We start from the raw sequence: 57,671 nt of genomic DNA on the forward strand, positions 1-57,671 counted from the left end.
GTCGACCGGCTGATCAGGCGCCGGTGCGTAGGCGACGAAGGAGCAAGCACCGGTGCCTGATCGGCGGGACCAAGGGGCCGCGACCTCGAGCGCGCCAGCGCTCCAACAACACCGCTAAGCTGACTTGGTGTCTCCTCCGGCCGATCGCGCGAACAGTCGACGCCGCCAGCCGCGGCGCCGCGGGTCGGCGGGCAATGCCGGTAAGCCGCGGATGCGTACCGTGCGCGAAACCTCCGCGGGCGGCCTGGTCGTCGACGGGTTGGACGGCCCGCGTGAGCAGCGCTCCGCCGCGCTGATCGGGCGTACCGACCGCCGGGGGCGGCTGCTGTGGTCGCTGCCCAAGGGCCATATCGAGGAGGGCGAGACCTCCGAGCAGACCGCGATCCGCGAGGTCGCCGAGGAGACCGGGATCAACGGCGAGGTGGTCGCCGAACTGGGCAGTATCGATTACTGGTTCGTGACCGAGGGCCGTCGGGTACACAAGACCGTGCACCATTTCCTGCTGCGCTCGCTCGGCGGTGAACTCTCCGATGCCGACGTGGAGGTCACCCAGGTTGCGTGGGTTCCGTTGAGCGAGTTGGATTCCCGTTTGGCCTACGCCGACGAACGGCGGCTGGCCGAGGTGGCGAATCGGATGATCGACCGGATGGAGACCGGCAAGCGATGACGGGTGGACTGTTCCGGCTGATCACGGCGGTCCTGACCATCTTGGGTTCGGTGACGCTGCTCGGAGCGGTCGGGCACGCGCAACCGAACGGGTCGGGTACCACCGCGCCGAAGTTCCTCAAGCTGACGCTGGACGCGGTGGCGCCGGGGACGGTCACGACGAGCAGCGATTCGATCCTCACGGTCTCGGGCACCGTCACCAACATCGGTGACCGGGTCGTCGACGACGTGAGCGTGCGGGTGCAGCGTGCCGCCGCGGTGGACTCACCGAGCGGGCTGCGCAGTTCGCTGCGGCTCGATCAGGTGAACTACGAGGTCACCGGGCCGTTCCAGGATGTGGCCGAGCGGTTGAGTCCGGGTCAGCGCAAACAGTTCTCGGTGCGCATCGCGTTGCGGGCCGGCGGCGACGGCCCCTCGCTGGGGCTCACCGATCCCGGGGTGTATCCGCTGCTGCTCAATGTCAACGGCGAGCCCGCTTACGGCACGCAGGCCCGCCTCGACGACGCGCGCTTCCTGCTGCCCGTGCTCGGTCTGCCGCCGGTGGGCGGTGACGCCACCAGCGAACCGGTCGCCGCGCCGCCGCAGGCCTCGCCGGTGGCCACGACGATGATCTGGCCGCTGGCCGACCGGCCGCGGATGGTCGCGGGCAAGCCCGGCTCGGTGAACGCGCAGGCGGAGCTGCTCGACGACGAGCTGGCGGTCTCGGTCGGCAAGGGCGGGCGGCTGGAACAGCTGGTCGCCGCGCTGGAGACGGTCGCGCCCGGGCCCGGCCGGGAACGCGGGGTGGCGAACTCGGTGTGTATCGCGATCGACCCCGACCTGGTGTCGACCGTGCAGACCATGACCTACGGCTATCGCGTGCTGGCCAGCCCGTCCGATCCGGAGGGCGCCACCAGGGAGGGCACCGGGGCGGTCGCCGCCCAGGAGTGGCTCGACCGGTTGCGCGTACTGGCGAGCACGATGTGCACGGTGGCGCTGCCGTTCGCGCAGGTCGACGTCTCGGCGCTGGCGGCGGTGAACGATCCTGGCCTCTCGGCCAGGGCCCTGCAGGCGCCCGCCGACGTGGTGGACACCATTCTCAACACCCGGTCGCTGCGCGGGGTGAGCCTGCCCGATTCGGGTTCCATCGACGATCCGGCCGGGCTGCTGCTGCGCGGGCACGGGTACGGCACGGCGGTGCTGGCCAGCACGGCGGTCTCGGCCGACGGCGAGCCCACCGACACCGACAACGCGCTCACCTCGGCGCCGACGACGCTGGAACCCGGCGTCGTCGTCGGTGGGGAGGAGGCGGCGCCGGACGTCGTGCGGGTGCCCGGTGTGAGCGTCGACCCGCCCGCCAACGCGCCGGCCGGGACCGATCCCGCGCTGCGCGTGACGACCTTCGACATCTGGTCGGCGACGGCGCTGGCAGCGGTCGGCTCGAACCCGCCGACGCCCTCGTTCACGCCGTCCAAGGTGCGTTTCGACGTGACCAACGATTCGCGCGCCGCCCGGTTGCAGGACGCGCTCGGCGCGATGGCGTGGACGGCGCTGAACCCGTCGCCGGATCGCCCGCGCTCGCAGCTGCTCATGCCGCCGCAGCAGTGGGGCGCGAGCCGCGAAGAGGGCGTCGCGCTGCTCAAGCACATCGAGCTGCTCACCAAGAACAACCTGGCCGGGCCGCGCAGCTTCGCCGACCTCGTCGCCCAGGGGCCCGACCCGCGTCCGTTCGCCCTCGAATACCTGCCGCGGGCGGCGCAGGACGCGGCTCCCGAACGTTTCGTCCCGCCGATCCAGGCCCAGGGCGCGCGGATCACCGAGCTCATGCGCGCGCTGGTCGAGCTGCCGGAATCCGAGCTCACCCCACACGCCTATATGACGCCGGTCCGGGAGGACCTGCTGCGGGCGCTGAGCCTGTCCGACCGCAGAGCCGACGACGACACCCAGGCCGATCTGCACGCCCAGCGCCGGATCGATCAGGCCACCCGCGAACTGGACACGATGTTCGGCGCGGTCTCGGTGCTGCCGCCGGGCGGGGTGTACACGCTGGCCTCGGAACAGAGCCCGCTGCTGCTGGTGGCCCGCAACAATCTGCCCGTCGCGATCAGGGTGCATTTCAAGATCGAGGCGCCCGCCGAGACGAACATCACCGATATCGGCGAACAGCTGCTTCCACCGTCGGGGACCAGGTCCTTCCAGATCCCGACCGAGGTGAGCGACAGCCGTAAGCTGGTGATTCCGATTTCCCTTACCACGCCCGAAGGGGTAGCGCTAGGAGAGCCGACATCGGTCTCGGTGCGTTCGAACGCCTACGGACAGGCCTTGGCCATAATTACGGCATGTGCCGCGATACTGCTGTTGCTGTTGGCCGGGCGCCGGCTCCTGCGCCGGTTCCGCGGTCAACCCGACCCCGCCGACGAGGGGTTCGAACGACAGTGAACGCCACCGCCTGACACGCGGGCGGGGGACCATGGCAGACAAGGACGAGAGTGGCACGGGTGAGCGAAACGCTCACCGGACCGGCGGGCATCGCGGGTTACGCCGGGTACAGGAGGCATGATGGGCGACGATGATTCCGCTCATCGGCACGACCACGACGATGATCGCGACGGACCGGCGCAGCGCCACGCGCCCGTCGCGCCGTGGGAGCGTGGGATGACGGCCGGGGAGCGCGATGTCGCCGGGTCGCGGCCGGGTGAGCCGCCGTTCGAGCGGCCACGTCAGCCGGGGGAGCCCGGTCCTCGTCTGCCCATGCCCGGTCAGCCCGGCGAGCCGAACCGTCCGCCCTATGGCGACCGCCCCGGGCAGGGTCTCGGCGACGGCGGTGCTTTCGGCGAGCACCCACGGCCCGTGCCCGGCAATGCGTCCCGAGCCGGCCGACCCGGCGACTCGTTCCTGCCCGGCGGGAACCGACAGAGCGGAAGTCCGGGCCACAGCTTTCCGCCCGGCAGTACCGGGCGACCAGGCGATATCTACAGCTCCGGCGAACCCCCACAGGGTGGATCGGGTCACCCAGGCGGCGCCTTCCAGCCCGGCGATGCCGGGCGACCAGGCGATATGTTCCGCTCCGGCGAACCTGCGGACGGCAGGCCAAGTCGGCCCGGTCGCGCGCCGCAGCCCGGCCGGTCGGGTGAACTTCCCCGCGTACAGCTGCCCGGTCAGCCTGGGGAGTTCGCGCACCGCCCCGGTACCGCCGACCATGCGGGCGAGTCCGCGCGGCAGCAGCACCGCGGCCAGCGCCCGGCTCCCGGCCAGTCCGGCGAGTTCCCCCGCCAGCGCCCGCTGCCCACTGGGCCGGAGGGCCAACCGGGCTATCCGAGTCCCGGCGACGAGGCCCGAATCGTCTCCGATGCCGACGGCGAGACCACCCGCTATACGCCTGCCTTCGAGGGTCAACGCCCGGCACAGTCACCCCGGCCCGCGCCGGGTGCTTGGCAGTCCGGCGAATTCCCCACGCAGCGCCCGGGTCCGCCCGCGCGCCCGCTGCCGGGCGCCGAGGGCGAGCCGGCGCGCTACGCGCAACCCTTCGAGGGCCAACGCCCCGCACAAGCGCCTCGCCCCGCGCCTGGATCGGCAGGGCAATCCGGCGAGTTCCCCCGGCAGCGCCCGGGTCAGCCTGGGCACCCACAGCATGGTGACCAGCGCGGTCGCCTACTTCCTGGCGCCGAGAACCAGCCCGGCGGCTCCCTGCCCGGTGCTGACAGTCGGGTCGGCCGCCCGGTGCCGAGTAACGACGAGACCACCCGCTATCTGCCGGGATTCGACGAACAGCCGCCGTACGCGACGCCGGGAGCAGTAGAGCGGCACCCCGACCGATCTGTGCGCCCCGGGCTGGAGACGGACGGTCCCACCAGTTACCGGGAGCCCGGTGCCGAGCGCGGCCGCTCCTTGCCCGGCGCCGGGAATCAGCCCGGACGTCCACTGCCCGGTCCCGAGGACGAGACGACCCGCTATCGGCCGGGGGTCGACGGACAGCGTCCCGCGCAGTCGCCGGGAGCCGGCAGCCGGCAGGGCGGTCGCGGCCATTCGGCACCCGGATCAACGCCCGCATCGGGTGAGTTCCCGCAGCAACGCCCCGGCCAGCCCCGGCCCGCCCCCGGCTCGGCAGCGCAGTCCGGCGAGTTCCCGCAGCAGCAGCCCGGCCGACCGCCGCAACCTGCCCCCGGTTCAGCTGGGCAATCCGGCGAGTTTGCGCGGCAGCGTCCCGCCCAGCCTCCGCGATCCGCCGCGGCCTTCCACGACGGCTCCGGAGAGTTCCCGAATCAGGCACCCGGCGGGCAGGTCCCGCCGGGCGAGCGAGGACGGCCACCAGGGACCGAACGGCGCAACCAGCCACCCGGCGCGGAGTTCGGCGACCGCCCGCAGCGGCGGCCAGGGCAACCACCTCGGCCCGCGGGCGGGGCGGAGTCCGGTGAATTCGCGCAGCCCGGTCGGCCGGCACGACCCGGAGACCCGGGGCCGCCGCGTGGCGCGCAGTCCGGGGCGATTCCGCGGCAGACTCGCGGTGAGTTCGACGGTGGTCGGCAGCAGCAAGGCGCGGACCAGCGATTCGCACGGCCCGACGCGCCGAATCGAGCCGGTGCGCCCGGCGACCGTGGCTACAGCGCGGCGAGTCCGGCTGAACGAGAGCGTCGTGGCGCCGCCGCGCGTGCTTCGTATCCGGGCATGCCGGGGACCCCGGTCGACCGTGCCGACTCCGGCCGCCGCCGACCCGCCGTCGACGAGCTGGCGGCCGCCAAGACGCAGAAGATCGCCCGGCGGCAACCGGTCGCCACCGAGAAGCCCGCCGCCCCGCAGAGCGCCAACGCGAAACTGCTCAAGGACTCCGGGTCGATCGCGATCGCGACGCTGATCAGCCGCATCACCGGTTTCGCCAAGCAGTTGTTGCTGCTGACGGTGCTCGGTCCGGCGGTCGCCTCGGCGTTCATCTCCGCCAACCTGATCCCGAACATGATCGCCGAGCTGGTGCTCGGCGCTGTCCTGACCGCGATCGTGGTGCCGACCCTCGTACGCGCCGAACAGGAGGACGCCGACGGCGGTGCCGCGTTCGTGCGAAGACTGGTGACCGCGGCGTTCACCGTGTTGTTCGTCGCGACGGTGCTGACCCTGGCGGCAACCCCCGTCCTCGCCGGTCACATCCTGGTCGACTCGGACGGCAAGGTCGACACCAACCTGACGATCGCGCTGACCTATCTGCTGGCACCGGCGATTCTGTTCTATGGCATGTCAGCGCTGTTCACGGCCATCCTCAACACCCGGCAGGCGTTCAAACCGGGCGCCTGGGCACCGGTGCTCAACAACCTGGTCGCCCTCACGGTCCTCGCCGCCTACGCGTTGACCCCCGGCGAGATCACCTTCGATCCGGTGCGGATGAGCGATCCGAAGCTCTTGGTGCTCGGCCTCGGCATCACCGCCGGTGTGGCCACCCAGGCGCTGAGTCTGCTGCCCGCGATCCGCAGGCACGGCATCAATCTGCGACCGCTGTGGGGTGTCGACGCCCGGCTCAAGCAGTTCGGCAAGATGGGCGCCGCGATCATCCTGTACGTGCTGATCAGCCAGACCGGCCTGGTCGTCGCGAACAACATCGCCTCCGCCGCCGACGAAGCGGGCCCGGCGATCTTCGCCAACGCGTGGGCGCTGCTGCAACTGCCCTACGGCGTCCTCGGCGTCACCCTGCTGACGGCGATCATGCCGCGGCTCAGCCGAAACGCCGCCGCCGACGACACGCCCGCGGTGGTCGACGACCTCTCCGTGGCCACCCGGCTCACGATGATCGCGCTGATCCCGGTGGTCACCTTCATGACGCTGGCCGGCCCGACGATCGGCGAGGCCCTGTACGGCTACGCCCGGTTCTCCGGCGACGCCGAACGCCTCGGCGCCGCGGTCAGCTGGTCGGCGTTCTCGCTGATCCCGTACTCGCTCGTGCTGATCCATCTGCGCGTGTTCTACGCCCGCGAACAGGCCTGGACCCCCACCTGGATCATCCTCGGCATCACCACGATCAAGATCCTGTTCTCGGCCCTGGCCCCGGTCCTGGCGCGCGACAGCGACGACGTGGTGATCATCCTCGGCGTCGCCACCGGCCTGGGCTTCACGGCGGGCGCGATCATCGGCGGCGTGCTGCTGCATCGCAGCCTCGGCGATCTGCGCATGTCCAATGTTGGCCGCACGGTCACCCGGGTGCTGCTCGCCTCGGTGGCCGGTGGCGCGGTGATGCTGATCGTGGACACCGTCACCCGGATGGATCACCTCTCCGGTGGTCCCGCCTCGCTGCTGCGGGTCACCGTCGGCGCGCTGGTGATGTTCTCGGTGGCGTTCGGGCTGATGCGCCTGGCCGGTATCCCGGAGGTCGTGGCGATCACGGTCGCGATCTCGCGCAAGCTCGGCATCACGCCGCCCGCGCCGGATCTCGGCCTGGACGACACACCGTCCGACGACATCTACGCGACCACCGTCCTGCGGCGCCCCGATACCTACGCCTTCCCCGCGTACGGGCACTCCATGGACACCCAGACGATGGTCCTGCCCGTGATCCGACCCGGCGCTGTTGACATCACCGGTCAGGCACAGTTCCCGTACGCTGTTCGGCAGACCGATGGCGATTATCCGGCCGAAGGAGGACCGAGGGTGAGCGATGACGCGGTGGGCGGAGTCCCGGCCGCCGATTCTGCGGCGCGCGCAGCAGGAGGTATGTCCACCGACGTCTCGCCCGCTGCGGCGGACAAGGCAGGATCCGCGCCCGACGACGCGCCCGAGGACAGCGAGAATCCGCAGGTCGAAGGACCCGCTGGCGACAACGGCGAGCCCGATGCCCCGCACGCGGCCATGCCGCCGCACGATCCGACGCACGACACCGGCATGCTGCCGATCCCGCCGCAGGTGCCGCCGTCGGCGAACCGCGCGCAGCGTGGGCCGAAGCTGATCCCGGGCGCGTCGGTGGCGGGCGGTCGCTATCGGCTGCTGGCGAGTCACGGCGGCGCGCGTGGGCTGAAGTTCTGGCAGGCGCTCGACATCAAGCTCGACCGCGAGGTCGCGCTGACGTTCGTCGACGCCGATCAGAAGTCGGGTGAGAACTCCGGGCACGACGGCCCGCAGGCCATCCTGTCGCGCACGCTGCGGCTCGGCCGGATCAACTCGCCCGGCCTGGCAAGGGTGCTGGACGTGGTGCGCGGCAGTTCGGGCGGCATCGTGGTGGCCGAGTGGACGCCGGGTCGCTCGCTGCGCGAGATGGCCGAGACGGTCCCCTCGCCGATCGGCGCGGCCAGGGCCATCAGGGCGCTCGCCTCGGCGGCCGAGCTGGCGCATCGTGGCGGCGGCTCGCTCTCGATCGACCATCCGGATCGGATCAGAATCAGCGCCTCGGGCGACGCGGTGCTCGCGTTCCCCGGCACGCTCGGCGATTCCGACGCCCAGTCCGATGTGCGCGGCCTCGGCGCGATGCTCTACGCGCTGATCACGGCGCGCTGGCCGATCCGGGTCGGCGGTGTCACCGGCACGGCCGCCACGATCGGCGGCCTGCGGCTGGCCGATTTCGGGCCCGACGGCACGCCGGTGGAGCCGCGCCAGATCCGGCCGGAGGTGCCGTTCGAGATCTCGGCCGTCGCGGTGCGCTCGCTCGAGTCGAACAAGGGCGTCCGGACCGCGGCCACCGTGCAGCACGTGCTGGAACAGGCCTCGGTCGTCGACCAGAAGACCGATTTCATCCCGGTGCTGCGGCTGGGTCAGCGGGCGGTCGCCGGCGGACCCGATTCGCTGGCCGATCCGGAGCTGCTCGCCGCCGAGCGCGAACGCTCCAAGCGGATGATGTGGATCATGGTCGGCCTCGGCGTGCTCGCCGCGCTGGTCGTCGGCATCCTGATCTGGTGGATGGTCAGCATCTTCGCGCCCGGCGCCTCGGACAAGCCACTGGACGAGCAGATCAACATCGGCCTCACGTCGAGCGTCGCGCCGCCGAGTGCGGCCGCGGTGCCCGCCGAGGGGACCTCCGTCGCCCCGCCGACCAGTGTCCCGGTGCCCGTCACCGGGGCCGCGGTGTTCTCTCCGGAGGGCACCCCGGACGGCGCGGCGACGGCGGGGGCCGTGCTCGATCAGAACCCGGCCACGGTGTGGCGCACCGATCAGTACTTCCAGCAGTTCCCCGCCCTCAAGAAGGGCGTGGGCCTGCTGGCCACGCTGCCCACCCCGGCGAAGCTGACCAACGTCTCGATCACCTCGCCCAGCGCGGGCAGCACGGTCGAGATCCGCACCTCGCCGACCGAGGCGCCCACGCTCGACCAGACCCAGCTGATCGGCTCCGCGAAGCTCGGTGAGGGCGTCACCGACATCGCCGTGCAGACCGATCAGGCAGCTCGTTTCGTGCTCGTGTGGATCACCGGGCTGGCGAATTCCGGCGGTCAGTTCCAGACCGCGATCGCCGACGTCCGCCTCGACGCCGCGCCGTAGCCAACCCATCTCCCACCGCTATCAGCGCAGGTGGCCGCGTGATTCCGCCGCGGACGCCGACGTTGACCGAACTGCGGTCCGGTTGGTGCGCAATTGTTATCGACGATATGATCTAGCAGCGCTCTCGGCAGGGAGCTACCCAGGATCTGTCCACGTCGGTCCTGGACGCCGCGTTGTAGTCAGGTGATGGATCGGCCTCGTTCGCCGACGTGAAGTCGCCGTAATGAGCGCTGTCCAAGGGGTCAGGTGTTGCCGGAAGTCAACGAGCAAGTCCGCGGGGGGACACGGCAGGTCGCCGCAGACCGCGATCGCTCGTTCGTCTTGGCGAACGGCAGCGACAAGGAACTGCTGGCCGCCCACGTGCGCGGGGTGCCGCACGCGTTCGCCGAACTGCTCGGCAGGCACAAGGATCACCTGTGGCAGACCGCGCTGCGCACCTCCTACAACCGCGAGGACGCCGCCGATTCGCTGCAGGACGCGCTGCTGTCGGCGCATCGCACGGCGAGCTCGTTCCGCGCCGAGGCCGAGGTCCGCAGCTGGCTGCACGCCATCGTCGTCAACGCGTGTCTGGACCGGATCAGGCGCAACAAGACGCGCCGGGCGATCTCGCTGCTGCCGGAGACCATGCCGGAGGCCGTCGAGCCCCGTGACGTCTTCGCCGAGTACGAACTCACGACCGTGGTGGAGGAAGCCCTGTTCACGCTGCCGGAGGAGCAGCGGCTGGCGCTGGTGATGGTCGAGATGGAGGGACGCAGCGTGGCCGAAACCGCGGTCGCGCTCGGCGTGGCGGAGGGCACGATCAAGAGCAGATGCGCCCGAGCGCGCGTACGTTTGCAAGAACGTTTGGAATTTTTCCGGGATCCAGGGAACCGGATCTAGCCCGGATGCGTCATTAACAGTGACGAACAAGTCAGCGATGTAAATCCTGCGATCCGATATCGACAGAACAGGGGAGGTGCGAGGGTGTCTCGATCCGTGCCGCAGCCTCCGTTCCCGTCGGAACTGCTGGCCGATCTGCATGCCGACAACCTCGCGCCCGAATTGCGTGAGCAACTGTGGCCACAGGTCAGCACCGACCCAGACGCGCTGCACTACCTGAATCAGCTCGACGAGGTGAACGCCCACCTCCGCAAGCTCGGCGCCGACGACAGGGTCGTGCATCGCATGCCCGACGATGTCGCCGACCGCATGTTCCGTTTCGTCGCCGAACTCGACGCTGGCGATGGCCCGACCGACCGCATCACGCCGATGTCGCTGGTCCCGCCCGCCATCGAAGCCGCAGCGCCACCGCCGCCGATCTCCCTGGCACAGCGCCGATCCCGCCGCCGGATGGGCCTGCTCGCCGCGGCCGCCGCCACCGTCGCGGTGCTCGCCGGCGCCGGTGCGGTCGTCGAGACGCTCGACTCCACCGGCGGCACCCCCACCGCGGCGCCGCTCATCGAACCCGACGGCACGGGCGACGACCTCACCGCCGCGGCCGCGCTCAGCGCCCTCGGCAAGCGCGAGGTGCGTGGTCCGCTGGCCGACGAGGCGGCGCTCACCCGCTGCGTCGTGGCCAACGGTGTCGACCGCGCCGTGCTCGGTGCGTCGAGCATCACCTTCCGCGGTACCGACGCGGTACTCGTGCTCGTGCTCGGGCCGGAGCCACCGACCATCACCGCGCTGGTCGTCGGGCCCGGCTGCGGCACCGGCGCGCCCGAACAACTGGCGCTGCGCGATATCGGTTGAGCGCGCTGCTTCCCGGGCAGTGCCGTCACTCCGGGAACAACACCGTTTAGGCTGTTGTTGACCGACACGTCCCCAGCTTGTCTTTCGGAAGGGCCCCATGAGCACGCCAGTTCGCGACCTGATCATCGTCGGCTCAGGACCCGCCGGCTACACGGCCGCCGTCTACGCCGCCCGCGCCGAGCTGCAGCCGCTCGTCTTCGAAGGCACCCAGTTCGGTGGCGCCCTGATGACCACCACCGAGGTGGAGAACTTCCCCGGCTTCCGCGAGGGCATCATGGGCCCCGACCTGATGGAGCAGATGCGTGAGCAGGCCAAGCGTTTCGGCGCCGACCTGCGCACCGAGGACGTCGATGCGATCGACCTGTCCGGCACCATCAAGAAGGTGACCGTCGGTGACGAGACCTTCGAGGCCTACGCCGTGATCCTCGCCATGGGCTCGGCCGCCCGCTACCTGAATGTGCCGGGGGAGCAGGAGCTCCTCGGCCGTGGCGTCAGCGCCTGTGCCACCTGCGACGGCTTCTTCTTCAAGGGCCAGGACATCGTGGTGGTCGGCGGCGGCGACTCGGCCATGGAGGAAGCGACCTTCCTCACCAAGTTCGCGGCCAGCGTCACCATCGTGCACCGCCGCGAGGAGTTCCGCGCCTCGCGCATCATGCTCGAGCGCGCCAAGGCCAACGAGAAGATCAAGTTCGCGCTCAACGCCGAAGTGGTGAAGGTAAACGGCGAGACGAGCGTCACCAGCCTGACCCTGCGCGACACCCGCACCGGCGAGGAGTCCGAGCTCGCCGCGACCGGCCTGTTCGTCGCCATCGGCCACGACCCGCGCAGTGAACTGGTCAAGGGCCAGGTCGCGCTCGACGGCGAAGGCTATGTGCGGGTGAACGATCCGGGCACCGCCACCGATGTGGCCGGCGTGTTCGCCGCGGGCGACCTGGTCGACCACACCTACCGCCAGGCGATCACCGCCGCGGGGACCGGCTGCCGCGCCGCGATCGACGCCGAGCGCTGGCTCGCCGAGCAGGGCGACATCACCGCCAACACCCTCGCCAACGCCGACGGCGCGGCCGCGGTGTCCGCCAACTGATTTCGAGTACTGAGTTCCACCTAGGAGACACCCATGGCCGAGAGCGCCAACACCATCACCGTCACCGACAAGTCCTTCGCGGATGACGTCCTGCTCAGCGAGAAGCCGGTGCTGGTCGACTTCTGGGCGGACTGGTGCGGCCCGTGCAAGATGGTCGCCCCCGTGCTCGAGGAGATCGCGGGTACCCACGCCGAGAAGCTGACGATCGCCAAGCTCGACACCGAGGCCAACCCGGCCACCGCGCGCGACTACCAGATCCTGTCCCTGCCGACCATGATCCTGTTCCAGGGCGGCAAGCCGGTGAAGCAGATCGTCGGCGCGAAGGGCAAGGCGGCCCTGCTGCGCGAACTCGATGGTCTGATCTGATAACCCACCTCCTACCGGCCGACGCGCCGTAGGATGCCTGGACCCGGGATTCCCGCAATAGCGCCCGGGTCTGAGACAATCGAGGCTACGCTCCGGCCGAAGGAAAGGGCTCTCACGCATGCACCGACTTCGTCACGGCGATTCAGGACCAGCCGTCGCAGAGGTTCGGAGCACCCTCGCAAGCCTCGGCTTCCTGCATCCGCCCCACGGCGACTACTGGAAAGACACCGACGCGGAGTTCGACCGTCCGCTGGACTCCGCGGTACGCGCGTTCCAGCAGCAGCGCGGTCTGCTCGTCGACGGTGTGGTCGGTCCGGCGACCTACCGCGCGCTGAAGGAAGCCTCCTACCGCCTGGGTGCCCGCACGCTGATCTATCAACTGTCCGCCCCGCTCTACGGTGACGACGTGGCCACCCTGCAGCGCAAGCTGCAGGACCTCGGCTTCTACGTGCACCGCGTGGACGGCTATTTCGGCCCGCACACCCACGACGGCCTCAGCGCGTTCCAGCGCGAGATCGGTTTGGCCGCCGACGGTATCTGCGGTCCCGACACCTTGCGTTCGCTGGATCTGCTCGGCGCCCGCGTGACGGGTGGCAACCCGCATCGCATCGCCGAGGAGGAAGTGGTGCACCGGGCGGGCCCGCAGCTCACCGGCAAGCGGATCGTCATCGATCCCGGTTTCGGTGGCGCCGACAAGGGTTTCGCGGTGCCGACCGAATTCGGTGACGTCTACGAGTCGGAGATCCTGTGGGACCTCGCTTCCCGGCTCGAGGGCCGCATGGCCGCCACCGGCATGGAGACCTTCCTGTCCCGGCCCTGGGGCGCCAACCCCTCCGATGTGGAACGCGCCGAGACCTCCAACGCGTTCGATGCCGATCTGATGATCTCGCTGCGCTGCGCCACCAGTGACAATCCGTCCGCCAACGGCGTGGCCGGCTTCTACTGGGGCAACTCGCACGGCTCGGTCTCGATGATCGGTCAGGTGCTGGCCGGCTTCATCCAGCGCGAGGTCGTCGCACGGGCTTCCGTGCAGGACTGCCGCACCCACCAGCGCACCTGGGATCTGCTGCGCCTCACCAAGATGCCGACCGTGCAGGTCGACCTGGGCTACCTCACCAACGAGTACGACGCCTCGGTCCTCACCAACCCGCGCATGCGCGACGTGATCGCCGAGGCCATCCTGATCTCGGTGAAGCGGCTGTACCTGCTCGGCCAGGACGACCAGCCCACCGGCACCTACACCTTCGCCGAGCTGCTCGCCGAAGAACTGGCCGCCGCCGACGCGGGCAACGCCTGACCGATCCCGAAACGACAACGGCCCCCGCCTTTCGCGGGGGCCGTTGTCGTTGGTGCTACTACGCGCCGACCCGCGCCGGGGGAGCCATCGACGCGGCGGCGAGCAACTGATCGAGCGCGCGCTCGACGTCTTCCTTCCAACCGTGGTCGGAGTCGAGCTCCAGCCGCAACCGGGGGAAGCGGTGATGCGGGGCCACCACCTCGAAGCCGACATCGGTGAGGAAGTCGGCGTCGATCATGCATGTCTCGGGCGTGCAGTGCGTCGACGCGGCGGGATCGCGCAGCGGGGCCGCGATCCGTTCCATCAGCCGCATGGAAGACCCGAGGCCGCGATCGGCCAGCGAGCTCGTCGCCGGGCCGTTGCGAATCCCGAACGCCTCCAACGCCCGCACGCCACGGCGGACCAGATCGGCCACCACGCCCTGGATGAGCCGATCCGCTACATCGGCCTCCTCGTAGGGGAATTCGGCGTGCAGCGTGGTCAGCAGGACCGCGTCCGGGCTCACGGGGGAGGTGGGGAACAGCGTCGACCGCGGCACGGCGCTCGGGGGCGAGTACAGCGCGCACCCGGCGATGTTGTTGTCGACGTGCGCCACCTGGCCGCACGATCCCCATTCGAGCATCACGGTCGACAGCCAGGCTTCCTTTTCGAAGACCGGATCGCTGAAGGCCTGGGAGTCGGCGGCGACAGCCGGATCGAGCTCCCAGAACACACACCGCCGGGTGTGCGCCGGGAGCTGATCGAGTCCGTCGAGAGTCAATGCTGTGACGCTGGTCGACACCGCTCTGCTCAGCCTCCAGCTGTCCGATTCATCCACGCTCACGACTCCGCCTCGCTGGCGCTCACGTCACATCACTATCCACAGTAATGCCGCCTCTTTCAATTGTGTAGAACGGCCGGAAGTGCCCCGTCACAGTGACGTTTCAGGGCCGGATTGCTCCATCAGCGCCACAATGCGCTCGAGATCTTCGACGGAACCGAACTCGACAACGATCTTGCCCTTACGCTTGCCGAGGCTGACCGTGACCCTGGTGTCGTAGGAACCCGACAGCCGCTCGGCCACTTCCTGCAGACCCGGCATGTGGATCGGCTTGCGTTTCGGCGCCGGGGGAGCGACCTCCGAGGGATTGCGGTTGGCCAGCGTCACCGCTTCCTCGGTGGCCCGAACCGACAACCCCTCGGCGACGATCCGCGCCGCCAACACTTCCTGTGCGTCGGCTCCGGCATCCAGACCGAGCAGCGCCCTGGCATGTCCGGCCGAGAGCACCCCGGCGGCCACCCGACGCTGCACGGGGATCGGCAGCTTCAGCAATCGGATCATATTCGTCACCACGGGCCGGGAGCGACCGATTCGCGAGGCCAGTTCCTCGTGGGTGACGTCGAATTCCTCGAGCAGCTGCTGATAGGCGGCCGCCTCTTCGAGGGGGTTCAACTGCACGCGGTGGATGTTCTCCAGCAGCGCGTCACGGAGCATCGAGCCGTCGGCGGTGTCGCGGATGATCGAGGGGATCGTCGCCAGGCCGGCCTCTTGGCACGCGCGCCACCGGCGCTCGCCCATGACCAACTGAAACTTGTCGACGCCCGGCTCGACGCGGCGCACGACGATCGGCTGCATCAGACCGAACTCGCGGATCGAGTGCACCAGCTCCGCCAGCGCCTCTTCCTCGAAGACCTGACGCGGCTGCTTCGGGTTCGGCTCGATCTGCTCGGCCGGAATCTCGCGGTAGACCGAGTCGCCGGGGGAGACCAGCTCGGCTTCCGGCTCGACCTCGGACTCGGTGGCGTCGGGTACCCGATGCAGGAACGCCTCGGCGGGCTGCGGGCCGATCGGGTTGATCCCGATGACGCTCGCCGCCGCACTGCTGAGCCCCGGCGCCGTCGCCGCCGGACCCGTCGGGATCAGTGCGGCCAACCCGCGCCCGAGACCGCCCTTTTTCGCCTGACTCATCGGCTACCGATCCCTTCTTCGTTCCAACACAACCACTACGACGCGTCCTGACGGACCTGAGCGCGCGCGGCGAGCTCGCGGCCCGCGTCCAAGTAGCTCATCGCACCGCGGGAGCCTGGATCATAATCGAGCACGGTCATCCCGTAGCCCGGCGCCTCCGACACCTTCACACTGCGCGGAATCATCGACTTGAGCACCACGTCACCGAAGTGGTTGCGCACTTCCTCGGCGACCTGGTCGGCCAGCTTGGTGCGACCGTCGTACATCGTCAGCAGCACGGTCGAGACGTGAAGTTCGGGATTCAGGTGCGCCTGCACGAGACCGATATTGCGGAGCAGCTGACCCACGCCCTCGAGCGCGTAGTACTCGCACTGGATCGGGATCAGCACCTCCTTGGCGGCCACGAGCGCGTTCACCGTGAGCAGCCCGAGGGAGGGCGGGCAGTCGATCAGGACGTAGTCGATGTCGTAGCCCGCGAGGGCCGCCTCGTGAATGGCCGTCTTCAGACGCCCCTCGCGGGCGACCATCGAGACGAGTTCGATCTCGGCGCCGGCGAGGTCGATCGTGGCCGGAATGCACAGCAGTCGCTCGCCGTGCGGGCTCACCTGGATCGCGTCCTTGACCGACACCTCGCCGATCAGCAGCTCGTAGCTGGACGGGACACCGGAGTGGTGGGCCACCCCCAGCGCCGTGCTCGCGTTGCCCTGCGGGTCGAGATCGACGACGAGAACCGTCATCCCCTGGTGCGCTAGTGCCGCAGCGAGATTGACCGTGGTCGTCGTCTTACCGACGCCGCCCTTCTGGTTCGCGATGGTGATGATCCGTTGCTCGCGAGGTTTCGGCACAGTGACCTTTCCTGGATGGAGAATCTGGCTGGCGCGTTGCGCTTCCGCCGCGATCGGGGTCTCGGCCGGGGAGATATTCCCGAAAGGAGTGTTCCCGAACGTCTCCGCGTCGAAGTTGCTGGAGTCCAGCATCCCCGGAACCCGCGACGCTGTTTCCCGTGAAACATTCACCGGACCGCTCGACATAGACAGCTCCTAACCCGAGAAACTTCAGATCACGTTCTCCCGACCGAGCGTCGGCGCCGTGTCATCACAAACAAGATCGGCGTAGCGTCCGTCCACAACTCCGGTGAATCTTCGCGCACACGCCCGACTCTGAACAGCTTGCCAGCCCCGCGACAGTTAGGAAAGCTGAATCGCGGCACGCCGGGAAGGACACACCCAAAGTCACGCAATTCACTCGCCCGATCGATGTTTCACGGGAAACAGGGGAGTGGGGGTGGGTGAAATCCACTGGACCGCCATGGCTTCTGTCCGCAGACCCAGCCAGGCATCGAGCCGGTTCCAGATCAATGGAGGCCCAGGGAAGAGACCTTTACCTATCAGCCGCAAACAGAGAACGAGAACGGGCGCCAGCCGAATGTCCTTCAGCAGAACAGGCATCCATCCGCACGCGCTCTAATCGTCAGCACGCCGCGAGATTTCGTTGAGCCACCATCCAGCGGCGGCATCCACGTTCCACGTGAAACACTCCGGCAGGCAGATTGCGACGACCCGAAGTGATCACCCGAATTCGACCCGACGTGGCCGTAAGCAAACTACCCTCAGCAAATTTCGTCACGTTACGAAACGGGAATTTCGAGTACGCGCGATCGGGAGTCAGGCAGACCCGGCCTCGCGACGCTTCCGCGCCTTCTTCTCCGCACCCGCGGCCTTCCGAGCACTCCGTCGCGTCGGGCGCTCGCCCCGGGGGAGCAGCTCGGCATTGATCACCAGAGTCGGGACTTCGACGATGCCCGCGCCGCAGCCCACCACTCGCAGATCCGTCGCGCCATCCCGGATCAGCTCGGCGCCGTCGCGCTCGAGCTCCTCGGCCGCACTCGTTCCCTTGAGTGCGAGCATCCGACCGTGATCACGGAGGAGGGGGAGGGACCAGTGCGCGAGTTTCGCCAAGGGGGCGACCGCGCGCGAGGTGACGACATCCGCGCCGCCGGCTTCCTTGATCACTCCGGACTGCTCCGCCCGCCCGCGCACGACAGTGACGTTCTGCAACCCCACCTCGTCGATGAACTCGCTCAGGAACACGGTCCGCCGCAGCAGCGGCTCGACCAGAGTGATCCGCAGATCCGGCCGGGCGATCGCCAGCGGGATGCCGGGGAGCCCCGCGCCGCTGCCGACGTCGACGACCGACGCACCCTCTTCGATCAGCTCGCCGACCACCGCGCAGTTGAGGATGTGACGTTCCCAGAGCCGGGGAACTTCACGGGGGCCGATGAGTCCGCGCTCGACACCCGCGGAGGCGAGGGCCGCGCAGTAGTGGCGGGCGAGGTCCAGGCGCTCACCGAAAACCCGCGCGGCGGCGGCCGGGGGTTCCAGCTCGGCGGACAGCGCACCCAGTTCTCGTTCCACGTGAAACATCCTTCCGAGTGTGGTCGGTCGCAAGAGGGCATGAATAAGGCCCCCGGTCCGAGACCGGAGGCCTGATTCTTGGTCGCGGCGGAATCAGCCTACTCGGGCAATACCACCACGTGGCGATTCGGCTCGACACCTTCGCTCTCGCTGACCACGCCATCGATCTCGGCGACGGCGTCGTGCACGATCTTGCGCTCGAACGGAGTCATCGCCGACAGCGCCTCGGGCTTGCCCGACTCCAGCACCCGCTTCGCGGCGGCGGTGCCGAGCTCGCTCAGATCGGTCCGGCGCTGCGCACGCCAGCCGGCCACGTCGAGCATCAGCCGGCTGCGGACGCCGGTCGCCTGCTGCACGGCCAGCCGGGTCAGTTCCTGGAGCGCGTCGAGGACTTCGCCGTTGCGCCCGACGAGCTTGGTCAGATCGCGGCCGCCGTCGATGCTCACGACGGCGCGGTCGCCCTCGACATCGAGGTCGATATCGCCGTCGAAGTCGAGCACGTCCAGCAGCTGCTCGAGGTAGTCGCCCGCGATCTCGCCCTCTTCGATCAACGCCTCCTCGGCGTCGTTCGCGACGTCAACAGTCGTCGACACGGTGGCGTCCCCTCCGTCGGTCTCGGTCTCAACAGTCATTGGATTCCTCTATCTGCTCGCGACTCAGCGCTTACGCTTCTGGTTCGCCCGACCACGGTTGCCCGGCCGCTTCTGGCCACCGGGGCGACGCTGACCACCACCCTGCTTGGCGGTCTGCTTGGTGCCGTTGGTCGCGGCGGTGCCGTTCGTCGTCTGGGTATCGGCATCGGCGGTGGCGTCCTGCGGACGCTTACGGACGTCGACCGGCTTGGCTCCCGGCTTCGGCGCGTTCTGGGCGCGCTGCTCCAGCTTCTTCGCCTTCTTCGCTTCCTCTTCCTTCTCCATCCGGCCGAACACGAGGTGCTGCTGACCGTAGGTCCAGATGTTGTTGGCCACCCAGTAGAGCAGGATGCCGATCATCAGGAAGGGGCCACCGACCATGACGCCGAGCGGGAAGACCCACAGCGACAGCTTGTTCATGATCGCGGCCTGCGGGTTGGCGGCGGCCTCCGGCGTCTGACGCTGCACCGAGGCGCGGGCGTTGAAGTGCGTCGCCACACCGGCGATCACCATCAGCGGGATCGCGACGAGCGCGATGCTCAGCCGGGTCGGCGTGCCACCCCAGTCGGCGAAGCCCTCGAGTTCGTTCTGCGGGGCGGTGATGAAGGCGGCGATCGGAGCGCCGAAGATCCGGGCGCTCAGGAACGACTGGACGTCGGCCGCGGAGAAGATGTAGTTGCCGAGATTGGCGTTCTCTTCCGGCGTCAGGCCGAGCTGGCCGAAGCCGTGGCCGGTGCGGTTGAACGAGCGCAGCACGTGGAACAGACCGAGGAACACCGGCACCTGCACCAGGACCGGCAGACAGCCCATCAGCGGGTTGAAGCCGTGTTCCTTCTGCAGCTTCTGCATCTCCCGCGCCATGGTCTCGCGGTCGTTCTTGTACTTCTTCTGCAGCTCCTTGATCTGGGGCTGCAGTTCTTGCATCTGCTTGGTGGTGCGCACCTGCTTGACGAACGGCTTGTACAACACGAGCCGCAGCGTGAAGACCAGGAAGACGATGGCGAGGGCCCAGGTGAGCCCACTGTCGGCCCCGAACACAAAGCCGAAGGCCTTGTGCCAGAACCACAGAATCGCGGATACCGGCCAATAGATGATGTCGAGCACGGCTCTAGGTACTCCCGTCGTTCGTATCGCCGATCAGCGCGGGCGATGACTTTGTGCAGTGTCCATTACGCATGCTCGGGCGGCCTGCGTGGTCACGCTCCGCTTCCGCCTCCGGCCGCTGACCTCTCATGCGGGCTTTCGACCCGCGCTCAGGCACGGGATCCCACCCTCCAGGGTGCCAGGGCGCGCACTTGGCCAGGCGCACCACCGTCAGTGCCGATCCGACGACCAGTCCGCGGGTGCGCAGGGCGGTCACCGCGTACTCGCTACAGGTCGGGGTGAACCGGCAGATCGGCATCCGGGTGGGGGAGACATAGGTCCGGTACAGCTCGATCAGGAAGATCAGCGCGTTCGCGGGTAACCGGGCGATGCTTCTCATCGCCGCTCACCGGCCGGGGTGCGACCGAGCGCGGGCTCCGGTGCGCTTCGCAAGCCGAGCTTGCGGAGACCGGTGCGCAGCTGGCGCAGCAACTCGGCGGAGTCGGCGGTCGCCGCGCCGGGCAGCGCCCGGATCACGACATCGGTATCGGCGGGCAGTTCGTCGACGATCTGGGCGCACATATGACGCAGGCGGCGGGCCACCCGGTGGCGAACCACCGCGTTTCCCACCGCCTTGCTCACAATCAACCCGAACCGCGGACCGCCTACCCGGATCAGGGAATCGACAGCGGCGACATCGTCGTACGTGTGCGTGAGCGCGTGTACGACGAGATCTCGCCTCCCGATTCGCTGACCGCGGCGCACCGTGCGGGAGAATTCGGCACGGTGGTGCAACCGATACGGCTCAGGCAACACCCGAGCGTCCGACTGACGCGATCAGGCAGTCAGTTCGGAACGGCCCTTACGGCGACGCGCCGAAACGATGGCGCGACCCGCACGGGTACGCATCCGGAGGCGGAAGCCGTGCACGCGCGCCCGACGACGGTTGTTCGGCTGGAACGTCCGCTTGCCCTTGGCCACGGTCAACACTCCTCGAGTTGGTGGGCACCGTTCGGTACCCGAAGTCTGTTCGGTGATTCGGTGTCTGCGCAGCGACCGCGGTCAACACGCAGAAAGCCTTGGCGATCGGCGTGCAGCACGGAGCCGCCACCGCGCCAAGGGGTGACTGTACGAGGGTACTGATACCGCTACGCAGGGTCAAACTCGGCCCCCAGGCAGGTGCGCCAGGCACGGTGTCCAGGCTACCGGACCTCCGTTTCGCGCCACGAGTCGGCCCGACCTGCGACGACACGCCCGGGCGCCACTCACGCAGCGGGGAACTTTTCGTGAGTTCCTCCACACCTCTGGCCTTCCGCGGCGAGGGCCGCTAACCTCTGTAGCCGGGGGATTGCTGAAGAACCGCAGGTCCAGCCCCATTCACTGCCACACGCTGGCAGATCTCCTCTATCCCCAGGTTTGTCCACATCTGTGGATAATTGTGTGGAAAGACGGCCGGAGTGGCATATTCGTAGGGCCGACGGTGCCCGCGCCGCAGTCCGCATTCTGGGACCGCACGGCGTTCGAACCGGCTTCGGTTGTGCGCAGGATCACTGGATTTCACCTGGTCACAGGTGGTTACTTGCGTGCGCCCGGCCGTGGGCCCCAACAACCGGTCCGGGGAGGACGCTGCATGGACGACGAGCAGAACGTGCTGGCCACCGTATGGCCTGAGGTGGTCGCCGAGCTCACCACCGGCTCCGCCGACGGCGCCATTCCGGCGGTCAGCCGCGCGCAGCAGGCTTGGCTGAAGCTGGTGAAACCGCTCACCGTCGCCCAGGGCTTCGCGTTGCTGTCGGTTCCGTCCTCGCTGGCGCAGGAGGCGATCGAGCGCGATCTGCGCGAACCGATCCTGCGTTCGCTCGGTCGCAGACTCGGTCCGCAGGTGGAGGGACTCGGCGTCCGCATCGCCGCGCCGAGCCCGGCCGCGGGGGAGCGGACCGGTTCCTCGCCGCGGCACGCCAGGATGACCAGCCGCCCGGAACGCCCGCGCGAACCGGTGCGCCCGCCGTCCGGCTACCCCGGCCCCGATTTCTCCGTGCCCGACTACGCCGCGCGCGGTGAGTACGGCCGTCCGCGCTACGGCGCGGGCGAGTACAACGGCGAGTACGGCAACGACTACCCGTCCGGCTCGGAGTATCCGGCAGGCGGCGACTACGGCAACAGCTACGGCGGCCGCGAATTCCCCGCCCAGTCCGGGGAGTACGGCGATCGGCCCGACTACTCCGGTCACCGGGAGTACCAGCCCGAATCGGAGTACCGCCAGCCCGAACCCGAATATCAGCAGCAGCCCGAGTACGCCCAGGCTCCCGAGTACGCGCCGGCGCCGGACTACACCCAGAACCCGGACTTCCAGCCCGACCGCGCCGAGTTCCCCGGCACCGACTTCGAGCCGACGGCCGTCTACCCGGTGCCCGACTTCGCCAACGGCGAGTTCGGCGGACGCGGCGACTTCCGTGGCGCCCGTCCCGAACAGCGTCAGCCCGATGCCGCGCCGCCCACCCGGCGCGAGCAGTCCGGCTCGCCGCGGCGCGAGCACATCCCGCCCGGCCAGGAGTCTCTGTTCACGCCCGACCCGCCGCCGCAGCGCGCGCCGAACCGGAGCCGCCCGCAGCAGGACGAACCCGTCGCCGCGCGCGCCGAGGACACCGTCGCCGAACCGGCGCAGGAACCGATGCGCCCCGGCACGCCGGGCGCCGACCCCGTCGACGACGAACCGGTGGTCGATGCCCGCAACAACTGGCCGACCTACTTCAACAAGTCGCCCGAGGCGCCGCCGCAGGCCTCGTCCTCGGCGAGCCTGAACGCCAAGTACACGTTCGAGACCTTCGTCATCGGCGCGTCCAACCGGTTCGCGCACGCCGCGGCGGTCGCGATCGCGGAGGCGCCGGCGCGGGCGTACAACCCGCTGTTCGTCTGGGGCGCTTCGGGATTGGGCAAGACGCACCTGCTGCACGCGGCGGGGCACTACGCCCAGCGCCTGTTCCCCGGCATGCGGGTGAAGTACGTGTCCACCGAGGAATTCACCAACGACTTCATCAACAGCCTCAGGGACGACCGCAAGGTCGCGTTCAAGCGGCGCTACCGCGAGACCGACATCCTGCTGGTCGACGACATCCAGTTCATCGAGGGCAAGGAAGGCATCCAGGAGGAGTTCTTCCACACCTTCAACACCCTGCACAACGCGAACAAGCAGATCGTGGTCTCCTCGGACCGCCCGCCCAAGCAGCTGGCGACCCTGGAGGAGCGGCTGCGCACGCGCTTCGAGTGGGGCCTGATCACCGATGTGCAGCCACCGGAGCTGGAGACCCGCATCGCGATCCTGCGCAAGAAGGCGCGGATGGACCGGCTCGACGTGCCGCACGACGTGCTCGAGCTGATCGCCAGCCGGGTGGAGCGCAACATCCGCGAGCTCGAGGGTGCGCTGATCCGGGTGACGGCCTTCGCCTCGCTGAACGGCCAACCGCTCGATCTCTCTCTGGCCGAGGTGGTGCTGCGGGATCTGATGCCCGACACGGCGGCGCTGGAGATCAACGCGGCGACGATCATGGCCGTCACCGCCGAGTACTTCAATACGACGCTCGAAGAACTCACCGGTCCCGGCAAGGCGCGTCCGCTCGCTCAGGCCCGCCAGATCGCGATGTACCTGTGCCGTGAACTCACCGATCTGTCGCTGCCCAAGATCGGCCAGGCCTTCGGTCGCGACCACACGACGGTGATGTACGCGGAGAAGAAAGTGCGCAAGGAGATGACCGAGCGGCGCCGCGTCTACGACCAGGTGCAAGAACTCACAGCCCGAATCAAACAGCGCTCGCGCTGATTTCATCCACACCCTCGAACACCGCCCTGACCTGGGGCGGTGTTCTTTTTTGCCCTGTGGATTCCTCGAGGAGTCCCTGTGGAGTCCTCGAGGAATCCACCGGTTGACGCACAGGTCCTGGGGACCGATCTGGGGGTGTTCGCTCACAGGCAGTTGTCCACATCGTCCACAGGCTCATCCACTCACAGCCGCGCGGCGGTCCCCACCTGCGACGGCGCCGGATCGGGCCTGTGGATTCCTCGAGGAATCCGTGTGGACTCCTCGAGGAATCCACCTGGTTGCCACCACCCTGCCCCCGCGTGTGAACAACAGGGTGAATCCGGTGGAACAACTCGAGGACTACTCGAGGATGAAAATGGGACAACTTCGCGCGTCCACAGACGCCGTCGATTCATCCTCGAGACACCCCACGGCCATCCCCATGCCGCCGTGCGGTCTGACCTGCGGATTCGGTCGAAGTCCACAGATTCCACAGTGCCTACTACTACTTCAGTTCTCTTTCTTGAAGAGATCTCTTCAAAACAGGGTGTGTGGAAAGTCGGTCGGACAGGCTCGGCTCGGTCGGTGCTCCACTCACAAGCGGCAAGGAGGAGAGGGACGGGTCGAGAGCGCGGGATCGGCAGGGAGGGTCGATGCGGACTTCCCGTGTTGCCCGGGTACCGTTTGGTTGTCGGCCTGTTGTGCGAGACTCAGTGCGCGGCCGACGCAGCACCTCAACTCCGCTGAACACACCCGCACACGGATTCGAAACTCGGAGAGGACAAATCGGGCGATGGAGCTTGCGAGCATGAAGTTTCGGGTCGCCCGAGAGGATTTCGCCGAGTCGGTGGCCTGGGTGGCCCGCAGCCTGCCGTCCCGTCCTCCTGTGCCTGTTCTCGGTGGCGTGCTGCTCGTCGCCGATGAGAACGGCCTGACGGTCTCCGGGTTCGACTACGAGGTCTCCGCGCAGATGCGCGTCGCGGCCGAGGTCGCCGGTCCCGGCCAGGTGCTGGTCTCGGGCCGGCTGCTCGCCGACATCACCAAGGCGCTGTCGAACAAGCCGGTCGATGTGTCCGTCGACGGCACCCGTGTGCTGATCTCCTGCGGCAGCGCCAAGTTCTCCCTGCCCACCATGCCGGTCGAGGACTATCCCCAGCTGCCCGAGGTGCCGCAGCAGACCGGTGAGCTCGGTGTGGATGTCTTCGCCGAGGCGGTCGGCCAGGTCGCCGTCGCCGCGGGCCGGGACGACACGCTCCCGATGCTCACCGGCATCCGGGTCGAGATCGAGGGCAACGACGTGGTGCTCGCCGCCACCGACCGCTTCCGGCTGGCCGTGCGGCACCTGCAGTGGCAGCCCACCCGCCCCGACATCGAGACCGCGGTGCTCATCCCCGCGCGCACGCTGTCCGAGGCGGCCAAGACCCTCGGTGCCACCGACGCGCCCGTGCAGCTCTCGCTGGGCAGCGGTGGCGGGGCCGACGGGCTGCTCGGCATCGTCAACGCGGGCCGCCGCACCACCACGCGCCTGCTCGACGCGGAATTCCCCAAGTTCCGCCAGTTGCTCCCCAAGGAACACACCTCCATCGCCACCCTGCCCGTCGCCGCGCTGTCCGAGGCGATCAAGCGCGTCGCCCTGGTGGCCGAGCGCGGCGCCCAGGTGCGGCTGGAGTTCTCCACAGACGGCGTCCTGCTGTCGGCGGGTGGGGACGACGCGGGCCGCGCCGAGGAATGGCTGGAGGCCGATTTCCGCGGTGAGCCGCTGACGATCGCGTTCAACCCCGGCTACCTCACCGAGGGCCTGTCGGCGCTGCACGCGGACCGGGTCACCTTCGGCTTCACCACGCCGAGCCGTCCCGCCGTCCTGCTGCCCGCCTCCGACGAGGAGCCCAAGGTGCTGGAGTCCGGCGCGTTCGCGGCGTTGGAGAGCCAGTACATCTACCTGTTGATGCCGGTCCGGCTGCCCGGCTGAGCCCGCCCGCGTAACCCGGCATGTTCATTCGTGCGCTGTCGGTCCGTGATTTCCGGTCGTGGGAACACGCCGAGCTCGAGTTGTCCCCAGGGCGCACGGTGCTGTTGGGGGCGAACGGCAACGGCAAGACCAACCTGCTCGAGGCGGTCGGCTATCTGGCGACACTCGGTTCGCATCGGGTGTCCGCCGACGCTCCGCTGATCCGGATGGGCGCGACGCAGGCCAGGATCGGCGCGACCGTGGTCAATCAGGGCCGGGAGCTGCGCGTCGACGTGGAGCTCAAGCAGGGCAGCGCCAATCGGGCCCAGATCAACCGCTCGCCGGTACGCCGCTCGCGCGAGATCCTCGGCATCCTGCAAACCGTGTTGTTCGCACCGGAGGATCTGGCGCTGGTCCGTGGCGATCCCGGCGAGCGCAGACGGTTCCTCGACGAGTTGTGCACAGCCAGGTTGCCCAGGCTGGCCGGCGTCCGCGCCGACTACGACAAGGTCCTGCGGCAGCGCTCCGCCCTGTTGAAAACCGCTGGGAGACATGTCCGTTCCCGCGCCGACCTGGGCACCCTCGACGTGTGGGACGGGCACCTGGCCGAGCACGCCGCGGTGTTGCTGGCACAGCGGTTGCGGCTGGTCAACGACCTGTATCCGTATCTGGCACAGTCCTATCGGTCGATCGCGCCCGAATCACGTCCCGCGGCAATCGGTTACCGGTCCGGGTATCTGCCGCCGGAGCTGCTCGATCCGGCGCGGGCGCCCGAGGCCGACGATGTGGAGCAGCTGCGCGAGATCGTGTTGCGCGAGTTGTCCACAGCCAGGACAAGGGAATTGGAACGCGGGGTGTGCCTGGTCGGCCCGCACCGTGACGATCTGGATCTGCTGCTCGGCAGCGCGCCTGCCAAGGGTTTCGCCAGTCACGGCGAGTCCTGGTCGTTCGCGTTGGCTCTGCGGCTCGCCTCGTTCGAGCTGCTGCGCGGCGGGGGTACCGAGCCGGTGCTGCTGCTCGACGACGTGTTCGCCGAGCTGGACCGGCGCAGGCGTACCGCGCTGGCCGAGGTCGCCGCGGGCGCCGAGCAGGTGCTGATCACGGCGGCGGTGGCCGAGGACGTGCCCGCCGAGCTCGCCGCCGAGCCGTTGCGGGTGCGGACGACGGGGGAGGCCGACCAGCGCACCTCGCGGATCGTCACCGAGCCCGCCGCGGAATCCGAGGATATGCACAGATAGCCATGGTTATCCACAGCTCCTGTGGAAAACCGGCGACATGCTGGAGATATGCCGGCTCGATGGCGCCGGGCGCTGTCGGCGCCGCGGCGTAGACTCGGTCCGCACTCGGCCAGCATCGACACCGGAAGGCGGGAACCTGTGACGAACGAGCCCGAACCGGAGCTGCGCGGGATCGACCTGGCCCGGCGCGCGCTGGAGGAGGCGCGGGCAGCGGCCAAGGCCAGCGGCAAGTCCGTCGGTCAGGGCAGGGCCTCGCCGGTGCGCAAGCTGCGGGCCGGCGGGCGTCGTCGTACGGGCTGGTCCGGCGCCGGACCCGATCCCCGCGATCCCCAGTTGCTGTCGGCCCTGGCCGGCTCGATCGCGAAGAGTCGTGGCTGGTCGGGCAAGGTCGCCGAGGGAATGGTGTTCGGCCGGTGGTCCAGCGTGGTCGGTGAGGACATCGCCGCGCACGCGACCCCGGTGACCCTCGAGGGCGGTGTGCTCAAGATCGCGGCCGAGTCGACGGCGTGGGCCACCCAGCTGCGCATGCTGCAGGGCCAGATTCTGGCCAAGATCAATGCTGCGGTCGGCCAGGGCGTGGTCACCCAGCTGCGGATCACCGGCCCCGCCGCACCGAGCTGGCGCAAGGGTGAGCGGCACATCAAGGGCAGGGGACCGCGCGACACCTACGGGTAGCCGAGCGGTGACCAGGGCGAGTTGCGTTGCGGCGGCGTCGGTCTCACCCCCACTCACTGTGGACATGTGGACAAAGCCTGTGGATAACTCGGGTGGTCGCCGAAGCCGGCCCGTGGGGTTTCACGTGGAACCACCGAACGCGAGCCTCACGCCAGTTCTGCCGGGCGGAAATCTCCGCGAGGCGGAAGCTTGTCGGCGTAAGTCGATTTCTTGCATTCACGGCGGCGTCAGGGGTGTCGTAGGTGCACTGTAAGTTGGGCTTACCAGTAGGATGGTGACGTAACCAGCGGCGAACCCTCGACGCGTGCTGTGCAGTCCGCGTGCTGCCCGATCGCTGCGACAGGGATCAGCAAGTAAGGAGAGCTACCGACAAGTGGCTGCCAACGACTCCAACGCATCGGGCAACAAACAGGGCTACGGTGCCTCCTCCATCACAGTCCTCGAAGGCCTCGAAGCGGTGCGCAAGCGCCCTGGCATGTACATCGGTTCCACCGGTGAGCGCGGCCTCCACCACCTCATCTGGGAGGTTGTGGACAACTCGGTCGACGAGGCGATGGCCGGCTACGCGACGCGAGTCGACGTGACGCTGCTGGAGGACGGCGGTGTCGAGGTCATCGACGACGGCCGCGGCATTCCCACCGCCATGCACGCGCAGGGCATTCCGACCGTCGAGGTCGTCATGACCCAGCTGCACGCGGGCGGCAAGTTCGACTCCGACTCCTACGCCGTCTCCGGTGGTCTGCACGGTGTCGGCATCTCGGTGGTCAACGCGCTGTCGAGCAAGCTGGAAGCCGAGATCGATACCGACGGCTACCACTGGGCCCAGACCTACAAGGACGCCAAGCCGGGCAAGCTGATCCAGGGCGAGCCCACCAAGCGCACCGGTACGACGATCCGTTTCTGGGCCGACCCGGAGATCTTCGAAACCACCACCTACAACTTCGAGACGGTCTCGCGCCGCCTGCAGGAGATGGCCTTCCTCAACAAGGGCCTGACCATCACCCTGACCGACCAGCGCGTGAGCGAGTCCGACGTCATCGACGAGGTCGTCAGCGATACCGCCGAGGCGCCCAAGCACGCCGAGGAAGGCGCCGAGAAGCCGGTCGAGCACAAGGTCAAGACCCGCACCTACCACTACCCGGGCGGCCTGGTGGACTTCGTCCGCCACATCAACCGCACCAAGCAGGCCATCCACAACTCGGTCGTCGGCTTCACCGGCAAGGGCACCGGCCACGAGCTCGAGGTCGCGATGCAGTGGAACTCGGGCTACTCCGAGTCGGTCCACACCTTCGCCAACACGATCAACACCCACGAGGGCGGCACCCACGAAGAGGGCTTCCGCGCGGCGCTGACCACGGTGGTCAACAAGTACGCCAAGGAGAAGAAGCTCCTCAAGGAGAAGGACGGCAACCTCACCGGTGACGACATCCGCGAGGGCCTGGCCGCCATCGTGAGCGTCAAGGTCGGCGAGCCGCAGTTCGAGGGCCAGACCAAGACCAAGCTCGGCAACACCGAGGTCAAGTCGTTCGTGCAGCGTGCCTGCAACGAGCACCTGACGCACTGGTTCGAGGCCAACCCGGCCGACGCGAAGACCATCGTGCAGAAAGCGGTGTCCTCCGCGCAGGCCCGCGTCGCCGCGCGCAAGGCGCGTGAGCTGGTGCGCCGCAAGTCCGCCACCGACCTGGGCGGTTTGCCCGGCAAGCTGGCCGACTGCCGGTCCAAGGATCCGAGCAAGTGCGAGATCTACATCGTCGAGGGTGACTCCGCCGGCGGCTCGGCCAAGTCCGGCCGCGACTCGATGTACCAGGCGATCCTGCCGCTGCGCGGCAAGATCATCAACGTCGAGAAGGCCCGCATCGACCGCGTCCTCAAGAACAACGAGGTCCAGTCGATCATCACCGCGTTCGGCACCGGTATCCACGACGAGTTCGACATCGCGAAGCTGCGCTACAACAAGATCATCCTGATGGCCGACGCCGACGTCGACGGCCAGCACATCGCGACTCTGCTGCTCACCCTGCTGTTCCGGTTCATGCGCCCGCTGGTCGAGCACGGTCACGTGTTCCTCGCCCAGCCGCCGCTGTACAAGCTCAAGTGGATGCGCAGCGACCCGGAGTTCGCCTACTCCGACCGCGAGCGCGACGCGCTGCTCGAGGCCGGCCTTGCCGCGGGCAAGAAGATCAACAAGGACGACGGCGTCCAGCGCTACAAGGGTCTGGGCGAGATGAACGCCAAGGAGCTGTGGGAGACCACCATGGATCCGTCGGTGCGGGTGCTTCGTCAGGTGACGCTCGACGACGCTGCCGCGGCCGACGAGCTGTTCTCGGTGCTCATGGGCGAAGACGTGGAGGCACGTCGCAGCTTCATCACCCGCAATGCCAAGGACGTCCGCTTCCTGGACGTGTAACCGGTGCAGCGCCGTAAGCGCGCGCCCGTGAAGCATGTCAGGCCCTCGAAGGAGATTTGATGACTGAGACCACGCTGCCGCCCTCCGGCGGTGCGGGCGACCGGATCGAACCGGTCGACATCCAGAACGAGATGCAGAGCAGCTACATCGATTACGCGATGAGCGTGATCGTCGGCCGTGCGCTGCCCGATGTGCGCGACGGCCTCAAGCCGGTGCACCGGCGCGTGCTCTACGCGATGTACGACAACGGCTACCGCCCCGACCGCGGTTACGTGAAGTCGGCGCGCCCGGTCGCCGAGACCATGGGCAACTACCACCCGCACGGTGACGCGTCGATCTACGACACCCTCGTGCGCATGGCCCAGCCCTGGTCGCTGCGCTATCCGCTGGTCGACGGCCAGGGCAACTTCGGCTCGCGCGGCAACGACGGCGCGGCCGCCATGCGATACACCGAGTGCCGTCTCACGCCGCTGGCGATGGAGATGCTGCGCGACATCGACAGCGAGACCGTCGATTTCGTGCCCAACTACGACGGCCGCTCGCAGGAGCCGACCGTGCTGCCCGCGCGTGTGCCCGCGCTGCTGATGAACGGCAGCAACGGCATCGCCGTCGGCATGGCGACCAACATCCCGCCGCACAACCTCAACGAGCTGGCCGAGGCCATCTACTGGGCGCTGGACAACTACGACGCCGACGAGGAAGCCACCCTCGCCGCGTGCATGGAACGCGTCAAGGGCCCCGACTTCCCGACCTCCGGCCTGATCGTCGGCGGCCAGGGCATCCAGGACGCCTACACCACCGGCCGCGGTTCGATCCGCATGCGCGGTGTGGTGGAGATCGAAGAGGGCAGTCGCGGCCAGACGCAGATCGTCATCACCGAGCTGCCGTACCAGGTCAACACCGACAACTTCATCAACTCGATCGCCGAGCAGGTCAAGGACGGCAAGATCGCGGGTATCTCCGATATCCACGACGAGTCCTCCGACCGGGTCGGCATGCGCATCGTGGTGACGGTCAAGCGTGACGCGGTCGCCAAGGTCGTGCTGAACAACCTGTACAAGCACACCCAGCTGCAGACCAGCTTCGGCGCGAACATGCTCTCGATCGTCGACGGTGTGCCGCGCACGCTGCGCCTGGATCAGATGATCCGGCTCTACGTCGACCATCAGTTGGAAGTCATCGTCCGGCGCACCCGCTACCTGCTGCGCAAGGCCGAGGAGCGGGCCCACATCCTGCGCGGTCTGGTCAAGGCGCTGGACATGCTCGACGAGGTCATCGCGCTGATCCGGCGCTCGGCCAACACCGACACCGCGCGCACCGGCCTGATGCAGCTGCTCGACATCGACGAGATCCAGTCGACCGCGATCCTCGACATGCAGCTGCGCCGCCTCTCCGCCCTGGAGCGCCAGCGCATCATCGACGATCTGGCCAAGATCGAGCTCGAGATCGCCGACTACAAGGACATCCTGGAGAAGCCGGAGCGCCAGCGCGCGATCGTGCGCGACGAGCTGGCCGAGATCGTCGAGAAGTACGGCGACGACCGCAGGACCAGGATCATCGCCAACGACGGTGACGTCGCCGACGAGGACCTGATCGCCCGCGAGGACGTCGTCGTCACGATCACCGAGACGGGGTACGCCAAGCGCACCAAGACCGACCTGTACCGCTCGCAGAAGCGTGGCGGCAAGGGCGTGCAGGGCGCCGGCCTCAAGCAGGACGACATCGTCAAGCACTTCTTCGTGTCGTCCACTCACGACTGGCTGCTGTTCTTCACCAACAAGGGACGCGTCTACCGGGCCAAGGCCTACGAGCTGCCCGAGGCGAACCGGACCGCGCGCGGTCAGCACGTGGCCAACCTGCTGGCGTTCCAGCCGGACGAGAAGATCGCCCAGATCATCCAGCTCAAGACCTACGAGGACGCGCCGTACCTGGTGCTGGCGACCCGCGCGGGCCTGGTGAAGAAGTCCAAGCTCACCGATTTCGACTCCAACCGCTCCGGCGGCATCGTCGCGGTGAACCTGCGCGACGACGACGAGCTGGTCGGCGCCGTGCTCTGCTCGGCCGACGACGATCTGCTGCTGGTCTCGGCGCACGGTCAGTCGATCCGCTTCTCCGCCACCGACGAGGCGCTGCGCCCGATGGGCCGCGCCACCTCCGGTGTGCAGGGCATGCGGTTCAACGCCGACGACGAATTGCTCTCGCTCAACGTGGTCCGCGACGAGACCTACCTTTTGGTGGCGACCGCGGGTGGGTACGCCAAACGGACGGCGATCGAGGAGTACACCGCGCAGGGTCGTGGCGGAAAAGGCGTATTGACAATTCAGTACGACCCGAAACGTGGCAGCCTGGTCGGTGCGCTCATCGTCGACGACGAGGACGAGTTGTACGCGATCACTTCCAGTGGTGGCGTCATCCGCACCGCAGCCAAGCAAGTTCGGAAAGCTGGACGCCAGACCAAGGGCGTGCGATTGATGAACCTCGCGGATGGCGATACCTTGCTAGCGATCGCGCGCAACGCCGACGAGCCCGATCCCGATCAGCTCATCGGCGACGCGGCCTCGGAGCAATAACCCAACCAGCGGCGGCAACGAACGGATCTGAGGATTCCATTGACCACACCGAATCAGTCGAACGACGATCGGAACCAGACCAACGGCGTCACCGAGCGGATCGCTTCGTCTCCGATCCAGCCGCGGCCGATCCCCCGTCAGGGTGCGGCCGAGGGCGCGGCGCCGGAGTCCGGCGCCGGTGGCGGCGAATCGTTCGACCAGTCGACCGTGCGGATGGGCAACGAATCCGCGCCGACCGGCAACGGCAAGGGCAAATCGCCCTACCAGGACGGGTGGGCGCAGCTGCCGCAGCGTGAACCGCAGTCGAACCTGTACCGGCCCGGTGAGGCGCCGAGCCAGGGACGTCCGACCTCGGGCGCCGCTGGCGGCGGCGGACTGAAGGGCAGCGGCGCCTCCAACGCCCGCACGACCGCCGACCTGGCGGCCAAGGCGGCGCGCAAGGAAGCGGCGATGGTGAAGTCGGTCGGCATCGACGGCCCGACCCGCAGCATCGCCCGCCCTGAGCTGGTCAAGGACATGCCTGACCTGTCCGAGGTGCGTCACCCGACGCCGGACGCCCCGCCCGCGGCGCCTGGTCTGCCGATGGCCCAGGTGCCGTCGCAGCCTGGTCCGAGTGCCAGGGCGGCGGCGGCAGGCTCGGTCTCTCCCGCTGTTCCGGTGGCCATCGCGGCCGCCGCGTCGGGTGAGCCGCTACGCGCGACGGTGCAGATCCGCCGGATCGATCCGTGGTCGACGCTGAAGATCACCCTGGTGATCAGCGTGGCGCTGTTCTTCGTGTGGATGGTGGCCGTCGGCCTGCTCTACATCGTGCTCGCCGGGATGGGCGTGTGGGACAACCTGGACAACTCGCTCGGCGAGATGCTGAACCAGGAGGGCAGTTCGTCGAGCCTGATCGACGCGGGCACCGTGTTCGGTTATGCCGGCGTCATCGGTCTGATCAACGTGGTGCTGTTCACCGCGCTGGCGACCGTGGGCGTGTTCATCTACAACCAGTGCTGCGATCTGGTCGGCGGCATCCAGGTGACCCTGGCCGATCCGGACTAGATATCGGTTCTGCCACGACGGCCGGTCAGCCCCATGAAAAGGGGTCTGACCGGCCGTTTTGGTTATCGGCAGGCGGGTAGGGTAACCTCTTTTTTCGTTGCGGTGCACTGCTCAGGCGGGGCCCGGAACGAGTACGGGCCTATAGCTCAGGCGGTTAGAGCGCTTCGCTGATAACGAAGAGGTCGGAGGTTCAAGTCCTCCTAGGCCCACTCCCCGAACATCACAGTAGGGTGGGAATCATGAAGATTGTCCTCACGGTCGGCATTGTGATCGCGGTTCTCATCGGTATCACCAAATTCCGCAAGCGCGACGACGCTGATGTCTGGCGCGAGGTCACCACTCGCTGACTCGGGGTTGCCAACCCGCACGGGGCCTTAGCTCAATTGGCAGAGCACTGCCTTTGCAAGGCAGGGGTTAGGGGTTCGATTCCCCTAGGCTCCACTTCTGTGAATTCCTCGGTTTTCGATTTCCTACTCACCGCGACGCCGGACGAGTCCGCCTCGGGTGACATCTCCCTCGCCGCCGCTCGCCATCGCGAGCGAGCCGCCGGGTTCGTGCGTTCGGTGGACCGGGCTGCGGTCGCCGGATTCGACAGTGCGACAACGGGTACGGCGTTCCTCGGTGGTTACCAGGAGGCGCTGCACGCGCTGGTCCCGGCGCTGGTCCCGGAGGAGCTCTCGGCCATGTGCGCCACCGAGTCCGGCGGCGCCAAGCCGACGCAGCTCACGACCACGGTGACCGCCGACGGTCTCGTCACCGGCACGAAGTCCTTCGCCACCCTCGGCCAGTTCGCCTCCCGCTTCCTGGTGATCGCCCGGCTCGGCGACCAGGCCGACGGCAGGCCCGACCTGCGCGCGGTCCTGGTTCCGGCGGGCACGGGCACCGTGGTGACGCCGCTGCCCGCGCTGGCCTTCGCGCCGGAGATCCCGCACGCCACCGTCACCTTCGAGGCCGCGCCGGGTGAACTGCTGCCCGGCGACGGCTACGCCGATTACCTCAAACCGTTCCGCACGGTCGAGGACCTCCACGTGGTGGCCGCTGTGCTCGGTTACCTGATCCGAGTGGCCCGGCAGGCGAACTGGCCCGCCGAGCCCGTAGAACAGCTGCTGGGCCTGTTTGCGGCGGTGCGTGGCGTGAGCACCGAGGACCCGGCGTCGGCCGGCGCCCACATCGCGCTCGGCGGGGTCTTCGAGCGGCTGACGCGCCTGCGTGCCGAACTCGCCCCGCTGTGGGCGCTGGTCGACGAGCAGACCCGGGTGCGGTGGGAGCGGGACGAGCCGCTGCTCGGCGTGGCGGGCAAGGTGCGCGCGCTGCGCTTGGCGGCGGCCTGGCGCACGGTCAGCGTGTGAAGGTGCCGAGGCCGTCCTCGTCGAAGTAGTTCAGCACCAGGCGGTCGCCCTCGAAGCGGGCCGAGGAGACGGTGCCGGGCGGCGCGTTCTCGCCGAAGAGGTCGAAGGCGAAGGTGTCGCCGTCCCAGTGCCGCAGCGGGTATCGGCGCTGCTCCGGGCCCAGCGTGAGGACCAGGGCGCCCTCGGCCTCGCTGATCGTCGCCGGACCCCAGTACGCGTTGGCGTAGACGCCGGTGTAGCTCGTCAGCGGCCGGGCCGCGGCCGGATTCGCCGGCGGCTGCTTGCCCGCGAGGTCGCCTTCCGGGTCGTTGATGGGGGCGAGCACGCTCCGGTAGATGCCGCGCCAGTCCTCGCGGATCTCGCCGTACTGCACCAGGTCGGCGAATTCGGCCGTCAGCGCTTCCGCCGCGCCGATCGGTGCCGCGTTGGTGAGCGCGATGATCGCGACATCGGCCGAGGGGATCACCAGGAAGTTCGTCGCGGCGCCGAGCGCGAATCCACCGGAATGGCTGTAGGTCGTGCGCCCCGACGACGAGACCGAGGCGTTGAATCCGAACCCGTAGTTACCCGCTCGCGACTCCGGCGCGGTGGCGGGGGAGGAGATCACCTGCGGCGTGATGGCGGGCAGCAGCGCTTCCGGCGGCGCGATGGTCGTGCCGTTCGCCGTGCCGTTGCCGAGCAGCATGGCCAGCCAGCGAGCCATGTCGTTCACCGAGGAGCTGACCCCGCCCGCGGGGGACTGCGCGTCGGCATCGCGGACCGCCTTCGCGACCCAGGCGCCGTCGATGTTCATGTGGCCGACGGCGCGGTTCGGCCTGGCCTGGTACTCGTCGAAGCGGGAACTGGTGGCAGACATCCCGAGTGGGGTGTAGAGCGCGTCGGCGCTGAGCCGGTCCCAGGGGACGCCAGCGGCCGCGGCGACGGCCTCGGCGCCCGCGGTGAGGCCGAAGTTGGTGTAGTGGTACGTGATCCGGAAGGGATCGAGCGGCTCGAGGCGCAGCTTTTCCAGGATGGCAGCGCGGTCGTAGCCGATGTCCTCCAGCCGGTCGCCCGCGTGGTCGGGCAGGCCGCTGCGATGCGCGAACAGGTCACCGACGGTGAGCTGGGCGGTGGTGGCCGGGTCGGCCAGCGCGAACGACGGCAGCTTCGAGACCACCGGGGTCTCCCATTCGAGGGTGCCCGCGCCGACCTCGTGGGCGACCACGGTTGCCGCGACCGACTTCGACACCGAGGCCAGCTGGAAGACGGTGTCGGCGTCGACCTGCTCGCCGCGACCGGCCTCGCGAACCCCGAAGCCCTTGGCGTACACGGTCTTCCCGCCGTGCACCACCGCCACGGCCATACCGGGGATCCGCGTGCTGTCCATGAGCGAGCCGGCCAGTTCGTCGATCCTGCCGACGGCCTTGTCGACCGCGTCGGCGGGGATGTCGACGGCCGCGACCTGGTTCGGTGGGAGCTGGGCCGTCGTAGTCGCGGGCGCGCTCTCGTCGTCGGTCGATCCGCTACAGCCGACCACGACGGTCATCGAGAGCACCAGCGCCGCGATCGTGCCTCTGCCGGGCACCATGCGCCGACGATAGTCCCGGTTGCGGGGTGATCGCGGGAACGTGGCTGGACTGTGACACGGGAGCGAACCGTCCCGGAAAATGGGGAGCGGGCCTCGGCGAAGGGGGGGAGTTAGCCGAGGCCCGCGTAGGGTCGGCCCGGGGGGGAGGGGCCGACGTGAACGATCCTACGCGATGTCAGCGGAATTGGTGTACGCGCAACGACGCAGTTTCCGAGATTTTTCGGCGTCGACGGGCGGGAGCGGGGTCGATGTCCGGTGCCACGGTGGGCCGATCGGGGGCGCACGCGCCCGGCGATTGTCTTACGGTGCGCGGAAAGCGCTGGTACACAAGCTTTTACCCGGAAGTAACAATGAACGTGTTTCGGTGCGCCGCCGCGACGGCGTGCCCTCGAGATCGGGGGCTTGCGCGGTGGGGGCGAGCGAAAATCAGTCCGATTCGCCGCGTGTCGCCGAAACTCGGCATGTCGAACAAATGTGTACATAACGTTTGAAAGCCCCCACAAATGGGGATGCGACTTGTCGGTGGGTGGCGCAATACTGGGGCAAAGCGTTGACCCACGACATCAGGAGAATCATGCCCGACGCAATCGTCGCCGAGGGTCTGGTCAAACGGTATGGGCAGCTCATCGCCCTGGACGGCCTCGATCTCACCGTCCCCGAAGGTACTGTTACCGCACTTCTCGGCCCCAACGGCGCGGGAAAGACCACGACTGTTCGCGTACTCACCACCCTGCTGATCCCCGACGAGGGCCGTGCCACCGTCGCGGGGATCGATGTTCTGAACAATCCACAGGCCCTGCGTTCCCGGATCGGCGCGTCCGGTCAGTACGCGGCCGTCGACGAATACCTCACCGGCTTCGAGAATCTCGAGATGGTGGGGCGCCTCTATCACCTCGGCGTGCAGCGCAGCAAGGACCGCGCGCGCGAACTGCTCGACCGCTTCCGGCTCAGCGACGCGGCCGACCGGCCGGTGCGCGGTTACTCCGGCGGTATGCGCAGGCGCCTCGACCTCGCCGGCGCCCTGGTCGCCAACCCGCCCGTGCTGTTCCTCGACGAACCGACGACGGGCCTCGATCCGCGGGCCCGGCTGGATCTGTGGGACGTGATCGAGGAACTCGTCGCAGGCGGCACCACGTTGCTGCTCACCACGCAGTACATGGACGAGGCCGACCGCCTGGCCGACTCGATCGCCGTCATCGACCACGGGAAAGTGATCGCCCGCGGCACCGCCGACGAGCTCAAGGCCCTCGTCGGCGGCGACCGCATCGAGCTCACCGTCGGCTCGCCCGAACAGCTCGCCCCCGCCCAGCAGGTGCTCTCCGCGCTGGCCGACGGCGAGATCCATGTGGAGCCGGGGCTGCGGCGGATCACCGTGCCCGTGGCCGATGGTTCCCAGGATCTGGTCGCCGCGATCGGCCGGCTCACCGAACACAAGGTGCAGATCAACGACGTCGCCTTGCGGCGGCCCTCGCTCGACGACGTCTTCCTCACGCTCACCGGCCACGAGGCCGAGGAACTCGTCAACGGCGAGGCGGAGAAGGTCGGCGCCGAGGAAGGACAGAACCGATGAGCCTCACCCTCGACAAGACCGACGTCCAGGGCCCCGGCCTCGGCGAACGGCTCTCGATGGTCGTCAGCGACAGCATGACCATCGCCAAGCGCAATGTCATCAAGATCAAGCGCGTGCCCGACGTGCTGATCTTCACCACGTTGTCGCCGATCATGTTCGTGCTGCTGTTCGCGTACGTGTTCGGCTCGGCGATCAAGATTCCCGGCCTAGAGGGCGGCTACCGCGAGTTCCTCATCGCGGGCATCTTCGTGCAGACCGTGGTCTTCGGCGCCACCTTCACCGGTGCGGGCCTGGCCGAGGACATGCAGAAGGGCATCATCGACCGGTTTCGTTCGCTGCCGATGGCGCCCTCTGCGGTGCTGTTCGGCCGCACCATCAGCGATGTGGTGATCAACGTGGTCAGCCTCGTCGTCATGTCGCTGACGGGCCTGGTGGTCGGCTGGCGGATTCGCGGATCGTTCCTCGACGCGGTGCTCGCCTACGTGCTGATGCTGCTGTTCGCCTACGCGCTGTCCTGGATGATGGCCGTCGTCGGCCTGCTCGTCCGGGCGCCGGAGGTGTTCAACAACGCCAGTTTCATGGTGATCTTCCCGCTGACGTTCCTGTCGAACGCGTTCGTGCCGATCGACGACATGCCGACGCCGCTGCGGATATTCGCGGAGTGGAACCCGATGTCGGCGCTCACCCAGGCGGTACGCGATCTGTTCGGCAATACCAGCCCGATGGCGCCGGTCTCGGAGGCGTGGCCGATGCAGCACCCGGTGCTGACCTCGGTCGTGTGGATCGTGGTGATCCTGGTGGTGTTCGTGCCGTTGGCTCAGGTGCAGTACAAGAAGTCCGTGAGCCGCTGACGGGTCAGTGCGCGCCGGTCTCCGAACCGGAGGCCGGCGCGGCACCGTTGCGGGAGTAGCCGAGGCGCGGCGGTTCGGCCGCGGGCTCGGGCAGTTGCGGGCGCTTGCTGCGGGCGAGCCAGGCCAGTGCCCCGGCCCCGACGACGGCGGCGGACGCGATGAGCGGGTTGCGAAGCTTCATGTGACCACTGTGGCATAAATATCTGCGTGACCTCACCCCACCAGACCGCCGTGGCGACGCTGCACACCAACCACGGTGACATCAAGATCGCGCTCTTCGGCAACCACGCCCCGAAGACGGTGCGCAACTTCGTGTCCCTCGTCGACGGCAGCGCGCCGTACACCACGCTGAACGCCGCCGGCTCCGAGAGCGGCCCGTTCTACGACGGGGCCACGTTCCACCGGGTGATGGCGGGATTCATGATCCAGGGCGGCGACCCGACCGGCACCGGCCGCGGCGGGCCCGGCTTCGAATTCGGCGACGAGTTCCATCCCGACCTGCGGTTCGACCGCGGCTACCTGCTGGCCATGGCCAACGCGGGCCCAGGCACGAACGGCTCGCAGTTCTTCATCACCGTCTCCCCGCAGAAGCACCTGAATCGCAAGCACACCATCTTCGGTGAGGTGGTCGATCCCGATTCGCGCAAGGTGGTCGACGCGATCGCCGCGGTGCCGACCGATCGCAACGATCGGCCGACCGAGCCGGTCGTCATCTCCTCGATCACCCTCGACTGAACCGCGTCCGACAGCAGAACTCCCCGCCGCGATCGTCGCGACGGGGAGTTCATTGCTTCACGTGAAACGTTGCGATCAGTCGGCCACCGCCGCGAAGCCGTTGACGACGAGCGCGTCGTACACATCGTGGGGATTGGTGCCGAGATCCCAGCGGCCGAAGATCAGCAGGCGCTCCGAGCCCTCGTGCTGGACATCGATCTCGAGCATGGCCGACTTCCGGCCGAGACGTCGGTAGGGGACCATCCGGATCCGGTCGATCCGGTCGAGCGGGTATTCCTTGGGACCGGTGAGCGTGCCGACGATCAGGCGCGGTCGGGGCCCGGACACCATGGTCAACCGGGGGCGCTGGCGAAAGCCGAGCACCGCCATGGCCAGCACGGCGACCGCGGCCAGGCCGACGAGCAGCCTGCTCGGACCGTCGCCGGCCAGCAACGCGGCGACCGCGAGGACCACGCCGCCGCCGGAGACCGCGACGAGACCGGCTGTCGGCGTTGTCCACGAGGTGCCGCCGGTGGAATCCACAGCGTTCACGCGGCTTCGTCCCCCATTGCTCCTCGAGTTGTCCACAGCTTCATCCACAGGTGTGCATGAATAACACCGGTGTAATCCGGTGCGCGGCGACCGCTCAGCGCCATCGCATGGTCATGATCAGGCCGATGACCATCAGGCCGAAGCCGATCAGGAAGTTCCAGGCGTTGAGATCGTTCATCCAGCCGATCTGCTCGGCGGCCAGGTAGTACACCAGCAGCCACACGAGTCCGGCCAGCATGAAGCCAAGCATGATCGCGACGTACCAAGCCGGCGACGGGCCCGCCTTCACCTTCACCGGAGTGCGGCTGGCAGGGCTCGGGGTGTAGTCGGCCTTCTTACGGACCTTGGACTTGGGCATGACGTCCTCGAATTCGACAGTACTGGTCATCCCTAGGCTATCCCACCAGGTAATGGATGCGACGGGCTACACGGTCGGCACGTACCCTCTACGCATGCGTGTATTGGTCGTCGACAACTACGACAGCTTCGTGTTCAACCTGGTGCAGTACCTCGGCCAGCTTGGTGCCGAGGCCGTGGTCTGGCGCAACGACGACCCGCGACTCGCCGATCTGGACACGCTGCTGACCCGTGGTGACGAGGGCGGCACCTTCGACGGCGTCCTGGTCAGCCCGGGGCCGGGCAGCCCCGACCGGGCGGGCGCGAGCATTCCGATGGTCCACGCGGCGGCGAAGCACAACACCCCGCTGCTCGGCGTGTGCCTCGGGCACCAGGCGATCGGCGAGGCCTTCGGCGGCACCGTCGACCGGGCGCCGGAGCTGCTGCACGGCAAGACCAGCCAGGTGTACCACGTGGGTTCGGGCGTGCTCGCCGGCCTGCCCGACCCGTTCACCGCCACCCGCTACCACTCGCTGACCGTTCTGCCGGAGAGCATGCCCGCCGAACTCGACGTCGTCGGGCACACCGAGAGCGGCATCGTGATGGCGATGCGGCACCGCACCCTGCCGATCCACGGCGTGCAGTTCCATCCCGAGTCGGTGCTCACCCAGGGCGGGCACCGGATGCTGGCCAACTGGCTCGAGGTGTGCGGGCAGCGCCCCGCCGAGGCCCTGGTGTCGGCGCTCGAAGCGGAGGTCGCCGCGCTGGTGACCTCGTAGCGGCCCGCCTCGGTTCCGGACTGACAGAGAGAAGGAGCGAAGCGACTGAACGGCGGAGGGAAGAACCGAGGCTCACAGGGCCGCGAAGAGCGGCGCCGGCCGCCGATGACACAGTGAGGCCGTATGTCCTGCTCTCGGTGGCGGCGAGCCTGGACGGCTACATCGACGACGCGAGCGAGCAGCGGCTGCTGCTGTCCAACAGCGCGGACTTCGATCGGGTCGACCAGGTGCGCGCCGAGTCCGACGCCATCCTGATCGGCGCGCGCACGCTGCGCGTCGACAATCCGCGGCTGCTGGTGAACAGCGCCGAGCGGCGGGCGGCGCGGGTGGCCGCGGGCAAGCCGGAGTATCCGGTGAAGGTCACCGTCACCGCGTCGGGTGAGCTCGATCCGGCGCTGCGGTTCTGGCACACGGGTGGGGACAAACTCGTCTACACCACCGACGAGGGCGCGGAGCGGCTCGGCGATCGGCTCGCCGGGACGGCGGAGGTGGTCTCCCTCGGCAGCGACCTCGCGCTGTCGGCACTACTCGACGACCTCGGCGCGCGCGGTATCCACAGGCTGATGGTCGAGGGCGGGACCGGCATGCACACCGGCTTCCTCGCCGCGGACCTGGTGGACGAGCTGCACCTCGCGATCGCGCCGATCCTGGTCGGCGATCCGGCCGCGCCGCGCTTCGTCGGCCCGGCGCTGTTCCCCGGTGGTGCACAACGGCGGCTGCGGTTGGCGGGTGTGGAACAACTTGGGGATGTCGCTGTGCTGAAGTACCTGGTCGGCGCGCTGGACCGGTCCACTCGCTAACCGGACCTGTGGTTCAAATCATGAATCCGACCTGGGGAAATGCCACTGTCCACAGTGTGCCGAAGAAATCGCTGCACACCTGAACACGACTGGATCCACATCATGCGAGAGTTGTGGATAACTCCCGACCGGCAGGGGAATTCGATGAGCGCAGACAGCGCCGAGAGCACCGACCACCGCTTCATGCACAGGGCGATCGAGCTGGCCAGGAACTGTCCGCCCAGCTCGACGGCCTACTCGGTGGGCGCGGTGATCGTGGCCGACGGTGTGGAGATCGCGACGGGCTGGTCCCGCGAGACCGACGAGAAGGTGCACGCCGAGGAATCGGCGCTGAACAAGCTCGACCCCGACGACCCGCGCCTGACCAGGGCGACGATCTACAGCACGCTCGAGCCGTGCTCGACCCGCGCCACGGCGAACCGACCGCCCTGTGCCGACCGCATCCTGGCCGCCGGCATCCCGACCGTCGTCATCGCGTGGCGCGAGCCGAGCCTGTTCGTCGCCGCCTGCGAGGGTGTGGACAAACTCCGCAGGCACGGCGTGCGCGTCGTCGAACTCACCGACCTGGCCGAGGAGGCCATGTCGATGAACACCCATCTCGACCTGGGCTGAGGCTCAGGGCCGCCCGTAGATGGCGGTGACGAATTCGCCGAGCTGGTTGTCGTCGAGGTGCCTGGCCAGATCGGCCTCGCTGATCATGCCGACCAGCCGCTTGTCCTCGATCACCGGCATCCGCTTGACCCGATGACCCTCCATCTGGTCGAGCACGTCTTCCACGTCGGCGTCCGCGCTGACCCAGCGCGGGGTTGACTCACACAGTTCGGCCGCCGTGGTCGTCTCGGGTGAGAGGCCGAGCGCGATGCACTTCACCACGATGTCGCGATCGGTGATGATCCCGCACATGCGCTCGTTGTCGTCGGCGACGACGAGTGAGCCGACACCGAGATCGGCCATCGCCGTCGCCGCGGTCGCCACGGTGTCACCGCGGCTGATCCACTGCGCGCCGGGCTTCATGATGTCCCTGGCCGTGGTCATAGGGCTTACCTCCTCGTACAGCGTTGCTGATGGGATGAAGCAGCCCCGATTCTTCTCCCGCCAGGTCTCAACGAGGAATCGGCGAAGCACCGACCTGCAGTACGACGTTGCCGTTGATGGTCACCGTCGAACCCGCCGCCGGACTCTGCCCGACGATCTTGCCCGACGCGCTGCCGTCGAGGGTGATCACCGTGGTCTGGCTCAGCTGACCGGTCCAGCCCAGCGCGCGCAGCTGCTCCTGGGCCTGGGTCGGGGTGAGCCCGCTCAGGTCGGGCACGGTGATGCGGTCACCGGCCGAGACCTGCACGGTGATCGTCGACCCCTTCTCCGCGGTGCTGCCACCGGCCGGGTTGGTGGAGAGGACCTGGCCCTTCGGGGCGGTCGACTTCACCTCCTGGATCTCGACCTTGAACCCCGCGGTGTCGGCCAGGTTCGGCTGGGCGACGGAGATGTCCTGGCCGACCACGGTCGGCACCCGGACCTGTTCGGGGCCGGAACCGATGGTGATCACGATCGGCTGGTCGATGTCGACCCGCACGCCCGCGCTCGGCTCCTGGCCGGTCACCTTGTCGATCTCGGCGGTGCTCGACGCCTTGCGCGCCACGTTCGGATCCAGCTTCAGACCGATCGAGTTCAGCTTCTGCTCGGCCTCGGCCTGGGTGAGCCCGGCCAGCCGCGGCACCTGCACCTGCGACGGCCCGGTCGAGACCTGCACGGTGACGGTTGCGCCCTCGTCGATGCGCGAACCGCCGAGCGGCTGGGTCGCGATGACATTGCCCGGCGTCACCTTGCCGTCCGGCTTCTGCTGCACCGCGACCTGGAAGCCGGCGGCCTGCAGCGCGGACTGCGCCTGCTGCGAGGGCTGCCCCGACACGTCGGGCACGGCGACCTGGTCGGGATTGGCGCCGGGCCCGAGCAGCACCCAGTAGAGACCGAACGCGACGGCGAGCGCGGCGGCCACCCCGAGCGCGATCAGGCCGGTACGGTTGCGGCCCTCGGCGGGCGGCGCGATCGCGGCCTGCTCGGAGGTGTCGTCGCCGCGGTCGTGGAACGTGCGGGGCGACGGCTCGTCGTAATCCATGATGGTGGTGCGGTCTTCGTCGCTCATCACCATCGGCGCGCTCGGCTTCTGGCCGCCGAGCACCCGGATCAGGTCGGCGCGCATCTCCGCGGCCGTCTGGTAGCGGTTGGCCGGGTTCTTGGCCATCGCCTTCAGGATCACCGAGTCGAGTTCGCGCGGCACGCCGGGATTGATCGACGATGGCAGCGGCGGATCCTCTTTGACGTGCTGGTACGCGACCGCGACCGGCGAGTCCCCGGTGAACGGCGGCTGACCGGTGAGGATCTCGAACAGCACGCAGCCGACCGAGTACACATCCGAGCGCGCGTCGACGGTCTCGCCGCGCGCCTGCTCCGGGGACAGGTACTGGGCGGTGCCGATGACGGCGGCGGTCTGGGTCATCGGGTTGGAGCTGTCGGCGATCGCGCGCGCGATGCCGAAGTCCATCACCTTCACCGCGCCGGCGCGGTTGATCATGATGTTGGCCGGCTTCATGTCGCGGTGCACGATTCCGGCCTTGTGGCTGAAATCGAGCGCGGCGCACACGTCGGCGACGACTTCCATCGCCTTGCGCGGCGCGAGCGGACCCTTGCCGCGCACGATGTCGCGCAGGGTGTCGCCCTCGACGTACTCCATCACGATGTAGGGCAGCGGACCGCCGTCGACGGTGGCCTCGCCGGTGTCGTAGACCGCGACGATGGCCGGATGGTTCAGCGCGGCCGCGTTCTGCGCCTCGCGCTTGAACCGCAGGTAGAACGTGGGATCGCGGGCCAGGTCGGCCCGCAGTACCTTGATCGCGACGTCACGCGAGAGGCGCACGTCGCGTGCCTTGTGCACCTCCGACATGCCGCCGAACCCGATGATCTCGCCCAGCTCGTACCGCGAGGAGAGATTCTTCGGGGTCGTCATGGTTGTCCTTGTGGCGGAGTGTTGTCGACGGAGCGGTTCGGGCCCAGCGCGTCCGGCGCGTCCGGGAACGGCAGATCGATTGTGGGCAGCCTGGGACGTCCGTTGACCGTTGTGGTGCCCGCCGCGGGCTTGGTGGTGGTCGGCTTCGTGGTCTTGGGGGTCGTCGTCGGCTTTTCCGTGGTCGTCGTCGGCGGTTGCGTGGTGGTGGTCGGCGGCTCCGTGGTCGTCGTCGGCGCCTCGGTGGTGGTCGTCGGGCGCGGCGGCGGGGTCGTCGTCGGTTCCTCGGTCGGCGGGAGCGGCGGCGGCACGACCACGGTGGTGGTCGGGCGCGGCGGCGGCGTCGTGGTCTGCACGGTGGTCGTCGACGGACCGGTGCTGCGGTTCGGCTCGCCGCCGAACAGCAGCCAGAGCACGCCGCCGCCGAGCAGCAGCGCGCCGATGCCGAGCGCGATCAGCCACTTCTGGTTGTTGTTCTTGGTCTCGGCCGCGGCGACGGCCGCAGGCGCGGCGGCCTGGGTCGCGGGACCGGTGTATCCGGCGGCCGGGACCGGCGGCGGGGTCTGGTTGCCGAAGCGCATGGTGGCGCCGTCGTAGTCGGCGGCGGCCGGGATCGCCACGGTCGGGCCGGGCGGCAGCACACGGGTCGCCCCGGTCATCGACGAGCCGACACCCGCGGGCGGCGGCGGCATGTGCCCGGCGCGGACCGCGGCCACCGCGTCGGCGAACTCGCCGCCGCTGCTGTAGCGCTGGGTCGGATCCTTGGCCATCGTGATCGCGATCAGCTCGTGCACGTTGGCGGGCAGATCGGCGGGCATCGGCGGCGGCGCGTCGCGGACGTGCTTCATCGCGACGGTGATGGCGCCCTCACCGGTGAACGGACGCATCCCTGCCAGCGCCTCGTAGCCGACGATGCCGAGGGAGTACACGTCACTCGCGGCGGTGGCGTCCTCGCCGACGGCCTGCTCGGGCGCGATGTACTGCGCGGTGCCCATCACCATGCCGGTCTTGGTGACCGGCGAGGCGTCGACCGCCTTGGCGATGCCGAAGTCGGTGATCTTCACCTGGCCGGTGGGCGTGACCAGGATGTTTCCCGGTTTCACGTCGCGGTGCACCACGCCGGCGGCGTGCGCGACCTCGAGTGCGCGACCGGTCTGCTCGAGCATGTCCAGACCCTGGACGACCGAGAGCCTGCCCATCCGGTTCAGCACCGCGTTGAGCGGCTCGCCCTGTACGAGCTCCATCACCAGGTACGCGGTCTCGCCGCCGGAGGGGTCGGTGGTCTCGCCGTAGTCGTAGATGCCCGCGATTCCGGGGTGGTTGAGCTGCGCGGTGGTGCGCGCCTCGGTCCGGAATCGCTGACGGAACGTCGGGTCGGCGGAGAACTCGGTCTTGAGGACCTTGACCGCCACCCGGCGGTCGAGCCGGGTGTCCATCGCTTCCCACACCTGACCCATGCCGCCCGTGGCGATGAGCCGCTGCAGGCGATAGCGGTCGGCGATCATGGCGCCGTTGTTCAGCATCGGGGCCCCCGTGTTGTCACTCGCACACTCATTTCGTTCAGCCCCCTGCCAGGCCCGCGTCCAGCACCGACCTGGCGATCGGTGCCGCCACCGAGCCACCCGTGGCGGACAGACTCCGGTCGCCGCCGTTCTCGACGATCACCGCGATGGCGATCTTCGGGTTCTGCGCGGGCGCGAAGGCCATATACCAGGCGTGTGGCGGGGTGTTACGGGGATTGCTGCCGTGTTCGGCCGTTCCGGTCTTGGACGCGATCTGGTACGGCGACCGGCCACCGCCCGCGGTGTTGGCCTCCGAGGCGACCATCAGATTCGTCAGGGTCGACGCTACCTGGGGGCTCACCGCTTGTCCGACCGAGACGGCCTTGGTCTTGCTCAGCTCGGACAGATCGGGCGCCTGGGTCTGGTCGACCAGGTACGGCTGCATCCTGGTGCCGCCGTTGGCGATGGTCGCCGCGACCACCGCGATGTCGAGCGGGGTGACCGCGACATCGCGCTGACCGATGCTGGACTGACCGAGCGCCGGGTTGTCCGGGATCGGGCCGACGGTCGACTCGGCGACCGGGATCGGCACCCCGCGGTGCGGGCCGATGCCGAAGGCCGCGGCCTCGTCCTTGAGCGCGCTCGCGCCGACCTTCATGCCGAGCTCGACGAACGCGGTGTTGCACGAGCGCCGGAACGCCTCGTACAGGCTCGCGGTCGGTCCGTCACCGCAGGTGCTGCCGCCGTAGTTCTCCAGCGTGGTGCTGGTGCCGGGCAGCGTGATGTTGGGCGCGGCGGTGAACTGGTCGTCGGGGCCCGCCACACCGTTGGACAGCGCGGCCGCGGTGACGATGGTCTTGAACGTCGACCCGGGCGGGTAGGTCTGCGAGACGGCACGATTGAGCATCGGCTGCGACTGGTCGGTGCTCAGCCGCTCCCACGCCGCCCGGCCCGCGGCGCCGTCGTGACCCGACAGCTCGTTGGGGTCGTAGCTCGGCGTCGAGACCATCGACAGGATCTTGCCGGTGCTCGGCTCGATCGCCACGACCGCGCCGGTGTAGCCCTTGGAGGTCATCTGGTCGTAGGCGACCTGCTGCATCACCGGGTTGAGCGTGGTGAGCACGTTGGCGCCGCGCGGGTCGCGCCCGGAGAACATGTCGATCAGGCGGCGGCCGAACAGGCTCGAGTCGTTGCCCGACAGCAGCGGATCCTCGGCCAGCTCGAGGCCGGTCTTGCCGTACTGCATCGAGTAGAACCCGGTGACCGGCGCGTAGGCGGGCGGGGTGCTCGGGTACTGGCGCAGGTACTTGTAGCGGTCGTCGGTGGCGACCGAGCTGGCGAGCACGGTGCCGCCCGCGGAGATCTGGCCGCGCTGGCGCGAGTACTCGTCGAGCAGCACGCGCGAGTTGCGCGGATCGCTGCGCAGGTCGTCGGCCTTGACCACCTGCAGATAGGTCGCGTTGACCAACAGCGCGACCACCATCACCATCACCGCGACGGCGACGCGACGTAGCGGAGTGTTCATTCGCTCGCCCTGCCTTCCGACCTGCGGAACATCTCGGTCGGCGCCTCCGCGATCGGCGCCGGGCCGCGCTTGCGCGCCGGTGCGGGCGCGCGGGCGGCGTCGGAGATCTTGATCAACAGCCCGAGCAGCGCGTAGTTCGCCAGCAGTGAGGAACCGCCGTAGGAGATGAACGGCGTGGTCAGGCCGGTGAGCGGGATCAGCTTGGTGACGCCGCCGACGACGACGAAGATCTGGATCGCGATGGTGAACGAGAGCCCGGCCGCGAGCAGCTTGCCGAAGCTGTCCCGCACGGCCAGCGCGGTCCGCAGGCCACGCACGATGAAGATCAGGAACAGCATCAGCACGGCGGTGAGCCCGATCAGGCCCAGTTCCTCGCCGATGGTGGTGACGATGAAGTCGGTCTTGGCGAAGGGCACCTGGTTGGGCCGTCCGCTGCCGAGACCGGTACCGGCCAGCCCGCCGGTCGCGAAGCCGAACAGCGACTGCGAGATCTGGTAGCCGGTGTTGTGGTAGTCGTCGAACGGGTGCAGCCAGGTGTCCACGCGCACCCGCACGTGCCCGAACAGCTGGTAGGCGAAGACGAAGCCGAGCCCGAGCAGGCTGCCGCCGATGATCAGCCAGCCCACCCGTTCGGTGGCGATGTAGATCATCACCAGCACCGTGCCGAAGATCAGCAGCGAGGTACCGAGGTCCTTCTCCAGGACCAGCACGCCGATGCAGACGACCCACACGATGAGCACCGGGCCCATGTCGCGCGGGCGGGGCAGTTCCATGCCGAGGAAGTGCTTGCCCGCCGCGGTGAACAGATCGCGCTTGGCCACGAGCACGCCCGCGAAGAACACGATCAGCAGGATCTTGGCGAATTCGCCCGGCTGCACGCTGAATCCGGGCAGCTTGATCCAGATCTTGGCGCCGTTGACTTCGGAGAACCGGCTCGGCAGCAGTGCCGGAATCGCCAGCGCGACCAGGCCGACCAGGCCTAGGGTGTAGGTGTAGCGGGCGAGCGTGCGGTAGTCACGCAAGACGATGAGCAGGGTGATGAACACCACGATGCCCAGGCCGGTCCACATGATCTGCTGGTTGGCGTCGGGGGAGGGGATCGGGCTCGAGTCGTACGCCGCTTTCTGAGCGTCCGCGAGGTCGAGGCGATGGATCAGCACCAGGCCCAAGCCGTTGAGCAGCGCGATGATCGGTAGCAGCAGTGGGTCGGCGAACGGCGCGAACCGTCGCACGGCCAGGTGCGCGATGCCGAACAGCGCGAGGAAGGCCAGTCCGTACTTGGCGATGTCCCAGGTGATCGACTGTTCCTGGCTCGCCTCGACGATGAACAACGACACCGTCGTGATCCCCGCCGCCCCCGCCAGCAGCAGCAACTCCTGGTTGCGTCGCGTCGACGGGGGTGGTGCTGGCGCGAATCCGCCAGGGGGGCTGGGGAAAGCCCCAGCCGACGGCGGTGCCGGTGCGGACATCAGTCCGTCACCCGGCAGTTCTCCCCTGAGATCTGCGGAGTTGTCGTGGGGGAGGGGGTGGTGGTCGGCGGGGCGGTCGTCGTGGTCGGTGTCGCGGGCTGGTCAGGGCCGGGCGTCGGCGCGCCGCCGGGGACGGCGGGCGGCTGCTCGGTGGGGAGCACGCCGGGCTGCGGCACCGCTTCCTTCTTCGGGCACGGCGGCAGCAGTTCCTTCTGCGCCAGCACCTTCATGCTGTCGCGCGCCTTGTCCAGCGAGTCCGGCGGCAGGCCCTTCTGGACCTGGTCGCGGCCGGTCTGCTTGAGATCGCTCACCATGAGCTTCTTGCAGCCGTTCGGGGCGGACTCGCCCGCCGCGACGAGGGTCAGCTCGCCCTTGCCGTTGACGCAGCCGGTGAGCTCCACATCGTGGATCGAGTAGCCGAGGATCGAACCGGGCAGGCCGCGCATCACGACCACCTGATCGTTGTCGGCGCCCACGTAGTAGTTGCTGCGAATCATCTTGTAGCCGACCACGAGTCCGACGGCGACCGCCGCGATCAACGCCACCGACAGCAGCAGCCAGCGCAGCTTGTGCGACTTCGGCTCCGGCGGCGGTGGCGCGGCGGCGGCCCGGCGTGGCTGGGCGCGCGGCGGGCGCATGGCGGCGGCGCGACCGGCCGCGGTGTTCGGCGGCGGGGCGTCTTCCTCCTCCTCGGTGGAGGCGGCGCCGGCCACGATCGGATGACTCTGGCCGTAGTCGAGGTCGATCACGTCGGCGACGACGACGGTGACGTTGTCGGGCCCGCCGCTGCGCAGCGCCAGCTCGATGAGGCGGTCGGCGCACTCGTCGGTGTTGCCCTCGCGCATGGTGTTGCCGATGGTCTCGTCGCTCACCACGTCCGAAAGGCCGTCGGAGCACAGCAGATACCGGTCACCGGCGCGGGCCTCGCGCATGATCAGCGTCGGCTCGATCTCGTTGCCGGTGAGGGCGCGCATGATCAGCGAACGCTGCGGATGGGTGTGCGCCTGCTCTGGCGTGATCCGGCCCTCGTCGACCAGCGACTGCACGAAGGTGTCGTCGCGGGTGATCTGGGCGAGCTCACCGTCGCGCAGCAGGTACGCGCGCGAATCGCCGATGTGCACCATGCCGAGCTTGCGGCCGGCGAACAGGATGGCGGTGAGCGTGGTGCCCATGCCGTCGAGTTCGGGCTCGGCCTCGACGTGGTCGGCGATGGCGGCGTTGCCGGAGCGGGTGGCGCGGTCGAGCTTGGTGAGGATGTCCTCGCCGGGCTCGTCGTCGTCGAGATGCGCCAGCGCGGCGATCATCAGTTGGGAGGCGACTTCGCCGGCGGCGTGGCCACCCATGCCGTCGGCGAGGGCCAGCAGGCGTGCGCCCGCGTAGACCGAATCCTCGTTGTTGCCTCGGACGAGGCCCCGGTCGCTTCGCGCGGTGTAGCGCAGAACAAGTGTCACGATCGCAGCTCGATCACAGTTTTGCCGACCCGGACCGGAGTACCGAGCGGAACACGGACAGCGGTGGTGACTTTCGCGCGGTCGAGATAGGTGCCGTTGGTGGAACCGAGGTCTTCCACGTACCAGTCGTCACCACGCTGAGAGAGTCGCGCGTGCCTGGTCGAGGCGTAGTCGTCGGTGAGTACCAGCGTCGAATCGTCGGCGCGGCCGATGAGGACCGGTTGTGTGCCGAGGGTGATTCGCGTGCCGGCGAGTGAACCATGAGTCACCACTAGATACTTGGCGCCCTTCTGGCCTCGGCTGAAGGAAGGCAGCACCGTGGAACCGCGGGCGGCCCTGGGCTGTATCCGGATGCCGGATGCCGCGTAGATATCGCTGCGCAAGGTCCGCAGGACGGCCCAGACGAACAACCAGAGCAGCAGCAGGAACCCCGCGCGGGTCAATTGCAGGATCAATCCCTGCACGGCGTTCCACCTCCTGTTCGCCCGGGTACGTCGGTACGGCGGGTGCGGAACGAACCACCCCCGCCAGCGTGCTGGCTTGCGGGCCCCGAGGTCGGGGCCGTGCGTGTGATGGCAGCATCATAGGGCCGACAGCGTCGACTCGTGACGTGCACCGCGCAGCTTACGGGATCAGACGATCCGGATCAGGATCTCGGAATGTCCGGCCCGGATGACGTCGCCGTCGGCGAGCTGCCAATCCTGCACGGGCGAGCCGTTGACCAGGGTTCCGTTGGTGGAACCGAGGTCGGACAGCATCGCGGTCTGGCCGTCCCAGCGCACCTCGATGTGGCGCCGCGACACACCGGTGTCCGGTAGCCGGAAGTGCGCGTCCTGGCCGCGGCCGATGATGTTGCTGCCCTCACGGAGCTGGTAGGTGCGGCCGCTGCCGTCGTCGAGCTGCAGCGTGGCCGAGTAGCTCGACTGCGCGGGCGCGGCGTAACCGCCCTGCTGACCGTAGCCCTGCGGCTGGGCGCCGTAGCCACCCTGCTGGCCGTATCCGCCCTGGTCGGGCTGGTCGTAGCCCGGCTCGGCGTAGCCCTGCTGGCCGTAGCCGCCACCCTGCTGGCCGTAGCCCTGCTGGGGATCGGCGTAGCCGTTCTGGCCGTATCCGCCCTGCTGGTCGTAACCGGGTTCGGCGTAGCCCTGCTGGCCGTAGCCACCGCCTTGCTGGCCGTAGCCCTGCTGGTCGTATCCGCCCTGGCCGTATCCGCCCTGCTGGTCGTAGCCCGGCTCGGTGTAGCCCTGCTGGCCGTACCCGCCCTGCTGGCTGTAGGCCTGCTGGTCGTAGCCGCCCTGGCCGTACCCGCCCTGCTGGTCGTATCCGGGCTGCGCGCCGTAACCACCCTGCTGGCCGTAGCCGCCCTGCTGGTCGTAGCCGTTCTGGTATTCGCCACCCTGCTGGCCGTACGCGGCGTCGCCGTAGCCGGGCTGGGCGCCGTAGCCGCCCTGCTGGCCGTACTCGTCGGGGTAGGCCCCGCCCGGAGCGGCACCGCGCGCGGGCGGCGGAGCGTACCCGCGGTTGCGTGGATCGGACTCCGCGGGCTCTCGGCTTGGCTCGTAGCCTGAGTTGTGCGTCATGGGGCCAGCTCCTGGTTGCGGGTGTGCGGGTCGTTGTGGCGGTTCGGGGCGAGGTGGGGCGGTCCCGCGACCGGCGTCGGGGTCGACGCGGCCGCTCGCTCTGAACATTCCGGTGTGCAGCGTAGGTGATGCCTCGAACGCCACGTGTACTTCGCCGTAGGTCTGCCAGCCCTGCTCGCGGATGTAATCCTGCAGATGTTTGGCGAACGCCTTGGTCGTGAGGTCGTGATCGGCATCCAGCTTTCCGTGATCGGATTCGTTGATCGTGATCACGTAACTGTTGGGCGCGAGCTTGTGCCCGCTGCCCAGATCCTGCACCTGATCAGCGGCTTCGCGCTGCAGCGCTGCCTCGACCTCCTGGGGGACGACACTGCCGCCGAACACCCGCGCGAACACGTCACCGACGGCGCCCTGCAGACGACGTTCGAATCTCGACACGATGCCCATCACAGCCCTCCCTTCGGTGCGCGTGCCCAGCCGGTGGACACGCTGGTTACGGCGTGTCCGGACCCGACCACGTTCCTTGCATGATATCCACGATCCTCCAACCCTGTAACTCCCGGCGAACCGCCCCGGTTCCCGAGCCGAATCCGCGCGCATCACCGCAGGTCAGCGACTCGATTTTATTTTCGGCCGCGGGGCATGTTAGATTTTTCGAGTCGCTCGGGCGAGTGGCGGAATGGCAGACGCGCTGGCTTCAGGTGCCAGTGTCCGTAAGGACGTGGGGGTTCAAGTCCCCCTTCGCCCACAAAGACCAGAGGCGCGATCCACTTCGGATCGGGCCTCTAGTCGTTTCCGGGGACCGCGCCGTGGCGAACCATGCGCAGCAGCGCGTCGCGAAGATCCACGCGGGGGCCGGGAGCGTCGAGTTCCTGCAGCGCGGTCTCGGCGACGGCGGCGACGAGCAGCACCGCGACCGGTTCCGGCCGACGCCAGCCCATCGCGACGAGGTCGGCGGTGAGCAGCGTGGCGGCGGCGGTGTTGCGGGCCGCCACCTCCGTGCCGAGGCCCGCGTCGGTGCGCGCCTGGACCAGCAGGGCCTTGGTCGCCGGATCGGCCAGGCAGCCGTCCAGATACGCGGTGATGCCGGCCGCCAGCCTGGCCTCGCCGGGGACGTGGCCTGCGATGGCGGCGCGTACCCGCTCGTCGAGGTGGTCGTGGAAGGCGCGGTGCAGCGCGACGAAGTACGCCTCGCGGCTGGGCCAGTGCTGATAGAAACTGCCCTTCGCCATCTTCGCGGCCGCGGCGATCGCGTTCACCGACAGCTTGGTCAGGTCTTCGGTGGAGAGCAGGGAACGCCCCGCCTCCAGCAGGGCTCGCCGTCCTGGCTCGGCGGATCTCATGGACGCATTCCAGCACAGGCGGCGAGGAACTCGCGCACCGTCGCGAGGAACAGCTCCGGCGCCTCGGCGAACGGTTCGTGCCGGGTCGACAGGACGGTGACCTCCGCCTGCGGCAGCGCGCGGGCGACGCCCCGGCGGTTGACGAACCACGGATTCGTCGGATCGAGCCGACCCCACACGACGCGCACCGGTACGCCGGGAAGCAGCCTGCCCTCGGCGGCCAACTCGAACCGGGGGCCGTCGAAACTGCGCCACAGGCTGCGATAGACGCCGAGGCGGGCGGGTTGATCCCGCACCGCCCGTGCCCGCTCGTAGATCGCGCGCACCCCGCCGCGATCGAGCGGGCCGAGATACAGCCGGGCGTGCGGCCCGATGAACCGCGCGGCGACCGCCGGGCTCGCGACGGCCCGAAAGAGCGCCCTGGTCAGGATGTTTCGCGGCGCGAAGCCCGCCGACTGGACGAGCACGACTCCGCGCACGAGGTCCGGCGCCCGCTGAGCCAGCCGGACGGCGGCGTATCCGCCCGCGCTGTTGCCGAGCACGGTGAGCGCGCCGAACCCGTTGCGCGCCAATGCCTCGGCGACGAGCACGGCGACCTCGGCCAGCGCGTCGATGGTGACGAGCGCGGGATCGACGACGGTCGACGCGCCGTAACCGGGCCAGTCGACCGCGGCGATCGCCCAGCCGGCCGCGAGCGCGGGCACGATCTCGTCGAAATCGCGGTGATCGCCCGGATTGGCGTGCAGGAGCAGGAGTCCCGGCGCCGAGGTGGGCGACCGGCCGCGCAGGTGTACCGCGATGTCGCCGTAGGGCGTGGGGACGGTGAGAACTTCGGGCGGCTCCACGCATTGACGGTAGCCATGACCGACCGGTCGGTCAAGGGCCGGGACGGCACGGCTCGCGGACCGAGGGGTGGTCAGGTCAGGACTTGCGCGCGATCAGCAGGTGATGGGGGATCGGCGGGTTCGGCAGAGACCGCTGGGTGACGGTGAGCCCGGCCGCGGTGAGCGCGGCGACGACGTCGTCGACCGGGCGCAGCGTGAATCCGTAAGGGGTGAACGGCATCTTGGCCATCGCCTCGGGGTCGCCGATGCCGACGACCACGGTGCCGCCCGGCTTGAGCACGCGGGCCAGTTCGGCGCAGGCGGCGGGCAGGTCGTCGAGGAAGTAGATGGTGTTGACGGTGATGGCGGCATCGAGGGTGGCGTCCTCGAACGGGAGGGCCGTCAAGGAGCCGTCGTCGAGGACGAGCCGGCCGGAGGCCAGTTCGTGGGCGAACACCGACCTGGCGCGCGAGCGCATGTCGGGCGACGGCTCGACGCCGTGTACCAGACCGCCGGGGGCGATCCGGTCGAGCAGCAGCGTCAGCCCGACACCGCCACCGAAGCCGATGTCGGCCACCGTCGCGCCGGGACCGGGCGCCGCCGCCTCGACCGCCGCCGCGATGGCGCGCCGGTTGCCGCGATTGAGCACGAACGCCACGCCCCTGCCGAGCACCCCGTGCGGATTGCCGAGCTGGTCGGCGATGGTCGTGAGCAGGCGATCCTTGACCCCGGACATGCGCTCATCGTAGGTGTTTCGCGTCTCGGTCGAGCCGAATACTTCCACTCGGGCACCGATCGGGTGTTCGATACTGAACGTGTTCTCGACCCGCCGCCTGGCCGCCCCGCTCGTTGCCCTCGTCCTCGCGACGGTCTGCGCTGGGCAGGCCGAGGCGCAACCGGCGGTCACCGGACCGCTGCCTGCCAATCCGCACCTCGGGCCGCTCGGCACGGCGACCATGCACGGCGACGCGGGCTCCTCCGATGTCACCCCGCTCGCCGGGCCGCGGCCGGACGCGCCCGTCACCGTGTATCCGCTCGGCGCCGCCTGCCCGACGCTGCTCGAAGGCGGCGACGGGCTGGTCGTCGGGTTGTGCACGGCCATCGCCGGGCAGACGCCGACTGTCTACCTGCTCGATCCGGCCGCGCCGGGGCCGCTCACCGGCGCGCTGGCCGCGCTGCCGCTGGCCAAGGGCAGTCTGCTCGGCGGGGTGTACGCCTACCTTGACAACGCCGACCGGCTGGTGGTCGTCGACGGGGAGCGCAGGCTGTTGCGGGTGGGCCATCAGCGCGACGACGCGGGCCGATGGCGGCTGACAGCCGTCGAACAGGCCGACCTGTCCGGCGTGATTCCCCAGGGCGACAACGTGACCGGGCTCGTGCCCGACTGGTCGGGAAATGTGTGGTTCGCGACGGGTCACGGCGTGATCGGACTCGTCGACCCCGCGGGCGCGATCGCCACGACCGCACTGCCCGCCGACGAACAGGTCGCCAACAGCATCTCTGCCGCCCCGAACGGTGGTGTGGCCGTGGCGAGTACACACGCTCTCTACGAGCTGCGCGCGAAAGACGGGCGGCCCGAACAGCTCTGGCGCGCGCCGTACGACCGGGGCTCCGCGCGCAAGCCGGGCCAGCTCAGCTGGGGCACCGGTTCGACGCCGACGTACTTCGGTCCGGACACCGGTGGCGAGTTCCTCACCATCGTCGACAACGCCGACGGCCGGGTGCGGCTGCTCGTGCTGCGCTCGGGGACCGGCGAGCAGGTCTGCTCGGTGCCGGTGCTCAGCGAGCGGGGCGCGGGCAGCGAGAACTCGCCGATCGCGGTGGGCCGGTCGATCTTCGTCGCGAGTACGTACGGCTATCCCTATCCCGCGGTGCCCGAGGGCGCCGGTCCGGCGGTGCCGGCGAGCGCGCCCTTCCACGGCGGGTTGACCCGGGTCGACCTCACCGCCGACGGCTGCGCGCCGGTGTGGGACAGCGGGGTGCGCAGTGCCGCGGTGCCGCGCCTGTCGCTGGCCGACGGCGGGATCCACACCCTGCGCCGCGTCGGTCCCGACACGACCACACCGCTGGACGGTTTCGAATACGTCGTCATCGATCCGGCGACCGGGGCGATCCGTACCGCGCGGCCGCTGCCGGGCACCGTGGCGGAGGACCCGCTGCAGATGGCGGCGCTGATCACGCGCGGTGGCGCGCTTCTGCAGGGGACCGTCACCGGGGTCGTCCGAATCGGCTGATATGCGCAGGTGAGGCGAAGATCACACCACCCTGATCCGTGGCGGATCGGGGCGTTTTGGATGTCCGTTTCGTACGGTTCGGCGCTCCGCAAGCAACAGGTCGTTTGTCCAAATCAAGCCCTGGTGACAGGCGTTCCGCGCGGATTGCCAGTTGCTGATCTTGTTTGCAGCCCTGTAAACCAACTTGAAGTCTCTTTTAATGCGGATCGAGTCCGGCAAACCTAAATTCCGTTGCCGAATCAGCAGGTGATCGGCTATGCGGAAGAACCAACTCGTTCGCGAGCAACCCGGTGGAACATTCGCGTACGAGACATCGAGAGACCGAGTGACACGTTTTCGAAGGTTTGCCGGAGGTGAATTCTCGGTGCGCGCCCTTCCGGTTTGCTGGTGGCGCCGGAAGTTAGCTACGGCGCTCCGAACCGGGGTGCCCGGCGGGGTTCACGGGTTCGCAAACGGTACGCCCGACCTGCGCGTTGGGGGTTGCATGGGCATAACGATTGTGTACAGTTAACGGCAACGCTGGCCGCAGCTCGAGCCCGACTCGCTGCGGCCAGCGGAACTCAAATGGGGGAGTTCGACACCTTCTCGTAACCTCGCGTAGCTGCCGATTGTCCGGCGGCGTTCCAGCCAGGTGTGCTCAGAGTTGCCTGCCTCACAAATGCACGTGCATTTGCGAGATCACGGCCGGTCAAGCGGTTTTGCGGAGGTAGCCAGCCAGCGTTCGGTGGGGTCGGGCAGGGCCGTCGGCGCGGCCGCCGCGGCATCCTGCTCCGCGACGACGCGGCGGCCGAGCCCGAAGACGTAGAACAGGAACGCCGCCTCCGCGGCGAACCCGAACGCGATCCGCACGGGCGCCGGCAGCGGACTCGGCGTGACGAACCCCTCCAGCAGGCCGCACACCAGCAGC

The 57,671-nt window shown here is 68.8% G+C and carries 49 protein-coding genes and 3 tRNA genes (1 of these 52 running past the window's edge); 26 read left to right on the plus strand and 26 right to left on the minus strand.

Annotation, left to right across the window (positions count from 1 at the left end; all coding sequences use genetic code 11):
* Positions 1-211 precede the first annotated feature (211 nt).
* Both AB0H56_RS28955 and AB0H56_RS28960 read left to right on the plus strand, forming a co-directional pair.
* The gene (locus tag AB0H56_RS28955; protein ID WP_110037933.1) at positions 212-667 is read left to right on the plus strand and encodes an NUDIX hydrolase; all 456 of its coding nucleotides are present in this window, start codon (positions 212-214) and stop codon (positions 665-667) included.
* Positions 664-3,084, plus strand: a complete 2,421-nt coding sequence (locus AB0H56_RS28960; RefSeq protein WP_357169013.1) for a DUF6049 family protein — start codon at positions 664-666, stop codon at positions 3,082-3,084. The genes AB0H56_RS28955 and AB0H56_RS28960 overlap by 4 nt, the downstream gene beginning before the upstream one ends.
* Before the next feature lie 72 nt (positions 3,085-3,156).
* Here AB0H56_RS28960 and AB0H56_RS28965 read toward each other — a convergent pair whose 3' ends face one another.
* Positions 3,157-3,951, minus strand: coding sequence for a hypothetical protein (locus tag AB0H56_RS28965; protein WP_357169016.1), 795 nt, complete (start codon positions 3,949-3,951; stop codon positions 3,157-3,159).
* A gap of 1,359 nt (positions 3,952-5,310) precedes the next feature.
* On the opposite strand from AB0H56_RS28965, the gene AB0H56_RS28970 reads away from it, so the two are divergent.
* From AB0H56_RS28970 to AB0H56_RS28995, 6 genes are all read left to right on the plus strand, one after another.
* Positions 5,311-9,087: a murein biosynthesis integral membrane protein MurJ gene (locus AB0H56_RS28970; protein WP_357169019.1), complete on the plus strand. Its 3,777-nt coding sequence runs from the start codon at positions 5,311-5,313 to the stop codon at positions 9,085-9,087.
* Positions 9,088-9,408: 321 nt separating this feature from the next.
* Positions 9,409-9,966 carry an RNA polymerase sigma factor SigM gene (sigM, locus tag AB0H56_RS28975; RefSeq protein ID WP_357169022.1) on the plus strand — a complete coding sequence of 186 codons (558 nt, stop codon included), beginning with the start codon at positions 9,409-9,411 and terminating at the stop codon, positions 9,964-9,966.
* Positions 9,967-10,062: 96 nt separating this feature from the next.
* Positions 10,063-10,815, plus strand: a complete 753-nt coding sequence (locus tag AB0H56_RS28980) for a hypothetical protein (RefSeq protein WP_357169025.1) — start codon at positions 10,063-10,065, stop codon at positions 10,813-10,815.
* A 97-nt stretch (positions 10,816-10,912) separates the two neighbouring features.
* Positions 10,913-11,899, plus strand: a complete 987-nt coding sequence (gene trxB / locus AB0H56_RS28985) for a thioredoxin-disulfide reductase (RefSeq protein WP_357169028.1) — start codon at positions 10,913-10,915, stop codon at positions 11,897-11,899.
* Between the two features lie 33 nt (positions 11,900-11,932).
* The gene (gene trxA, locus AB0H56_RS28990) at positions 11,933-12,265 is read left to right on the plus strand and encodes a thioredoxin (protein WP_110037939.1); all 333 of its coding nucleotides are present in this window, start codon (positions 11,933-11,935) and stop codon (positions 12,263-12,265) included.
* A 118-nt stretch (positions 12,266-12,383) separates the two neighbouring features.
* Positions 12,384-13,562 carry an N-acetylmuramoyl-L-alanine amidase gene (locus AB0H56_RS28995; RefSeq protein ID WP_357169032.1) on the plus strand — a complete coding sequence of 393 codons (1,179 nt, stop codon included), beginning with the start codon at positions 12,384-12,386 and terminating at the stop codon, positions 13,560-13,562.
* A 58-nt stretch (positions 13,563-13,620) separates the two neighbouring features.
* Here AB0H56_RS28995 and AB0H56_RS29000 read toward each other — a convergent pair whose 3' ends face one another.
* The 9 genes from AB0H56_RS29000 to rpmH form a co-directional block, all read right to left on the minus strand.
* Complete coding sequence (locus AB0H56_RS29000) at positions 13,621-14,343, minus strand: GNAT family N-acetyltransferase (RefSeq protein ID WP_357169182.1); 723 nt, start codon at positions 14,341-14,343, stop codon at positions 13,621-13,623.
* Positions 14,344-14,472: 129 nt separating this feature from the next.
* Positions 14,473-15,510 carry a ParB/RepB/Spo0J family partition protein gene (locus AB0H56_RS29005; RefSeq protein ID WP_357169035.1) on the minus strand — a complete coding sequence of 346 codons (1,038 nt, stop codon included), beginning with the start codon at positions 15,508-15,510 and terminating at the stop codon, positions 14,473-14,475.
* Positions 15,511-15,545: 35 nt separating this feature from the next.
* On the minus strand, positions 15,546-16,541 hold the full coding sequence (locus tag AB0H56_RS29010; protein WP_357169038.1) for a ParA family protein: 996 nt from the start codon (positions 16,539-16,541) through the stop codon (positions 15,546-15,548).
* A gap of 633 nt (positions 16,542-17,174) precedes the next feature.
* Positions 17,175-17,933 carry a 16S rRNA (guanine(527)-N(7))-methyltransferase RsmG gene (rsmG, locus tag AB0H56_RS29015; protein WP_357169041.1) on the minus strand — a complete coding sequence of 253 codons (759 nt, stop codon included), beginning with the start codon at positions 17,931-17,933 and terminating at the stop codon, positions 17,175-17,177.
* An 89-nt stretch (positions 17,934-18,022) separates the two neighbouring features.
* Positions 18,023-18,556: a protein jag gene (locus tag AB0H56_RS29020; protein ID WP_357169044.1), complete on the minus strand. Its 534-nt coding sequence runs from the start codon at positions 18,554-18,556 to the stop codon at positions 18,023-18,025.
* Positions 18,557-18,580: 24 nt separating this feature from the next.
* On the minus strand, positions 18,581-19,660 hold the full coding sequence (gene yidC, locus AB0H56_RS29025; protein WP_357169047.1) for a membrane protein insertase YidC: 1,080 nt from the start codon (positions 19,658-19,660) through the stop codon (positions 18,581-18,583).
* A 4-nt stretch (positions 19,661-19,664) separates the two neighbouring features.
* Positions 19,665-20,039 carry a membrane protein insertion efficiency factor YidD gene (gene yidD / locus AB0H56_RS29030; protein WP_110037947.1) on the minus strand — a complete coding sequence of 125 codons (375 nt, stop codon included), beginning with the start codon at positions 20,037-20,039 and terminating at the stop codon, positions 19,665-19,667.
* On the minus strand, positions 20,036-20,455 hold the full coding sequence (gene rnpA / locus AB0H56_RS29035; protein ID WP_357169050.1) for a ribonuclease P protein component: 420 nt from the start codon (positions 20,453-20,455) through the stop codon (positions 20,036-20,038). Before rnpA ends, yidD begins: the two co-directional genes overlap by 4 nt.
* Positions 20,456-20,476: 21 nt before the next feature.
* A complete protein-coding gene (gene rpmH / locus AB0H56_RS29040; RefSeq protein ID WP_071932098.1) occupies positions 20,477-20,620 on the minus strand; it encodes a 50S ribosomal protein L34 in 144 nt (47 codons plus the stop codon).
* Between the two features lie 649 nt (positions 20,621-21,269).
* Here rpmH and dnaA point away from each other — a divergent pair.
* From dnaA to AB0H56_RS29090, 10 genes are all read left to right on the plus strand, one after another.
* Positions 21,270-23,456 (plus strand): chromosomal replication initiator protein DnaA, encoded by a 2,187-nt coding sequence (gene dnaA / locus AB0H56_RS29045; protein ID WP_357169053.1) that lies wholly within the window; start codon positions 21,270-21,272, stop codon positions 23,454-23,456.
* 772 nt (positions 23,457-24,228) lie between these two features.
* Positions 24,229-25,404 (plus strand): DNA polymerase III subunit beta, encoded by a 1,176-nt coding sequence (gene dnaN, locus AB0H56_RS29050; protein WP_357169056.1) that lies wholly within the window; start codon positions 24,229-24,231, stop codon positions 25,402-25,404.
* A 20-nt stretch (positions 25,405-25,424) separates the two neighbouring features.
* A complete protein-coding gene (gene recF / locus AB0H56_RS29055) occupies positions 25,425-26,621 on the plus strand; it encodes a DNA replication/repair protein RecF (protein ID WP_357169059.1) in 1,197 nt (398 codons plus the stop codon).
* 138 nt (positions 26,622-26,759) lie between these two features.
* Positions 26,760-27,296, plus strand: a complete 537-nt coding sequence (locus AB0H56_RS29060; protein WP_269820658.1) for a DUF721 family protein — start codon at positions 26,760-26,762, stop codon at positions 27,294-27,296.
* Positions 27,297-27,669: 373 nt separating this feature from the next.
* On the plus strand, positions 27,670-29,703 hold the full coding sequence (gene gyrB / locus AB0H56_RS29065; protein ID WP_357169063.1) for a DNA topoisomerase (ATP-hydrolyzing) subunit B: 2,034 nt from the start codon (positions 27,670-27,672) through the stop codon (positions 29,701-29,703).
* Positions 29,704-29,762: 59 nt separating this feature from the next.
* A complete protein-coding gene (gene gyrA, locus AB0H56_RS29070) occupies positions 29,763-32,273 on the plus strand; it encodes a DNA gyrase subunit A (protein WP_357169065.1) in 2,511 nt (836 codons plus the stop codon).
* 39 nt (positions 32,274-32,312) lie between these two features.
* A complete protein-coding gene (locus AB0H56_RS29075; RefSeq protein WP_357169067.1) occupies positions 32,313-33,317 on the plus strand; it encodes a DUF3566 domain-containing protein in 1,005 nt (334 codons plus the stop codon).
* 135 nt (positions 33,318-33,452) lie between these two features.
* A tRNA-Ile gene (locus AB0H56_RS29080) sits at positions 33,453-33,526 on the plus strand.
* Positions 33,527-33,685: 159 nt separating this feature from the next.
* A tRNA-Ala gene (locus AB0H56_RS29085) sits at positions 33,686-33,758 on the plus strand.
* Positions 33,759-33,763: 5 nt separating this feature from the next.
* A complete protein-coding gene (locus tag AB0H56_RS29090; protein ID WP_357169070.1) occupies positions 33,764-34,666 on the plus strand; it encodes an acyl-CoA dehydrogenase family protein in 903 nt (300 codons plus the stop codon).
* On the opposite strand, the gene AB0H56_RS29095 is transcribed toward AB0H56_RS29090, so the two are convergent.
* Positions 34,656-36,233 (minus strand): serine hydrolase, encoded by a 1,578-nt coding sequence (locus AB0H56_RS29095; RefSeq protein ID WP_357169073.1) that lies wholly within the window; start codon positions 36,231-36,233, stop codon positions 34,656-34,658. The two genes, AB0H56_RS29090 and AB0H56_RS29095, sit on opposite strands and share 11 nt — an antisense overlap.
* A 574-nt stretch (positions 36,234-36,807) precedes the next feature.
* Between AB0H56_RS29095 and AB0H56_RS29100 the strand changes: the two genes are divergently transcribed.
* Positions 36,808-37,803 (plus strand): ATP-binding cassette domain-containing protein, encoded by a 996-nt coding sequence (locus AB0H56_RS29100; RefSeq protein ID WP_357169076.1) that lies wholly within the window; start codon positions 36,808-36,810, stop codon positions 37,801-37,803.
* A gap of 56 nt (positions 37,804-37,859) precedes the next feature.
* The gene (locus AB0H56_RS29105; protein WP_233001625.1) at positions 37,860-38,654 is read left to right on the plus strand and encodes an ABC transporter permease; all 795 of its coding nucleotides are present in this window, start codon (positions 37,860-37,862) and stop codon (positions 38,652-38,654) included.
* Positions 38,655-38,658: 4 nt separating this feature from the next.
* On the opposite strand, the gene AB0H56_RS29110 is transcribed toward AB0H56_RS29105, so the two are convergent.
* The gene (locus AB0H56_RS29110) at positions 38,659-38,835 is read right to left on the minus strand and encodes a hypothetical protein (RefSeq protein ID WP_357169079.1); all 177 of its coding nucleotides are present in this window, start codon (positions 38,833-38,835) and stop codon (positions 38,659-38,661) included.
* A gap of 26 nt (positions 38,836-38,861) precedes the next feature.
* Here AB0H56_RS29110 and AB0H56_RS29115 point away from each other — a divergent pair, with 26 nt between their 5' ends.
* Entirely contained in the window at positions 38,862-39,389 is a 528-nt protein-coding gene (locus AB0H56_RS29115; RefSeq protein ID WP_357169082.1) for a peptidylprolyl isomerase, read from the plus strand.
* Between the two features lie 75 nt (positions 39,390-39,464).
* Here the strand turns inward: AB0H56_RS29115 and AB0H56_RS29120 are convergent, their stop codons facing one another.
* Entirely contained in the window at positions 39,465-39,911 is a 447-nt protein-coding gene (locus AB0H56_RS29120) for a PH domain-containing protein (protein WP_357169185.1), read from the minus strand.
* Between the two features lie 103 nt (positions 39,912-40,014).
* The gene (crgA, locus tag AB0H56_RS29125) at positions 40,015-40,278 is read right to left on the minus strand and encodes a cell division protein CrgA (RefSeq protein WP_189031801.1); all 264 of its coding nucleotides are present in this window, start codon (positions 40,276-40,278) and stop codon (positions 40,015-40,017) included.
* Positions 40,279-40,372: 94 nt separating this feature from the next.
* Between crgA and AB0H56_RS29130 the strand changes: the two genes are divergently transcribed.
* From AB0H56_RS29130 to AB0H56_RS29140, 3 genes are all read left to right on the plus strand, one after another.
* On the plus strand, positions 40,373-41,035 hold the full coding sequence (locus tag AB0H56_RS29130; RefSeq protein ID WP_280217845.1) for an aminodeoxychorismate/anthranilate synthase component II: 663 nt from the start codon (positions 40,373-40,375) through the stop codon (positions 41,033-41,035).
* A 113-nt stretch (positions 41,036-41,148) separates the two neighbouring features.
* Positions 41,149-41,835, plus strand: coding sequence for a dihydrofolate reductase family protein (locus tag AB0H56_RS29135; RefSeq protein ID WP_357169085.1), 687 nt, complete (start codon positions 41,149-41,151; stop codon positions 41,833-41,835).
* A 144-nt stretch (positions 41,836-41,979) separates the two neighbouring features.
* Positions 41,980-42,447 carry a deaminase gene (locus AB0H56_RS29140; protein ID WP_110037963.1) on the plus strand — a complete coding sequence of 156 codons (468 nt, stop codon included), beginning with the start codon at positions 41,980-41,982 and terminating at the stop codon, positions 42,445-42,447.
* 3 nt (positions 42,448-42,450) lie between these two features.
* Here AB0H56_RS29140 and AB0H56_RS29145 read toward each other — a convergent pair whose 3' ends face one another.
* The 8 genes from AB0H56_RS29145 to AB0H56_RS29180 all read right to left on the minus strand — a co-directional run bounded on the left by AB0H56_RS29145 (position 42,451) and on the right by AB0H56_RS29180 (position 52,810).
* The gene (locus tag AB0H56_RS29145) at positions 42,451-42,870 is read right to left on the minus strand and encodes a CBS domain-containing protein (RefSeq protein ID WP_110037964.1); all 420 of its coding nucleotides are present in this window, start codon (positions 42,868-42,870) and stop codon (positions 42,451-42,453) included.
* A gap of 67 nt (positions 42,871-42,937) precedes the next feature.
* Positions 42,938-44,839: a Stk1 family PASTA domain-containing Ser/Thr kinase gene (gene pknB, locus AB0H56_RS29150; RefSeq protein ID WP_357169090.1), complete on the minus strand. Its 1,902-nt coding sequence runs from the start codon at positions 44,837-44,839 to the stop codon at positions 42,938-42,940.
* Positions 44,836-46,359 (minus strand): protein kinase, encoded by a 1,524-nt coding sequence (locus AB0H56_RS29155; protein ID WP_357169093.1) that lies wholly within the window; start codon positions 46,357-46,359, stop codon positions 44,836-44,838. Before AB0H56_RS29155 ends, pknB begins: the two co-directional genes overlap by 4 nt.
* Before the next feature lie 37 nt (positions 46,360-46,396).
* A complete protein-coding gene (locus tag AB0H56_RS29160) occupies positions 46,397-47,863 on the minus strand; it encodes a penicillin-binding protein 2 (protein WP_357169095.1) in 1,467 nt (488 codons plus the stop codon).
* On the minus strand, positions 47,860-49,332 hold the full coding sequence (locus tag AB0H56_RS29165; protein ID WP_357169098.1) for an FtsW/RodA/SpoVE family cell cycle protein: 1,473 nt from the start codon (positions 49,330-49,332) through the stop codon (positions 47,860-47,862). Before AB0H56_RS29165 ends, AB0H56_RS29160 begins: the two co-directional genes overlap by 4 nt.
* Positions 49,332-50,783 (minus strand): PP2C family serine/threonine-protein phosphatase, encoded by a 1,452-nt coding sequence (locus AB0H56_RS29170; RefSeq protein WP_357169101.1) that lies wholly within the window; start codon positions 50,781-50,783, stop codon positions 49,332-49,334. Before AB0H56_RS29170 ends, AB0H56_RS29165 begins: the two co-directional genes overlap by 1 nt.
* Complete coding sequence (locus AB0H56_RS29175) at positions 50,780-51,247, minus strand: FHA domain-containing protein (protein WP_110037970.1); 468 nt, start codon at positions 51,245-51,247, stop codon at positions 50,780-50,782. The genes AB0H56_RS29170 and AB0H56_RS29175 overlap by 4 nt, the downstream gene beginning before the upstream one ends.
* 168 nt (positions 51,248-51,415) lie before the next feature.
* A complete protein-coding gene (locus AB0H56_RS29180; protein WP_357169105.1) occupies positions 51,416-52,810 on the minus strand; it encodes a DUF3662 and FHA domain-containing protein in 1,395 nt (464 codons plus the stop codon).
* A 218-nt stretch (positions 52,811-53,028) separates the two neighbouring features.
* Between AB0H56_RS29180 and AB0H56_RS29185 the strand changes: the two genes are divergently transcribed.
* Positions 53,029-53,111: transfer RNA gene (locus tag AB0H56_RS29185), tRNA-Leu, on the plus strand.
* A 37-nt stretch (positions 53,112-53,148) separates the two neighbouring features.
* Here AB0H56_RS29185 and AB0H56_RS29190 read toward each other — a convergent pair.
* From AB0H56_RS29190 to AB0H56_RS29200, 3 genes are all read right to left on the minus strand, one after another.
* Positions 53,149-53,706 carry a TetR family transcriptional regulator gene (locus tag AB0H56_RS29190; protein ID WP_357169108.1) on the minus strand — a complete coding sequence of 186 codons (558 nt, stop codon included), beginning with the start codon at positions 53,704-53,706 and terminating at the stop codon, positions 53,149-53,151.
* On the minus strand, positions 53,703-54,551 hold the full coding sequence (locus tag AB0H56_RS29195; RefSeq protein ID WP_357169111.1) for an alpha/beta fold hydrolase: 849 nt from the start codon (positions 54,549-54,551) through the stop codon (positions 53,703-53,705). The genes AB0H56_RS29190 and AB0H56_RS29195 overlap by 4 nt, the downstream gene beginning before the upstream one ends.
* 76 nt (positions 54,552-54,627) lie before the next feature.
* Entirely contained in the window at positions 54,628-55,266 is a 639-nt protein-coding gene (locus AB0H56_RS29200) for a methyltransferase domain-containing protein (RefSeq protein ID WP_357169114.1), read from the minus strand.
* A gap of 79 nt (positions 55,267-55,345) precedes the next feature.
* Here AB0H56_RS29200 and AB0H56_RS29205 point away from each other — a divergent pair, with 79 nt between their 5' ends.
* Positions 55,346-56,764 carry a hypothetical protein gene (locus AB0H56_RS29205; RefSeq protein ID WP_357169117.1) on the plus strand — a complete coding sequence of 473 codons (1,419 nt, stop codon included), beginning with the start codon at positions 55,346-55,348 and terminating at the stop codon, positions 56,762-56,764.
* A 678-nt stretch (positions 56,765-57,442) separates the two neighbouring features.
* On the opposite strand, the gene AB0H56_RS29210 is transcribed toward AB0H56_RS29205, so the two are convergent.
* Positions 57,443-57,671, minus strand: the final stretch of a protein-coding gene (locus AB0H56_RS29210; RefSeq protein ID WP_357169120.1) for a stage II sporulation protein M. 806 nt of this gene lie beyond the right edge of the window; 229 of the gene's 1,035 nt are visible here — the last part of the coding sequence; its start codon lies beyond the right edge, outside the window; the stop codon is at positions 57,443-57,445.

This window comes from Nocardia sp. NPDC050717, assembly GCF_040654275.1.
GTDB lineage: Bacteria > Actinomycetota > Actinomycetes > Mycobacteriales > Mycobacteriaceae > Nocardia.

What these genes read in the sequence shown, in the direction of transcription:
- AB0H56_RS29010 (WP_357169038.1), bottom strand. Translation starts at nt 16,541, where the DNA reads ATGTCGAGCGGTCCGGTGAATGTTTCACGGGAAACAGCGTCGCGGGTT.
- rsmG (WP_357169041.1), bottom strand. Translation starts at nt 17,933, where the DNA reads ATGTTTCACGTGGAACGAGAACTGGGTGCGCTGTCCGCCGAGCTGGAA.
- AB0H56_RS28970 (WP_357169019.1), top strand. Translation starts at nt 5,311, where the DNA reads ATGCCGGGGACCCCGGTCGACCGTGCCGACTCCGGCCGCCGCCGACCC.
- AB0H56_RS29095 (WP_357169073.1), bottom strand. Translation starts at nt 36,233, where the DNA reads ATGGTGCCCGGCAGAGGCACGATCGCGGCGCTGGTGCTCTCGATGACC.
- trxB (WP_357169028.1), top strand. Translation starts at nt 10,913, where the DNA reads ATGAGCACGCCAGTTCGCGACCTGATCATCGTCGGCTCAGGACCCGCC.
- AB0H56_RS29165 (WP_357169098.1), bottom strand. Translation starts at nt 49,332, where the DNA reads ATGTCCGCACCGGCACCGCCGTCGGCTGGGGCTTTCCCCAGCCCCCCT.
- AB0H56_RS29200 (WP_357169114.1), bottom strand. Translation starts at nt 55,266, where the DNA reads ATGTCCGGGGTCAAGGATCGCCTGCTCACGACCATCGCCGACCAGCTC.
- recF (WP_357169059.1), top strand. Translation starts at nt 25,425, where the DNA reads ATGTTCATTCGTGCGCTGTCGGTCCGTGATTTCCGGTCGTGGGAACAC.
- AB0H56_RS29020 (WP_357169044.1), bottom strand. Translation starts at nt 18,556, where the DNA reads ATGACTGTTGAGACCGAGACCGACGGAGGGGACGCCACCGTGTCGACG.
- gyrA (WP_357169065.1), top strand. Translation starts at nt 29,763, where the DNA reads ATGACTGAGACCACGCTGCCGCCCTCCGGCGGTGCGGGCGACCGGATC.
- AB0H56_RS29190 (WP_357169108.1), bottom strand. Translation starts at nt 53,706, where the DNA reads ATGAGATCCGCCGAGCCAGGACGGCGAGCCCTGCTGGAGGCGGGGCGT.
- AB0H56_RS28955 (WP_110037933.1), top strand. Translation starts at nt 212, where the DNA reads ATGCGTACCGTGCGCGAAACCTCCGCGGGCGGCCTGGTCGTCGACGGG.
- AB0H56_RS29155 (WP_357169093.1), bottom strand. Translation starts at nt 46,359, where the DNA reads ATGCTGAACAACGGCGCCATGATCGCCGACCGCTATCGCCTGCAGCGG.
- AB0H56_RS29160 (WP_357169095.1), bottom strand. Translation starts at nt 47,863, where the DNA reads ATGAACACTCCGCTACGTCGCGTCGCCGTCGCGGTGATGGTGATGGTG.
- AB0H56_RS29130 (WP_280217845.1), top strand. Translation starts at nt 40,373, where the DNA reads ATGCGTGTATTGGTCGTCGACAACTACGACAGCTTCGTGTTCAACCTG.
- AB0H56_RS29145 (WP_110037964.1), bottom strand. Translation starts at nt 42,870, where the DNA reads ATGACCACGGCCAGGGACATCATGAAGCCCGGCGCGCAGTGGATCAGC.
- trxA (WP_110037939.1), top strand. Translation starts at nt 11,933, where the DNA reads ATGGCCGAGAGCGCCAACACCATCACCGTCACCGACAAGTCCTTCGCG.
- AB0H56_RS29110 (WP_357169079.1), bottom strand. Translation starts at nt 38,835, where the DNA reads ATGAAGCTTCGCAACCCGCTCATCGCGTCCGCCGCCGTCGTCGGGGCC.
- AB0H56_RS28995 (WP_357169032.1), top strand. Translation starts at nt 12,384, where the DNA reads ATGCACCGACTTCGTCACGGCGATTCAGGACCAGCCGTCGCAGAGGTT.
- AB0H56_RS29180 (WP_357169105.1), bottom strand. Translation starts at nt 52,810, where the DNA reads ATGGGCATCGTGTCGAGATTCGAACGTCGTCTGCAGGGCGCCGTCGGT.
- AB0H56_RS28960 (WP_357169013.1), top strand. Translation starts at nt 664, where the DNA reads ATGACGGGTGGACTGTTCCGGCTGATCACGGCGGTCCTGACCATCTTG.
- AB0H56_RS29140 (WP_110037963.1), top strand. Translation starts at nt 41,980, where the DNA reads ATGAGCGCAGACAGCGCCGAGAGCACCGACCACCGCTTCATGCACAGG.
- crgA (WP_189031801.1), bottom strand. Translation starts at nt 40,278, where the DNA reads ATGCCCAAGTCCAAGGTCCGTAAGAAGGCCGACTACACCCCGAGCCCT.
- pknB (WP_357169090.1), bottom strand. Translation starts at nt 44,839, where the DNA reads ATGACGACCCCGAAGAATCTCTCCTCGCGGTACGAGCTGGGCGAGATC.
- AB0H56_RS29100 (WP_357169076.1), top strand. Translation starts at nt 36,808, where the DNA reads ATGCCCGACGCAATCGTCGCCGAGGGTCTGGTCAAACGGTATGGGCAG.
- yidD (WP_110037947.1), bottom strand. Translation starts at nt 20,039, where the DNA reads ATGAGAAGCATCGCCCGGTTACCCGCGAACGCGCTGATCTTCCTGATC.
- dnaN (WP_357169056.1), top strand. Translation starts at nt 24,229, where the DNA reads ATGGAGCTTGCGAGCATGAAGTTTCGGGTCGCCCGAGAGGATTTCGCC.
- dnaA (WP_357169053.1), top strand. Translation starts at nt 21,270, where the DNA reads ATGGACGACGAGCAGAACGTGCTGGCCACCGTATGGCCTGAGGTGGTC.
- AB0H56_RS29105 (WP_233001625.1), top strand. Translation starts at nt 37,860, where the DNA reads ATGGTCGTCAGCGACAGCATGACCATCGCCAAGCGCAATGTCATCAAG.
- AB0H56_RS29005 (WP_357169035.1), bottom strand. Translation starts at nt 15,510, where the DNA reads ATGAGTCAGGCGAAAAAGGGCGGTCTCGGGCGCGGGTTGGCCGCACTG.